At 71.1% G+C, this 57,671-nt stretch carries 52 protein-coding genes and 1 tRNA gene (1 of these 53 running past the window's edge); 47 read left to right on the top strand and 6 right to left on the bottom strand.

Going from position 1 to position 57,671, the window contains the following annotated elements; genetic code table 11:
- Positions 1–116 precede the first annotated feature (116 nt).
- From KY498_RS01895 to KY498_RS01855, 9 genes are all read left to right on the top strand, one after another.
- Positions 117–398: an ATPase gene (locus KY498_RS01895; protein ID WP_223848932.1), complete on the top strand. Its 282-nt coding sequence runs from the start codon at positions 117–119 to the stop codon at positions 396–398.
- A 70-nt stretch (positions 399–468) separates the two neighbouring features.
- Positions 469–3,132 (top strand): alanine--tRNA ligase, encoded by a 2,664-nt coding sequence (gene alaS, locus KY498_RS01890; RefSeq protein WP_191008625.1) that lies wholly within the window; start codon positions 469–471, stop codon positions 3,130–3,132.
- Complete coding sequence (gene ruvX / locus KY498_RS01885) at positions 3,129–3,602, top strand: Holliday junction resolvase RuvX (protein ID WP_060959596.1); 474 nt, start codon at positions 3,129–3,131, stop codon at positions 3,600–3,602. The genes alaS and ruvX overlap by 4 nt, the downstream gene beginning before the upstream one ends.
- Positions 3,602–5,140, top strand: coding sequence for an endolytic transglycosylase MltG (gene mltG, locus KY498_RS01880; RefSeq protein WP_191008626.1), 1,539 nt, complete (start codon positions 3,602–3,604; stop codon positions 5,138–5,140). Before ruvX ends, mltG begins: the two co-directional genes overlap by 1 nt.
- On the top strand, positions 5,127–5,999 hold the full coding sequence (locus tag KY498_RS01875) for a shikimate dehydrogenase (RefSeq protein ID WP_223849525.1): 873 nt from the start codon (positions 5,127–5,129) through the stop codon (positions 5,997–5,999). Before mltG ends, KY498_RS01875 begins: the two co-directional genes overlap by 14 nt.
- Positions 6,000–6,003: 4 nt before the next feature.
- Positions 6,004–7,221 (top strand): chorismate synthase, encoded by a 1,218-nt coding sequence (gene aroC, locus KY498_RS01870; protein ID WP_060958594.1) that lies wholly within the window; start codon positions 6,004–6,006, stop codon positions 7,219–7,221.
- Positions 7,218–7,742: a shikimate kinase gene (locus KY498_RS01865; protein ID WP_060958595.1), complete on the top strand. Its 525-nt coding sequence runs from the start codon at positions 7,218–7,220 to the stop codon at positions 7,740–7,742. Before aroC ends, KY498_RS01865 begins: the two co-directional genes overlap by 4 nt.
- The gene (gene aroB / locus KY498_RS01860; RefSeq protein ID WP_060958596.1) at positions 7,739–8,818 is read left to right on the top strand and encodes a 3-dehydroquinate synthase; all 1,080 of its coding nucleotides are present in this window, start codon (positions 7,739–7,741) and stop codon (positions 8,816–8,818) included. The genes KY498_RS01865 and aroB overlap by 4 nt, the downstream gene beginning before the upstream one ends.
- Complete coding sequence (locus KY498_RS01855) at positions 8,815–9,351, top strand: GNAT family N-acetyltransferase (protein WP_223848934.1); 537 nt, start codon at positions 8,815–8,817, stop codon at positions 9,349–9,351. The genes aroB and KY498_RS01855 overlap by 4 nt, the downstream gene beginning before the upstream one ends.
- A gap of 62 nt (positions 9,352–9,413) precedes the next feature.
- Here the strand turns inward: KY498_RS01855 and KY498_RS01850 are convergent, their stop codons facing one another.
- The 3 genes from KY498_RS01850 to KY498_RS01840 all read right to left on the bottom strand — a co-directional run bounded on the left by KY498_RS01850 (position 9,414) and on the right by KY498_RS01840 (position 12,416).
- The gene (locus KY498_RS01850; protein WP_060958598.1) at positions 9,414–10,742 is read right to left on the bottom strand and encodes an MFS transporter; all 1,329 of its coding nucleotides are present in this window, start codon (positions 10,740–10,742) and stop codon (positions 9,414–9,416) included.
- 42 nt (positions 10,743–10,784) lie between these two features.
- Positions 10,785–11,681: a shikimate dehydrogenase gene (locus tag KY498_RS01845; RefSeq protein ID WP_223848935.1), complete on the bottom strand. Its 897-nt coding sequence runs from the start codon at positions 11,679–11,681 to the stop codon at positions 10,785–10,787.
- A gap of 114 nt (positions 11,682–11,795) precedes the next feature.
- Positions 11,796–12,416 carry a TetR/AcrR family transcriptional regulator gene (locus KY498_RS01840; protein WP_191008627.1) on the bottom strand — a complete coding sequence of 207 codons (621 nt, stop codon included), beginning with the start codon at positions 12,414–12,416 and terminating at the stop codon, positions 11,796–11,798.
- Positions 12,417–12,498: 82 nt separating this feature from the next.
- Between KY498_RS01840 and KY498_RS01835 the strand changes: the two genes are divergently transcribed.
- The 5 genes from KY498_RS01835 (at position 12,499) to KY498_RS01815 (ending at position 17,695) form a co-directional block, all read left to right on the top strand.
- Complete coding sequence (locus KY498_RS01835; protein ID WP_191008628.1) at positions 12,499–14,316, top strand: sugar phosphate isomerase/epimerase and 4-hydroxyphenylpyruvate domain-containing protein; 1,818 nt, start codon at positions 12,499–12,501, stop codon at positions 14,314–14,316.
- 26 nt (positions 14,317–14,342) lie between these two features.
- Complete coding sequence (aroQ, locus tag KY498_RS01830; RefSeq protein ID WP_060958602.1) at positions 14,343–14,801, top strand: type II 3-dehydroquinate dehydratase; 459 nt, start codon at positions 14,343–14,345, stop codon at positions 14,799–14,801.
- Between the two features lie 96 nt (positions 14,802–14,897).
- Entirely contained in the window at positions 14,898–15,458 is a 561-nt protein-coding gene (efp, locus tag KY498_RS01825) for an elongation factor P (protein ID WP_060958603.1), read from the top strand.
- A gap of 18 nt (positions 15,459–15,476) precedes the next feature.
- Positions 15,477–15,887, top strand: coding sequence for a transcription antitermination factor NusB (gene nusB, locus KY498_RS01820; protein WP_101306397.1), 411 nt, complete (start codon positions 15,477–15,479; stop codon positions 15,885–15,887).
- A gap of 242 nt (positions 15,888–16,129) precedes the next feature.
- Positions 16,130–17,695 carry a Rieske 2Fe-2S domain-containing protein gene (locus KY498_RS01815; RefSeq protein ID WP_191008629.1) on the top strand — a complete coding sequence of 522 codons (1,566 nt, stop codon included), beginning with the start codon at positions 16,130–16,132 and terminating at the stop codon, positions 17,693–17,695.
- A gap of 21 nt (positions 17,696–17,716) precedes the next feature.
- On the opposite strand, the gene KY498_RS01810 is transcribed toward KY498_RS01815, so the two are convergent.
- Positions 17,717–18,964: a DUF222 domain-containing protein gene (locus KY498_RS01810; RefSeq protein ID WP_191008630.1), complete on the bottom strand. Its 1,248-nt coding sequence runs from the start codon at positions 18,962–18,964 to the stop codon at positions 17,717–17,719.
- Between the two features lie 161 nt (positions 18,965–19,125).
- Between KY498_RS01810 and KY498_RS01805 the strand changes: the two genes are divergently transcribed.
- The 28 genes from KY498_RS01805 (at position 19,126) to pyk (ending at position 50,713) form a co-directional block, all read left to right on the top strand.
- Positions 19,126–19,527, top strand: a complete 402-nt coding sequence (locus KY498_RS01805) for a hypothetical protein (protein ID WP_101306399.1) — start codon at positions 19,126–19,128, stop codon at positions 19,525–19,527.
- 83 nt (positions 19,528–19,610) lie between these two features.
- On the top strand, positions 19,611–20,150 hold the full coding sequence (gene pyrR, locus KY498_RS01800; protein ID WP_191008631.1) for a bifunctional pyr operon transcriptional regulator/uracil phosphoribosyltransferase PyrR: 540 nt from the start codon (positions 19,611–19,613) through the stop codon (positions 20,148–20,150).
- Positions 20,147–21,127 carry an aspartate carbamoyltransferase catalytic subunit gene (locus KY498_RS01795; protein WP_060958608.1) on the top strand — a complete coding sequence of 327 codons (981 nt, stop codon included), beginning with the start codon at positions 20,147–20,149 and terminating at the stop codon, positions 21,125–21,127. Before pyrR ends, KY498_RS01795 begins: the two co-directional genes overlap by 4 nt.
- A complete protein-coding gene (locus KY498_RS01790) occupies positions 21,124–22,455 on the top strand; it encodes a dihydroorotase (protein ID WP_223848936.1) in 1,332 nt (443 codons plus the stop codon). The genes KY498_RS01795 and KY498_RS01790 overlap by 4 nt, the downstream gene beginning before the upstream one ends.
- Complete coding sequence (locus tag KY498_RS01785; protein WP_191008632.1) at positions 22,452–23,006, top strand: hypothetical protein; 555 nt, start codon at positions 22,452–22,454, stop codon at positions 23,004–23,006. The genes KY498_RS01790 and KY498_RS01785 overlap by 4 nt, the downstream gene beginning before the upstream one ends.
- Positions 23,003–24,154, top strand: coding sequence for a glutamine-hydrolyzing carbamoyl-phosphate synthase small subunit (gene carA, locus KY498_RS01780; RefSeq protein WP_061781749.1), 1,152 nt, complete (start codon positions 23,003–23,005; stop codon positions 24,152–24,154). Before KY498_RS01785 ends, carA begins: the two co-directional genes overlap by 4 nt.
- Entirely contained in the window at positions 24,154–27,468 is a 3,315-nt protein-coding gene (carB, locus tag KY498_RS01775) for a carbamoyl-phosphate synthase large subunit (protein WP_060958611.1), read from the top strand. Before carA ends, carB begins: the two co-directional genes overlap by 1 nt.
- Positions 27,465–28,298, top strand: coding sequence for an orotidine-5'-phosphate decarboxylase (pyrF, locus tag KY498_RS01770; protein WP_219879431.1), 834 nt, complete (start codon positions 27,465–27,467; stop codon positions 28,296–28,298). The genes carB and pyrF overlap by 4 nt, the downstream gene beginning before the upstream one ends.
- Positions 28,291–29,187, top strand: coding sequence for a guanylate kinase (gene gmk / locus KY498_RS01765; RefSeq protein WP_191008634.1), 897 nt, complete (start codon positions 28,291–28,293; stop codon positions 29,185–29,187). The genes pyrF and gmk overlap by 8 nt, the downstream gene beginning before the upstream one ends.
- 189 nt (positions 29,188–29,376) lie before the next feature.
- Positions 29,377–29,631: a DNA-directed RNA polymerase subunit omega gene (rpoZ, locus tag KY498_RS01760; protein WP_060958614.1), complete on the top strand. Its 255-nt coding sequence runs from the start codon at positions 29,377–29,379 to the stop codon at positions 29,629–29,631.
- Positions 29,632–29,750: 119 nt separating this feature from the next.
- Positions 29,751–30,944 (top strand): methionine adenosyltransferase, encoded by a 1,194-nt coding sequence (gene metK, locus KY498_RS01755; protein WP_060958615.1) that lies wholly within the window; start codon positions 29,751–29,753, stop codon positions 30,942–30,944.
- A gap of 8 nt (positions 30,945–30,952) precedes the next feature.
- Positions 30,953–32,944: a primosomal protein N' gene (locus tag KY498_RS01750; RefSeq protein ID WP_191008635.1), complete on the top strand. Its 1,992-nt coding sequence runs from the start codon at positions 30,953–30,955 to the stop codon at positions 32,942–32,944.
- 47 nt (positions 32,945–32,991) lie between these two features.
- Positions 32,992–33,936: a methionyl-tRNA formyltransferase gene (gene fmt, locus KY498_RS01745; protein WP_191008636.1), complete on the top strand. Its 945-nt coding sequence runs from the start codon at positions 32,992–32,994 to the stop codon at positions 33,934–33,936.
- Entirely contained in the window at positions 33,933–35,291 is a 1,359-nt protein-coding gene (locus KY498_RS01740) for an RsmB/NOP family class I SAM-dependent RNA methyltransferase (protein WP_191008637.1), read from the top strand. Before fmt ends, KY498_RS01740 begins: the two co-directional genes overlap by 4 nt.
- A gap of 94 nt (positions 35,292–35,385) precedes the next feature.
- On the top strand, positions 35,386–36,003 hold the full coding sequence (rpe, locus tag KY498_RS01735) for a ribulose-phosphate 3-epimerase (RefSeq protein ID WP_232784062.1): 618 nt from the start codon (positions 35,386–35,388) through the stop codon (positions 36,001–36,003).
- A 59-nt stretch (positions 36,004–36,062) separates the two neighbouring features.
- Positions 36,063–36,326 (top strand): phosphoribosyl-ATP diphosphatase, encoded by a 264-nt coding sequence (locus tag KY498_RS01730; RefSeq protein ID WP_060958619.1) that lies wholly within the window; start codon positions 36,063–36,065, stop codon positions 36,324–36,326.
- Positions 36,327–36,372: 46 nt separating this feature from the next.
- The gene (gene hisG / locus KY498_RS01725) at positions 36,373–37,215 is read left to right on the top strand and encodes an ATP phosphoribosyltransferase (RefSeq protein WP_061781743.1); all 843 of its coding nucleotides are present in this window, start codon (positions 36,373–36,375) and stop codon (positions 37,213–37,215) included.
- Position 37,216: 1 nt separating this feature from the next.
- Positions 37,217–37,981: an imidazole glycerol phosphate synthase subunit HisF gene (gene hisF, locus KY498_RS01720; RefSeq protein WP_060958621.1), complete on the top strand. Its 765-nt coding sequence runs from the start codon at positions 37,217–37,219 to the stop codon at positions 37,979–37,981.
- Positions 37,978–38,361, top strand: coding sequence for a phosphoribosyl-AMP cyclohydrolase (gene hisI, locus KY498_RS01715; RefSeq protein ID WP_060958622.1), 384 nt, complete (start codon positions 37,978–37,980; stop codon positions 38,359–38,361). Before hisF ends, hisI begins: the two co-directional genes overlap by 4 nt.
- On the top strand, positions 38,358–38,972 hold the full coding sequence (locus tag KY498_RS01710; RefSeq protein WP_191008638.1) for a Trp biosynthesis-associated membrane protein: 615 nt from the start codon (positions 38,358–38,360) through the stop codon (positions 38,970–38,972). The genes hisI and KY498_RS01710 overlap by 4 nt, the downstream gene beginning before the upstream one ends.
- A gap of 37 nt (positions 38,973–39,009) precedes the next feature.
- The gene (locus tag KY498_RS01705; RefSeq protein WP_060958624.1) at positions 39,010–39,240 is read left to right on the top strand and encodes a DUF6704 family protein; all 231 of its coding nucleotides are present in this window, start codon (positions 39,010–39,012) and stop codon (positions 39,238–39,240) included.
- 1 nt (position 39,241) lies between these two features.
- A complete protein-coding gene (gene trpC / locus KY498_RS01700; RefSeq protein WP_060958625.1) occupies positions 39,242–40,018 on the top strand; it encodes an indole-3-glycerol phosphate synthase TrpC in 777 nt (258 codons plus the stop codon).
- Positions 40,015–41,223, top strand: a complete 1,209-nt coding sequence (gene trpB, locus KY498_RS01695) for a tryptophan synthase subunit beta (RefSeq protein WP_060958626.1) — start codon at positions 40,015–40,017, stop codon at positions 41,221–41,223. The genes trpC and trpB overlap by 4 nt, the downstream gene beginning before the upstream one ends.
- Complete coding sequence (gene trpA / locus KY498_RS01690) at positions 41,220–42,005, top strand: tryptophan synthase subunit alpha (RefSeq protein ID WP_060958627.1); 786 nt, start codon at positions 41,220–41,222, stop codon at positions 42,003–42,005. Before trpB ends, trpA begins: the two co-directional genes overlap by 4 nt.
- Before the next feature lie 50 nt (positions 42,006–42,055).
- The gene (gene lgt, locus KY498_RS01685) at positions 42,056–43,036 is read left to right on the top strand and encodes a prolipoprotein diacylglyceryl transferase (RefSeq protein WP_060958628.1); all 981 of its coding nucleotides are present in this window, start codon (positions 42,056–42,058) and stop codon (positions 43,034–43,036) included.
- 119 nt (positions 43,037–43,155) lie between these two features.
- Complete coding sequence (gene gltB / locus KY498_RS01680) at positions 43,156–47,757, top strand: glutamate synthase large subunit (RefSeq protein ID WP_061781741.1); 4,602 nt, start codon at positions 43,156–43,158, stop codon at positions 47,755–47,757.
- Positions 47,750–49,219 carry a glutamate synthase subunit beta gene (locus KY498_RS01675; RefSeq protein ID WP_060958630.1) on the top strand — a complete coding sequence of 490 codons (1,470 nt, stop codon included), beginning with the start codon at positions 47,750–47,752 and terminating at the stop codon, positions 49,217–49,219. The genes gltB and KY498_RS01675 overlap by 8 nt, the downstream gene beginning before the upstream one ends.
- 45 nt (positions 49,220–49,264) lie before the next feature.
- Complete coding sequence (gene pyk / locus KY498_RS01670) at positions 49,265–50,713, top strand: pyruvate kinase (RefSeq protein ID WP_060958631.1); 1,449 nt, start codon at positions 49,265–49,267, stop codon at positions 50,711–50,713.
- Between the two features lie 70 nt (positions 50,714–50,783).
- Here the strand turns inward: pyk and KY498_RS01665 are convergent.
- Positions 50,784–50,864, bottom strand: a tRNA-Leu gene (locus tag KY498_RS01665).
- A 56-nt stretch (positions 50,865–50,920) separates the two neighbouring features.
- On the opposite strand from KY498_RS01665, the gene KY498_RS01660 reads away from it, so the two are divergent.
- Positions 50,921–51,541 carry an ANTAR domain-containing response regulator gene (locus KY498_RS01660; protein ID WP_060958632.1) on the top strand — a complete coding sequence of 207 codons (621 nt, stop codon included), beginning with the start codon at positions 50,921–50,923 and terminating at the stop codon, positions 51,539–51,541.
- 43 nt (positions 51,542–51,584) lie between these two features.
- On the opposite strand, the gene KY498_RS01655 is transcribed toward KY498_RS01660, so the two are convergent.
- Positions 51,585–52,019 carry a hotdog fold thioesterase gene (locus KY498_RS01655; RefSeq protein ID WP_060958850.1) on the bottom strand — a complete coding sequence of 145 codons (435 nt, stop codon included), beginning with the start codon at positions 52,017–52,019 and terminating at the stop codon, positions 51,585–51,587.
- A 65-nt stretch (positions 52,020–52,084) separates the two neighbouring features.
- On the opposite strand from KY498_RS01655, the gene polA reads away from it, so the two are divergent.
- The 4 genes from polA to KY498_RS01635 form a co-directional block, all read left to right on the top strand.
- On the top strand, positions 52,085–54,757 hold the full coding sequence (gene polA, locus KY498_RS01650) for a DNA polymerase I (protein WP_061781740.1): 2,673 nt from the start codon (positions 52,085–52,087) through the stop codon (positions 54,755–54,757).
- An 85-nt stretch (positions 54,758–54,842) separates the two neighbouring features.
- Positions 54,843–56,519: a DUF885 domain-containing protein gene (locus KY498_RS01645; protein WP_191008639.1), complete on the top strand. Its 1,677-nt coding sequence runs from the start codon at positions 54,843–54,845 to the stop codon at positions 56,517–56,519.
- 38 nt (positions 56,520–56,557) lie between these two features.
- Positions 56,558–57,592 carry an LLM class flavin-dependent oxidoreductase gene (locus tag KY498_RS01640; RefSeq protein WP_191008640.1) on the top strand — a complete coding sequence of 345 codons (1,035 nt, stop codon included), beginning with the start codon at positions 56,558–56,560 and terminating at the stop codon, positions 57,590–57,592.
- Positions 57,593–57,605: 13 nt separating this feature from the next.
- A protein-coding gene (locus KY498_RS01635; protein WP_191008641.1) for an MFS transporter crosses the window boundary here: on the top strand, positions 57,606–57,671 show its start. 1,299 nt of this gene lie beyond the right edge of the window; only the first 66 of its 1,365 coding nucleotides appear in the window; the start codon lies at positions 57,606–57,608; the stop codon falls past the right edge of the window.

The following is a 57,671-nucleotide window of genomic DNA, read 5'->3' as shown; positions in this document are numbered from 1 at the left end:
CGACTCGCGGCATCCGCTCAGCGATCGGATGCCGCCCGAAGGGCGTCGGGGTTCCCCCGGCGCCCTTCGTCGTCCCCGCGCCCACCCGGATCACCCGTGCACCTAACATGGAACCCATGAAGAGCGTGCTGTGGTTCGTCGTCGGACTCGCGGGGGGCTTCGTCGCCGCCCACCTGGTGAACAAGGATCCGCGCGGCCACGAGGTGCTCGCGGAGGTCGATGCCCGCATCACCGAGTTCACCGACCGCATCGGCGAGGCCTATCGCGCCCAGGAGGCGAAGATCGACGGCATCGCCGAGAACGTCAAGGATGCCGCAGCCCACGCCGTGGAGGCCGCGAAGGATGCCGCCTCCAGCGCCGTCGACGCCGCGGCCGACGCCGTCGAGAACGCCGACTGACCCACCCCGCACCGTCCCCGTCCGGGACCGCCCGATCCCGCACGCCCGTGCTCTGCCGAGGAACCCACAGATGAAGACCGCCGAGATCGCCCAGCGCTACCTGGACTACTTCGAGAAGAACGGGCACACGATCGTGCCCTCGGCATCCCTGGTCACCGACGACCCGGCGCTGCTGTTCACCGTGGCCGGCATGGTGCCGTTCATCCCGTACCTGTCCGGCGACGTGCCGGCGCCCTACGCACGCGCGGCCGACAACCAGAAGTGCATCCGCACGAACGACATCGAAGAGGTCGGCAAGACGCCGCGCCACGGCACGTTCTTCCAGATGCTCGGCAACTGGTCGTTCGGCGACTACTTCAAGGAAGGCGCGATCCGCTACGCGTGGGAGCTGCTGACCACGGCGGAGGAGGAGGGCGGCCTCGGCTTCGACCCGAAGGACCTCTGGGTCACCGTCTACGAGGAGGACGACGAGGCGCACGACCTGTGGCTGCGCCTCACCGACCTGCCCGAGGAGCGCATCCAGCGCCTCGGCAAGGACACGAACTACTGGTCGACGGGTCTTCCCGGCCCCGCCGGTCCGTGCTCGGAGATCTTCTTCGACCGCGGTCCCGCCTACGGCATCGACGGGGGCCCGGCCACCGACGACGACCGCTACGTCGAGATCTGGAACCTCGTGTTCATGCAGTACGAGATCACCGACGTGCGCAGCAAGTACGACTTCACGATCGTCGGCGAGCTGCCGAACAAGAACATCGACACCGGCATGGGACTCGAGCGCATCGCGTTCCTCAAGCAGGGCGTCGACAACATGTACGAGACCGATCAGGTGCGCCCGGTGCTCGACGCCGCGGTCGCCCTCTCCGGAAAGGCGTACGGCGCGAACCACGAGGACGACGTGCGCTTCCGCGTCGTCGCCGACCACGTGCGCTCGTCACTGATGCTGCTGAGCGACGGCGTCACGCCCGCCAACGAGGGCCGCGGCTACATCCTGCGTCGCCTCATGCGCCGCGTCATCCGCTCGATGCGGCTGCTGGGCGTGGACGGCCCGACCTTCGAGATCCTCTTCGCCGCGTCGCGCGACGCGATGAAGGAGGCGTACCCGGTCGTGGGCATCGACTACGACCGTCTCGTCGCCTACGCCCTCGCCGAGGAGGCGACGTTCCTGCGCACGCTCGCGGCGGGCTCCGAGAACCTCGACGCCTCGATCGCCGCGGCCAAGGATGCCGGCGCCACCGCGATCGGCGGCGCGGAGGCGTTCCTCCTGCACGACACGTACGGGTTCCCGATCGATCTGACGATGGAGATCGTGGAGGAGGCGGGCCTGTCCGTCGACCGCGACGCGTTCGACTCGCTGATGCATGAGCAGCGCGCCCGCGCGAAGGCCGACGCCCGCTCGCGCAAGCGTCAGCTCGCCGACACGAGCGTGTACCGCGACTTCCGCGCGCACGGCGAGACGGTCTTCACCGGCTACACGGAGTGGGAGACCCCGTCGACCGTGCTCGGCCTGCTCGTCGACGGCGCTCCCGCCCAGCGCGCGCTGCAGGGCCAGATCGCCGAGGTGATCCTCGCCGAGACCTCGCTGTACGCCGAGAGCGGCGGCCAGGTCGCCGACAAGGGCGTCATCGTCGGCCCGGGCTACGAGCTCGAGGTGCTCGATGTGCAGCGTCCCGTCCCGGGTCTGGTGAGCCACACGGTCGAGGTCACCTCCGGCGAGGTCGGCGTCGGGCAGCCGGCGACGAGCGTCGTGGACGCCGTCAACCGTCGCGCCGCGCAGCAGGCCCACTCGGCGACCCACCTCGTGCACGCGGCCCTGCGCGACACCCTCGGCAGGTCCGCGACGCAGGCCGGATCGCTGAACCGCGCCGGTTACATGCGCTTCGACTTCTCGTGGGGCCAGACCCTGTCGGAGGCGACGAAGACGGAGATCGAGGAGATCGCGAACAACGCCGTGCGGGACAACCTGCAGGTGACCACGCGCGTGCTTCCCCTCGACGAGGCGAAGGCCGCCGGCGCGATGGCGCTGTTCGGCGAGAGGTACGGCGACACCGTGCGCATGGTGGACATCGGCGGCCCGTGGTCGCGTGAGCTGTGCGGCGGCACGCACGTCGCGTCCAGCGCCGAGATCGGTCTGATCAACCTCGTGGGGGAGTCCTCGGTGGGGGCGTCGACGCGCCGCGTCGAGGCCCTGGTCGGGCTGGACGCCTTCCGCGAGCTGGCGGCCGAGCGCGCCATCGTGTCGCAGCTGACCAGCTCGCTGAAGACGCCGAAGGATCAGCTCGCCGCCCGCGTCGCGGATCTCGCCGCGAGCCTCAAGGCCGCCGAGAAGCGCATCGCCCAGTTCGAGGCGAAGGCGCTGGAGAGCCGCCTACCCGAGTTGGCGGCGACGGCGCAGCAGATCGGGGCCTACCGTGTCGTCGCGCAGACGCTCGGCACGGCGGCATCCGCCGACGATGTGCGTACGCTCGCGCTGCAGATCCGCGAACGGGTCGGGGCCGGAGCCGTCGTGGCGCTCGGCGCCGACGTCGGCGGACGGCCGATCGTGATCGTCGCGACCGACGATGCGGCCCGCGGCGCCGGTGCGAAGGCCGGCGTGCTCGCCAAGACCGCCGCCGGCGTGCTCGGCGGCGGCGGGGGAGGCCGCGATGACGTCGCCCAGGGCGGCGGGACGGATGTGAGCGCCCTTCCGAGCGCGCTCACCGCCCTCACCCGCGCGCTGGAGACCCCGGGCGCGTGAGCGGATTCCGCCCGGGCGTGCGCCTCGGCATCGACGTCGGGAAAGCGCGCGTCGGGGTGGCGCGGTGCGACCGCGACGGCCTGCTGGCCGTCCCGGTCGAGACGGTGGCGCGCACCGACGCCGCCGTCGCGCGCATCGTGGAGCTCGCCGAGGAGTACTCCGCCATGGAGCTGCTGGTGGGCCTGCCGATCAGCCTCGCGGGCGGGGACACCGCGTCCACCGCGGACGCGCGGGAGTTCGCGGTGGCGCTGCGCGCGGCATCCGGGATCGACGTGCGACTGGTGGACGAGCGGCTCAGCACGGTGACCGCCCACGCGGCCCTGCGCAGCGCCGGGCGCTCTCAGCGTTCGTCTCGTAGGATTGTCGACCAAGTCGCCGCGGTGGTCCTGCTGCAGCAGGCGATCGATGTCGAGAAGAGCACCGGTGCCCCCGCCGGCGCCGCCGTGCCCGATCTGCAGGAGCCCGTCTGATGCCCGAAACCCCGCCGAACGACGATGAGTTCGCGGACCTGTTCAGCAAACTCCCGACGCCGCGGAGCGCGGCGCCGTCGTCCGGTGCTCCCGGGGGCTCCGAGACCCGTGCGAGCGACCGACCCCGCGCCGAGGAGCCGCCGGCCGTCCCGCCGTCGCGCCGCGCCGCCCGGGAAGCGGCCGCGGCGGGCGCCGCGACCTCCCCGGTCGCGAACGTGCCCGCCGCCGCGGCCGAGCCGCCCGCCGACCTCGCCGCGAGCGCGCCGCCCGTGTCGGCGCGCAGGGGGGAACCGGCCGGCCCCGTCGCCGCAGCCGATGCCGCCGGCGAGGGCGCCGTCGACGCACCGGAGCGCCGCGAGGAGCCGCCGTCGGAGCACCACCAGCTCGCCGCGCTGTTCCAGGCCGAAGAGCACGCCGAACGCGAGCGCGTGAAGCAGCACGACCGGGACCGCCGCAAGAGCCGCATCGCCGGCTGGGTGATCTTCGGCGTGATCCTCGCCATCGTCGGCGGGATCGCCGGTGGCGGCTTCTACGTGTGGAACACGTACGAGGACAAGATCCGCTCGTTCATGGGCTGGGAGGAGCCGAAGGACTACGAGGACGGCATCGCGGAGGGCGACGCGACGGTGACCATCGTCAGCGGCGACACCGGCTCGACGATCTCCACGACGCTCTTCCAGGCCGGGGTCACGAAGACCGACGGCGCGTTCTACGACTACCTCATCAAGACCGGCCAGAACCCGACCTTCCAGCCCGGCGTCTACGCGCTGAAGCAGAAGATGTCGTCCGCGGCGGCCCTGAAGGCCCTGGAGGATCCGGCCAGTCGTCGGGAGAACACGGCGCAGCTGCCCGAAGGCCTCACCATGGAGTCGACCCTCACGCGGCTCGCCGACGGCACCGGCATCCCGCTCGCCGATCTGCAGGCCGCCGCCGCCGACCCGTCGCAGTACGGCGTCGCGGCGACGACGCTGGAGGGCTGGCTGTTCCCGGCGACCTACACCTTCGACCCCGGCACGAGTGCGCAGCAGGTGATCAAGACCCTCGTGGACCGCACGGTCTCGTCGCTGGATGCCGCCGGCGTACCCGTCGACCAGCGTGAGCGCATCCTGACGGTCGCCTCGATCATCCAGCGCGAAGCGCGGTTCACCGCCGACTTCTACAAGGTGTCGCGCGTCATCGAGAACCGCCTGGACCCGGACAACGAGGAGACCCACGGCCTCCTGCAGATGGACTCCACCGCGCAGTACGGCTACAACGAGATCAACAAGGGCACGGCCAGCTCCTCGGCCGAGGCCCTCGCCAACGACAACCCGTGGAACACCTACCTCCACCCGGGTCTGCCGGTGGGGCCCATCGCGAACCCGGGCGACCTCGCGATCGACGCCGCCATGCACCCCGCCGACGGCCCCTGGCTGTACTTCGTGACCGTCAACCTCGAGACGGGCGAGACCGTGTTCAGCACGACCTACGCCGAGCACGAGAAGGCCGTCGCCCAGTGGCAGCAGTGGTGCGCCGCCAACGCCAGTGACGACTGCTGACGCCTCGACCGCCTCCGCGGCGCTGCCCTCGGGCACCGCTCTGGAGGTGTGGGGCGACCCCATCGACCACAGCCTGTCGCCACGGCTGCATCGCGCCGCGTACGCGCGGCTCGGCCTCGACTGGACCTACGGTCGGCGGCGCGTGGCCGCGGCCGATCTCCGCGCCGTTCTGGACGGCCTGCCGCCCGCTTTCCGCGGGCTGTCGCTGACCTTCCCGCTGAAGGCCGAGGCGTTCGCCGCGGCCACCCGCCGCGACCGCACCGCGACGCTCACCGGTGCCGTCAACACGCTGGTGCTCACCGAAGGGGACCGGGTCGGGTTCAACACCGACGTCGGCGGCATCGTCGCGGACGTGCGCGCGCAGGGCGTCGACGGCGTGGATCGGGCGCGCATCGTGGGCGCCGGCGCGACGGCGACATCCGCCCTCGTCGCCTTGGCCCAGCTGGGCGCGCAGACGGTCGAGGTCGTCGCGCGGCGCCCCGAGGCGGCCGCCGCCCTCCTCGAGCTGGGCGCGCGCCTGTCGGTGCGGGTGACGACGGCCCCGACGGATGCCGAGGCCCCGGCATCCGTGGATCTCACCGTCTCGACGCTGCCGGGCGGCACCACCCTCGCCGACGAGACCTGCCGCCGCCTGGCCGCCGGCGGCGGGCTCCTCTACGACGTCGTCTACGGGCACTGGCCCACCGATCTCGCCCGGGCGTGGGAGGACGCCGGCGCTCCCGCCGTCGACGGGCGCGGGATGCTGCTGCACCAGGCGGTGCTGCAGATCCGGGCGTTCCTGACGGGGGATCCGGAAGTGCCGCTCGCCGACGAGGTTGCCGTCGTGGACGTCATGGCCCGCGCGCTCGTGGGAGACTAGGCGAATGCTCCGCGTGCTCACGGCCGGCGAATCGCACGGCCCCGAACTCGTCGCCTTCATGGAGGGACTGCCCGCCGGCGTCCCCGTCTCGCGCGCCGCCATCCAGGCCGATCTCGCGCGCCGCAAGCTCGGCTACGGCCGCGGCTCGCGGATGAAGTTCGAAGAGGACGAACTCACCATCTCGTCCGGCGTCCGACACGGCTTCAGCATGGGAAGCCCGATCGCCCTGCGCATCGGCAACACCGAATGGCCGAAGTGGACCGAGGTCATGAGCGCGGAGCCCGTCGAGCTGACGGAGAAGTCCCGCGGCCGCGGGGCCGCTCTCACCCGCCCGCGCCCCGGACACGCCGACCTCGTCGGCATGCAGAAGTACGGTTTCGACGAAGCCCGCCCGATCCTGGAGCGCGCCAGCGCCCGCGAGACCGCGGCGCGCGTCGCCCTCGGTGCGATCGCCCGGGGCTTCCTCGGCGAGCTCGGCATCCGTCTCGTGAGCCACACCCTCTCGATCGGTCCCGTGCAGGTGCCCTCCGACGCGGCGCTGCCGACCCCCGACGACGTCGAGGCGCTCGACGCCGATCCGCTGCGGTGCTTCGACCCCGCGACATCGGCGCGGATGGTGGCCGAGGTGGATGCCGCGAAGAAGGACGGCGACACGCTCGGCGGCATCGTGGAGGTGCTCGCGTACGGGCTGCCGCCCGGCCTCGGTTCGCACGTGCAGTGGGACCGCCGCCTCGACGGCCGGCTCGCGCAGGCCCTCATGAGCATCCAGGCCATCAAGGGCGTCGAGGTGGGCGACGGCTTCGAGACCACGCGCCGGCGCGGGTCGGCCGCCCACGACGAGCTGTTCGCGGCGTCGGAGGGCATCACGCGCGCCTCCGACAAGGCGGGCGGCACCGAGGGCGGCATGTCCACCGGCACCGTCCTGCGCGTGCGCGCCGGGATGAAGCCGATCGCGACCGTCCCGCACGCTCTGCGCACGATCGACGTCGCGACCGGCGAGGCCGCGACGGCCCACCACCAGCGCTCCGACGTGTGCGCGGTGCCCGCGGCCGGCGTGGTCGCCGAGGCGATGGTGGCGATCGTGCTCGCGGAGGCGGTGCTGGAGAAGTTCGGCGGCGACAGCGTCGCCGAGACGCGGCGGAATCTCGAGGGCTACCTCGCCGCCATCCCGGGCACCCTGCAGACGGCGTCTGACAGCGACGACGCCCTGTCGCTCGGATGACGGGGCGCGCACTCGTCCTGATCGGGCCGATGGGAGCCGGCAAGACGAGCGTCGGCCGCCGCGTCGCGAGGGCCCTGGATCGACCGTTCACCGACACCGACAAGATCGTCGTCCGCGATCACGGGGCGATCGCCGACCTGTTCACCACGCACGGCGAGGCGCACTTCCGCTCCGTCGAGCGCCTCGCGGTGCAGGAGGCCCTCGCCGTCGGCGGGGTGGTCGCCCTCGGCGGCGGGTCGGTCCTCGACCCCGCCACCCGCGATGACCTCCGACGGCACGACGTCGTGCTGCTGACCGTTCAGCCGCACATCATCGCCTCGCGCATCGGAGGCGGCGCGCGCCCGCTCCTGGCCGGCGAAGACCCCGTGGCGCGCTGGACCCGCATCTTCGATGAACGGCGCCCCGTGTACGAGCAGGTCGCCGACATCACCTTCGACACCTCGACCGGACCCCTCGCCGATGTCGTGGCCGGCATCGTCGACTGGGTGCACGCAGACGCCCGGCGTCAGGAGGACTCATGAGCGAGAACACCGTCATCACCGTCGCGGGAGATCAGCCCTACGACATCACGATCGGCCGCGACATCCTTCCCCTCGTCGGCTCGGCGCTGCCCGAGACGGCCCGCAAGGTGCTCGTGATCCACCCGCCGACCCTGGCGGCGCAGGCGGCGCAGCTGCGAGAGCTGCTGATGACGACCGAGCGTCAGGTGCTCCTGGCCGAGATCCCCGATGCCGAGTCCGGCAAGCGGGTCGAGGTCGCGGCCTTCTGCTGGCAGGTGATGGGACAGGCCGACTTCACCCGCACCGACGCCGTCGTCGGCTTCGGCGGCGGCGCGGTCACCGATCTCGCCGGGTTCGTGGCCGCCACCTGGCTGCGCGGCGTGGCGGTCGTCCAGGTGCCCACCACCGTGCTCGGCATGGTCGACGCCGCCGTGGGCGGCAAGACCGGGATCAACACCGCGGAGGGCAAGAACCTCGTCGGAGCGTTCTGGCCGCCGCGCGCCGTCGTCTGCGATCTGGCGATGCTCGACTCGCTGAGCCGCAACGAGCGGGTGGCCGGTTTCGCCGAGGTCGTCAAGGCGGGGTTCATCTGGTACCCGGAGATCCTCGACCTGATCGAGGCCGACCCCGACGCCGCCGTCGACCCGCAGTCGCCCGCCTTCCGCCGCTGCATCGAGCTGGCCATCGAGATGAAGGCTCGCGTCGTGGGGGAGGACCTCCGCGAGGCGGGGCTTCGGGAGGTGCTCAACTACGGTCACACGCTGGGTCACGCGATCGAGCACGCCGAGCGGTACCAATGGCGCCACGGCGCCGCCATCTCGGTGGGGATGCTGTTCGCCGCCGAGCTGTCGCGGCTGGCGGGGCGTCTCTCGGACGACGCCGCCGCCCGGCACCGCCGCATCCTCGAGCTGCTGGGCCTGCCCACCTCCTACCGCTCGGGAGCATGGAAGCAGCTGCTGGCGACGATGCAGCGCGACAAGAAGACGCGGGGCGCGATGCTCCGTTTCATCGTGCTCGACGACATCGCCAAGCCGACGGTCCTCCAGGCACCGGACGAGTCGCTGCTCTTCGCCGCCTATCAGGACGTCGCGGAGTGACGGACGAGCCGGACGTCCGCCGCGTGCGGATGCCGGAATGGCGCCAGGTGCGCGACCTGCGGATCGAGGCCGTCGGCGATCCCGCGGCATCCATCGCGTTCCTGACCACCATCGAGCAGGAGCGAGCGCGCGACGACTCCTTCTGGCGTGAGCGGGCCGCGGGCGCCGCGATCGGCGCGGATGCGGCGCAGTTCATCGCCGACGACGGCGGCCGCTGGGTCGGAACGGTCACGGTGCTCCTGCGGGAGCCGGGGGCATCGGATCATCTCGATCGCGCCGTGACGGCGTCGCGAGCGGACCTCGTGGGCGTCTACGTCGCGCCCTCGCACCGGGCGACGGGGCTGCTCGGGCGACTCGTCGACGCCGCCCACGACTGGGCCCTCGACCGCGGTGCCGAGGCGCTGACCCTCGACGTGCACGTCGACAACGCCCCCGCGCAGGCCGCTTACCGCCGGCTCGGCTTCGTGCCGACGGGGGAGACGTTCTCGAGCGCGATCGGCGCCGAGATCGTGATGCGGCGCCCCCGCCCCTGAGCGGCACACGGCCGTACGCCGCGCCCCGGCGAGGGGACGCGGCGTACGGCCGTTCCGGCGCGTCAGGCCGAGACGCTCTCCCTCGTCCGCACGGTCGTGCGCGGGAGGCCCAGCTGCGCAGTCGGGACGCTGCGGGTCTCGCGCGCCGTCGCCGCGCTGACGATGGCGATGAGGGCGATCACGGCGGTGAAGATGCTGATGACGACCCACCCGCCGGGGGCGACGCCGCCCAGCGCGGTGACGATCGAGGGAGCGAACCCGGCCATGAGGAAGCCGAGCTGGGTGCCGATCGCCATTCCGGAGAAGCGCACCCGCGTCGAGAACATCTCGCCGTAGAACGACGGCCACACCGCGTTGGCCGCCGCGTAGCCGAACGAGAAGGTCAGCACGGCGAGCACGAGGGTGAGGAAGGTGTTGCCGCTGCTCATCGAGAGCATGTAGAAGGGCATCAGCGCCGCCGACGCAGCCGCGCCGTAGATGAAGACGGGCTTGCGTCCGTAGCGGTCGGCGAGGGTACCGAAGAAGGGCTGCGTGCCGAGCGCGACGACGTTGGCGATGACGACGAGCCAGAGGGTCAGGCTCTCCGCCAGTCCCACCTGCTTGCCGTAGGCCAGGGCGAGGTTGCCGAAGACCGTCGAGACGGCGGCGATGAAGGCGCAGAAGATCACGCGCAGGACGTCGCGCCAGTGATCGCGCAGCAACGGGATCAGGGGCAGACGGGCGATCTTGCCCTCCGCCTTCGCGTCCTCGAACTCGGGGGTCTCGTGAAGGGAGCGACGGATGACGTAGGCGACCACGACGACGACGGCGCTCAGCCAGAAGGGGATGCGCCAGCCCCAGCTGAACTTGAGCTCGTCGGGCATGGCGACCACCGGGATGAAGATCAGCGCCGCGAGGATCTGCCCGCCCTGTGTGCCGGTCAGCGTCCAGGAGGTGAAGAACGAGCGTCGGTCGTCGGGTGCGTGCTCGAGGGTCAGCGACGACGCGCCGGCCTGCTCGCCGGCGGCGGACAGTCCCTGCAGGAGCCGGCACAGCACGAGCAGCGCCGGGGCGGCCCAGCCGATCTGTGCGAAGCCGGGGAGGCAGCCGATGATGAACGTCGATGCCCCCATCAGGATGAGGGTGAACATCAGCACCTTCTGACGGCCGATGCGGTCGCCGAAGTGGCCGAGGATGACCGCGCCGAACGGACGCGCGATGTAGGCGAACCCGAACGTGGCGAACGACATCACCAGTGCGGCCTGGTCACCGCTGGGGAAGAAGACGGTGGGGAAGATCAGCGCGGCGGCGGAGCCGAACAGGAAGAAGTCGTAGTACTCGACGGCGCTGCCCATGAAAGAGGCCACGGCGGCTCTGACAGGGGTCTTCCGCGCCATTGCGGATTCGGACATCGGTGGTTCTCCTTCGAAGGGGACGTGAGCGCCGGACTCGGGTCAGCGGGTGAGCACGTCGTGGTCGGCGGCCACGAGAGCGTGGAAGTGGGCGGACATCCGATCGGCGTCGGGCCGGATGCCGGTGATCAGCTCGAAGGCGTCGACGGCCTGGAACACGGCCATCCGTCCGCCGTCGAGCGTCGGAGCCCCGAGAGCGCGCGCGGCCCGCAGCAGCGCCGTCTCATAGGGGCGGTAGACGATGTCGGCGACCCAGAGGGTCGGCCGCAGGAGCACCGCGTCGACGGGCATCCCGGGGTGTTCGGCCATCCCCGTGGGCGTGCAGTGGACCAGTCCGTCCGCCGCGGCCAGCAGGACGGCCAGCTCGTCGGCGGCACCGACGGCGACGCGCTCGACTCCGTGGCGCGACCGCAGATCGTCGACCAGTTCCGCCGCGCGACGGCCGTCGATGTCGACCACGATCAGTCGACCGACGCCACCGCGCAGGAGCGCATCGGCGACCGCCGACCCCGCACCTCCGGCACCGAGCTGCACGACGCGGTCGGTCGCGACGCCGGGGAGGCCGGACACGAACCCGGCGGCGAAGCCGGTCGTGTCGGTGTTGTGGCCGATACGGCCCTCCGGCGTGAACAGCACGGTGTTGACGGCACCGAGCGCCGCGGCCAGCGGGTCGAGGTGGTCGAGGTGGTCCAGGACGAGCCGCTTGCACGGATGCGTGACGTTGAGGGCGTCGTAGCCGAGGCGCTCCGCCCACGTGAGGATGTCGCCGATTGCGGTGGGGGACAGGCCGAGCGCCGTGATGTCGAGGGGGCGGTAGACGTACTCGAGACCGAGCTCGCGCGCGGCCGCCATGTGCATCGGCGGCGTGAGCGAGGGCGTGACCCCGCTGCCGACGAGTCCCACGAGATAGGGACGCCGAGCGGTGTGGGTGACGATCACGGGTGTACTCCTTCGTACGCTCCGGTCTATGTACTAACCGGTACGTTCAGAGTGAACCACGGCAATTCCACGACGTCAAGGATCGGCCGGGAAAAACCCCGGCCATCCTCGCGCTCAGCGCGCGGCGAGCCAGGAGACGACGACGTCGCCGATGAGCGCGCGCAGGTGCGCACTGCGGTCGTCGAAGTCCATGTCGAACAGGTAGCCGAAGGTGTGACGGTTGGCCACCTGGAACACGCAGTAGGCGCTGATGACCAGGTGCACGTCGATCGCGTCGACATCGGACCGCAGGACGCCGTCGGCGCGCCCGCGCTCCAAGATGTCGTCGAGCAGCGTCTTGGCCGGCTGGGAGAGGGAGCGCAGCGCATCGATGCGGCGGATGAACGCTCCACGATGGATGTTCTCGATCGAGACCAGACGGATGAAGTCGTCGTGGGTGACGTGATAGTCGAACGTCAGCTCCGCCAGCTCCCGGATCGCCGCGAGGGGATCGGTGTGGGCCAGGTCGATCCCGCGCTCCGCATCACGGATGCCGCGATACGCGTTCTCGAGCACCGCGAGATACAGGCCCTCCTTGCTGCCGAAGTAGTAGTAGATCATCCGCTTCGTCGTGCGGGTGCGCTCCGCGATGTCGTCGACACGCGCACCCGAGTAGCCGTCCTGCGCGAACACCTCCGTCGCCACCGCGAGCAGCTCCGCCCGGGTGCGTTCCGCGTCGCGCTGCTGGACCACCATCCGCTCAGGATATCGACGGGCGAGACCGAACCTCGCAGGCGAGGCCTACCGCACGTATGTACCGGATGGTACATTTCCCGGCATGAGAACCTCGATCGCGACCGTGTGCGTCAGCGGCACTCTCGTCGACAAGCTGCACGCCTGCGCCGAGGCCGGCTTCGACGGCGTCGAGGTCTTCGAGCCCGACCTGGTCGCGGCGCCCGAGAGCCCGGAGGAGATCCGCGCCGTCGCCGACCGCCTCGGCCTGACGCTCGATCTCTTCCAGCCGCTGCGCGACGTCGAAGGCGTCGACGAGGCGGAGTTCGCCCGGGTGCTGCACCGCGCCGAGGCGAAGTTCGCCCTCGCCGCGCGCTTGGGCATCGGCCTCGTGCTGTGCTGCAGCAACGTGGCGACGGCGACGGTCGACGACGACGAGGTGAGCGCGGTGCAGCTGCGCCGCCTCGGCGATGTCGCCGCGCGGCACGGTGTGCGCATCGCGTTCGAAGCGCTCGCCTGGGGACGCTTCATCGACGACTACCGCCGGGCGTGGCGGGTCGTGCAGCTCGCCGACCACCCGGCCGTGGGGCTGTGCCTCGACTCGTTCCACATCCTCTCGCGCGGCCACGACCCGTCCGCGATCCGCGACATCCCGGGCGAGCGCATCTTCTTCCTGCAGCTGTCCGACGCGCCGCGACTGTCGATGGACGTGCTGTCGTGGAGCCGGCACCACCGCCTGTTCCCGGGGGAGGGCAGCTTCGATCTCGTCGGCTTCATGGGTCAGGTGCTGCACGCCGGCTACTCGGGGCCGTGGTCGCTCGAGGTCTTCAACGACACCTTCCGACAGACGGACTCCGCGCGCACGGCGCTGCACGCGCACCGGTCCCTGAAGTGGCTCGAGGACGCCGTGGCGCGTCGGTATCCCGATCTGCCCGACCTGGAGATGCTGCCCGACTCCGCAGCGCCCTCCGGCATCGACTTCGTCGAGATCCGCGCCGAGGACACCTCTCCGGTCGAAGCGCTGCTCTCGCAGGCGGGATTCACCTCCCGCGGACGCCACCGCTCCAAGCCGGTGACGTTGTGGTCGGCCGGGCGGGCGCGGGTCGTACTCAACGAGCAGCACGCGCGCGACATGGCACCCCACCTGGCCGCCGTCGGGTTCGAGGTCGACGACGCGGAGGCCGTGTCGCGCCGCGTCGACGCCCTGCAGACGCCCCGGGCCTACCGACGCACCTACGCCCGCGAGCAGCAGCTCGACGCCGCCGTGGCCCCCGGCGGGATGGCGGTGTTCTGGACGCAGGCCGCCGACGCCGGCGAACCCTCCTGGACCCGCGAGTTCGAGCACGGCGAGGTCGCCGCCGCGAGCGCCGTGACGGGCTTCGACCATGTCAGCATGACGCAGCCGTGGCAGGAGATCGACGAGACGACGCTGTTCTACACGGCGGCCTTCGGCCTCCACGTCGCCAGCAGCACCGACGTGCCGGGCCCGCAGGGGCTGGTGCGCAGCCGGGTCCTCGCCGGGCCCGGCGAGGACGGCGTGCGACTGCCGCTGAACGTTGCGCCCCCGATCGTGGCCGAACAGGGCAGCGCCACGGGTCTGGCGCAGCACGTCGCGTTCGCGTGCGACGACGTCCGCGCGCTGGCCCGCGCGTCCCGCGCGCGGGGGATGCAGCTGCTGCGCATGCCGCAGAACTACTACGACGACCTCGCGGCCCGCTTCGACCTGCCGACCGAAGTCATCAGCGAGCTGCGCGCGCTCGACATCGCGTACGACCGCGACGCCGACGGCGAGTACCTGCACGTCTACACCCGCACCGTCGGGCAGATCTTCTGGGAGTTCGTGGAGCGCCGCGACGGCTACGCCGGCTTCGGCGCCGGAAACGCCCCCATCCGCCTCACCGCGCAAGGCGACGCCGCCCGGTGAGCGGCCGCGCTGATAGTGTGCCGACGATGAGCGAGACGCGACGACTGCTGCTGGTCAACGGCCCCAACCTCAACCTCCTCGGCACCCGCCAGCCCGAGATCTACGGTCGCGACACCCTCGCGGACGTCGAACGCCTCACCCGGGATGCCGCCGCGGAGCGCGGCTTCGAGGTGCGGGCCGTGCAGAGCAATCACGAGGGCGTGCTCCTCGACGCGATCCACGAGGCGCGCACCGACTGCGCCGGGATCGTGATCAATCCGGGGGGCCTGACGCACACGTCCGTCGTGCTCCGCGACGCGCTCGCGGGCGTCTCGCTGCCGGTCGCCGAGGTGCACATCTCCAACATCCTCGAACGCGAGGCCTTCCGGCACCACTCCTACGTCGCGGACGTCGCCGCCGTCCACGTCATCGGCGAGGGCGTCTCGGGCTACGCGCGCGCGGTCGCTCTGCTCATCGACGTCATCACGGGTGCGGCGGAGGGCTGACGCCCGGGCCCGCGGAGGAGCGTGGGCTAAGATCGACTGTCGGCCGCGCGCCACCGCGTGCGCCACCTCGAACTCACGAACGGAAACTCCACACTCATGGCATCGACCGCAGACATCAAGAACGGCGTCGTCCTCAGCATCGACGGACAGCTCTGGAGCGTCGTGGAGTTCCAGCACGTGAAGCCCGGCAAGGGCGGCGCCTTCGTCCGCACCAAGCTCAAGAACGTCATGACCGGCAAGGTCGTCGACAAGACGTTCAACGCCGGCGCGAAGGTGGAGATCGAGAACGTCGACCGCCGCGACTTCACCTACCTCTACAACGACGGCGAGGGCTACGTCTTCATGGACGTCGCCGACTACGACCAGATCACGGTCGGCGCCGCGACGGTCGGCGATTCCGCGAACTTCCTGCTCGAGAACCAGCAGGTGCAGATCGCGCTCAACAACGGCAACCCGCTCTACATCGAGCTCCCGGCCTCCGTCGTGTTGGAGATCACCTACACCGAGCCCGGTCTTCAGGGCGACCGCTCGTCGGCGGGCACGAAGCCCGCGACCGTCGAGACCGGCTATGAGATCCAGGTCCCGCTGTTCCTCGAGACCGGCACCAAGGTGAAGGTCGACACCCGGACGGGCGACTACCTCGGCCGCGTCAACTGACGCGCGGCATCCGATCACATGAGCGCACGCTCCAAGGCGCGAAAGCGCGCCCTCGACATCCTCTACCAGTCCGACGTCCGCGGTGACGACCTCGCCGTGACGCTCGCGGCCGAGGCCAAGCGCGCGGCGAACGAGCCCGCCCGCGAGGCGTCCTGGCTGTACGCACGCGAGATCGTCGACGGCGTCATCGACAACCGCGACGAGATCGACGAGCAGATCGTCACGCACGCGCGCGACTGGAAGCTCGAGCGGATGCCGGCGGTCGACCGTGCCATCCTGCGCCTGGCCGTCTGGGAGCTCATGTTCAACGACGAGGTGCCCTCCGCGGTCGCCATCGACGAGGCCGTGGAGCTCGCGAAGGAGTTCTCCACCGACGACTCCGGCTCGTTCGTGCACGGCGTGCTCGGACGTATCGCCCGCACCGCCTGACGTCACATCCGTATGGCTGGGGGGGGGGGGGGGAATCTCCTCTCCGCGGCGGGCCGACAGGCCGACAGCCACGTGGTGCCCGGGGCCGGCCATGTCGTCGACGCCCTGGAGGGCGGTCTGGCCGAGGGCTTCGCCCGCCTGTACCCGCGCCTCGGTCTCTCCGCACCCTGACTCCCGCCTCGCCTGAGCGGGCGCACAGCCTCTCGCGCGTAGACTCGAGAGCTGTTCGACCAGGAGGACCCATGCGGATCACAGGCCTCGGCCACGCCGGAATGTTCATCGAGACGACGGGCGGCAGCATCCTGTGCGACCCCGTGATGGGGCCGAGTTTCTTCGGTTCGTGGTTCCCCTTCCCCGACAACCGCGGCCTGGACTGGGAGCGCTTCGGGAAGGCGGACTTCCTCTACATCTCGCACCGTCACCGCGACCACTTCGACCCCACGCTGCTGGAGCGGTACGTGCCGAAGGACATCCGCGTTTTGCTGCCGGAGTACCCGACCGACGACCTCGAGGTGGACCTCCGCCGCCTCGGCTACGACAACATCGTCTACACCCAGGCGGGCCGGACGATCGAGTACCCCGGCGGGCTGAAGATCATGGTCACGCCGCTGCGCGCGCCCAGTGACGGCCCGATCGGCGACTCCTCGCTGAGCGTGGACGACGGCACCGCCAGCATCCTGAACCAGAACGACTCGCATCCGCTCAACCTCGACCGGCTGCTCTCGTTCTCGACGCCCGACGCGTACTTCACGCAGGTGTCGGGGGCGATCTGGTGGCCCATGGTCTACGACCTGCCGCAGGACTCCAAGCAGCACTTCGCGAAGCTCAAGCGCGACGCGCAGAACAAGCGCGCGATGTACTACATCGAGAAGGTGGACGCCGAGCACGTCTTCCCGATGGCGGGTCCGCCCATGTTCCTGCGTGAGGACCTGTTCCGTTTCAACGGGTGGGGCCTGGAGGACGACTCGATCTTCACCGATCAGCGTCAGTTCCTCGCGCACATGCGCGACGAGCGTCCCGACCAGAAGGGCTACGAGTTCGTGCCCGGCACGCAGGTCGACCTCGACGGCGGGGCGATCGAGATCACCCAGACCCTCTACTCGGCGGAGGAGATCGACCGCGTCTTCGACGACAAGTGGGCCTACCTCGCCGAACAGCGCGACAGCCGTCAGGGAGAGGTCATCGCCGAGATTGCCACCCGCGCCGAGCCGATGGCACCCGACGAGATGCTCGCGGCACTGCAGGAGTGGTGGGAGCCGCTGCTGCGCCGCGCCCGCACGATCCGCACCGGGGTGGGCGGCAACGTCCGCTTCCGCATCGGCGAGCTCGACATGGTCGTCGACTTCCCGAAGGCCAAGGTGCGCGCGTACGCGGGGGAGGAGTGCATCTACTGGTACACGATCCCCGCCGATCTCGTCTCGACGAACATCCGCGACCACGAGATCGACTGGTCGAACTCGATCTTCCTGTCGATGCAGTTCGAGGTGGGCCGCAGCGGCAAGTTCAACGAGTTCCTCACCACGTTCCTGAAGTGCCTGTCGCGCGACCGCATCGAGTACGTCGAGAACTGGTACGCCGAGCAGTCGGATCAGACCGAGGATGCCGAGATCGACGGCTGGAACGTGCAGCGGCGCTGTCCGCACCTGCGCGCCGACCTCACCAAGACCGGCAAGATCGAGGACGGCGTGCTCACGTGCGCCCTCCACGACTGGAAGTGGGACCTGGCGAGCGGACAGTGCCTCACCGCACCGGGGCATCCGATCCGCGCGGCGCGCGTCAGCGAGACGGCCTCCGCGCAGACGTCGTGAACCGGCTCTGACGCACGGGATTCACGTCGTCAGGATTCGTTTCGCGCGCTTCGTGAGTCGCACGGGCGACGTCGTCACCGGCCGCCACCGATGATCCCTGCCGTGCCACGGCGGTGCCGTGACCTCGGGCACGCCGCTGTTCATGCGCAGCTTCCAGCCGATGCGGTCGAGGAAGCGGTGGTGGTACCAGCACAGCAGCACGCCGATGCGTCCGCCTGGGCGGGTGGCGACGCGTTGGATCGCGCCGGCGCAGGCGACGTGGCGGGCGACCATGGTGCTGACGGGCTGATCGCAGCCCTGCGCGTGGGCGAAACCCGTGCCCGCGATGAGATCGTCGGCCTCGACGGAGACCACCAGGGTGGGCGCGTGGGCGCCGACCGTGGGCAGGAGCCCGCTGGATGCCGCGACACCGAGTGCCGCCGCGAGCGCATCGTGCTGCTTCTGCCGGCGGGTGCGCTCGTCCCGGGCGACGAGCGGGTCGTCGTCAAGGGCGGTGAACGGGTCGTCGAAGGCGACCGCGGGGGAGAGGTGGGCATCGAAGATGGTCTGCAGCTGCGCCGCCACCTCGGGCAGCAGGGTTCCTCGGACGGGCACTCCGGCCGCGGTGGCGACACCGAGCACGAGCGAGCGCTTCCGCTCGGCCACCCGCTCGCGCGGCTCGGCGCCGTCCTGATCGAGCGCGAGCGCCCACGTCTGCGCGTGGATGCGCAGCAGCTCGGCGCATGCGGGCGGCGCGGCATCCGGCCCCTCGCCCCGCGCCTCGGCGACGACGACATCGGCGGCGTCCCTCCGCGCGGCCGTGGAGACGCGCGGCGCGGTCTGCTGGAGGGGTCCGGTGATCGCGAGGATGCCGTCGGTGCCGACCACCCCGTCGACCATCGCGGCCCGCACCGACGGGAACGGCGCGTCGAGCGCCTCACCGGTCGTGGGCGACACGGCGCGGCGGACAGCCGTCGCCGCCCGCTGCAGCCGGACTGCCGACCGCGGTTCGAGCCGGGTGAGCGTCTGCAGCAGATCGGTGACGTCGCGGCATCCGAGGTGCGAGGTCATCCGCTCGTCGCGCACGGGGTTCTCCGACCGGCGCATGACCTCGCCGGTCGCGTCGATCAGGAGCGCCTCGACGAAGCGGCCGATCTCGGCGATCGCGGCGATCTGCCGGGCGAGCTCGCCTTCGGTGCCCCGCTCGAAGACACGGTTCGAGACCGCCGCGCGCAGCACGTCCACGACCTGCGAACGCAGGTCGTCGAGGTGCGTTGCGAGGAGGTCCATACCCCCATTCTGCCGAGGGCCTCCGACACCACACGGTGGAAAAGTCCAGATCGAGAGAGGAAACATCACACGCCGCGTGAGAGTGTTCTCATGCGCTTCAACGGCCTGCCCTAGAGTGAGCGCGACCACTACACCGGGGGTCCGCGAGGGAGGACCTTGGCATGAAGATCGACCCGCTGCACCTCGTGGACGTCCTCGTCTACCTCGTGATCCTCAACCTGACCGCCGAGTTCGTCCCGGGCGTCATCACCGAGAGCTTCGCCGTCTCGCTCGCGACGGCGGTGATGCTCAAGCTCGTCCTCGAGCTGGTGCTGCGGATCAAGAAGCGGGTCGTGGCACGGCTGCGCGCGGCGTCGACGGCGGCGCGGCGTGTCACCTCGATCGTGATGCTGGTGCTGATCCTGCCCGGCAGCAAGTTCGTCGTGCTGTGGCTCGAGGACCTGCTCTTCGGCGACGCCGTCTCCCTCGGGGGCTTCTGGTCGGTGACGCTGCTCGTGCTCGGTCTCACGGCCGCCCGCGCCGGGGTACGACGCGCGATCGCGCCGGGGCGATCCACCACCTGAAGCGCCGCCCGGGTCGGGTAGAGTGGGTGACGTACCACAGCAACCTTTAACACCGTCCCGTGAGGCGGAGAAGGGAGCGACGGATGAGCACCGGTAACACGCGTACCGTGATGCAGACAGCCGACATCGCCCGCGCACTGACTCGGATCTCCCACGAGATCCTGGAGTCCAACAAAGGGGCGGACGGCCTCGTCCTCCTCGGCATCCCGACCCGGGGGGTGACCCTCGCGGAGCGCATCGGCCGCCTCCTCGGCGAGATCTCCGGCTCGAGCGTCCCCGTCGGCGCCCTCGACGTCACGATGTACCGCGACGACCTGCACCGCAATCCCACCCGCACGCCGCGCCCGACGCAGATCCCGGCCGGGGGGATCGACGGCAAGACCGTCGTCCTCGTGGACGACGTGCTGTTCTCGGGACGCAGCATCCGGGCCGCCCTGGACGCGATCGGCGACATCGGCCGCCCCGCCGCGGTGCGGCTCGCCATCCTCGTGGACCGCGGCCATCGTGAGCTGCCGATCCGCCCCGATTTCGTCGGCAAGAACCTGCCGAGCGCCCGCAGCGAGCGCGTCAACGTGCACCTCGCGGAAGTCGACGGCGTCGAAGAGGTGACGATCGCATCATGAGGCACCTGCTCGACACCCGCACGCTCGCACGCGAGCAGGCCCTGCGCATCCTCGACGTCGCCGAGGACATGCGCGACACCCAGTCGCGGGAGATCAAGAAGCTGCCGACGCTACGCGGCAAGACGATCGTCAACCTCTTCTTCGAGGACTCGACGCGCACGCGCATCTCCTTCGAAGCGGCCGCGAAACGACTGTCGGCCGACGTCATCAACTTCTCCGCCAAGGGTTCCAGCGTCAGCAAGGGGGAGTCGCTGCAGGACACCGCCCAGACGCTGCAGGCGATGGGCGCGGATGCCGTGGTCATCCGTCACGGCGCGTCCGGAGCACCGCACACCCTCGCCACGAGCGGTTGGATCACCGCGGGCGTCGTCAACGCCGGCGACGGCACGCACGAGCACCCCACCCAGGCGCTGCTCGACGCCTTCACGATCCGCAAGCGCCGCTTCGGCGACGACAGCCGCGGTCGAGACCTCGCGGGCGTGCGGGTCGCGATCGTCGGCGACATCCTGCACTCGCGCGTCGCGCGCTCGAACGTCTGGCTGCTGCACACGCTCGGCGCGGAGGTCACTCTCGTCGCTCCTCCGACGCTGATCCCTCAGGATGTCTCGGCGTGGCCGGCGCGCATCGTCTACGACCTCGACGAGGCCATCGCGGGCGCACCGGACGCGATCATGATGCTGCGGATTCAGCTCGAACGCATGAACGCGGCGTATTTCCCCACTGAACGGGAGTATTCGCGTCGATGGGGACTGGATGCCGAGCGTCTGGCCGCTCTGCCGGACGGTAGCATGGTGATGCACCCGGGCCCCATGAACCGGGGCCTGGAGATCTCCGCCGACGCCGCCGATTCCCCGCGCTCGACCGTGCTGGAGCAGGTCGCGAACGGCGTCTCGGTGCGGATGGCGGTGCTGTACCTGGTGCTGGCCGGCGAACGACCCGGTGAGCGCGACACGAACGCAGAGGAGCACGCCCCGTGACGGTTCCACACACCCCGGAGCGCCCGACGATCATCCGCGGCGCCCGCCTGAACGGGGCAGAGGCCGCCGACGTGGTGCTCGAAGGCGGCCGCATCGCCGAGATCGGCACCGGGCTCACCCGCGCCGGCGCCGATGTGGTGGATGCCGACGGGCTGATCGCCCTGCCCGGCCTGGTCGACCTGCACGTGCATCTGCGCGAGCCCGGCTACGAGGCGTCGGAGACGGTGCTGACAGGTTCGCGCGCCGCCGCGGCGGGCGGGTTCACGACGGTGTTCGCGATGCCGAACACCTCGCCGGTCGCCGACACGGCCGGTGTCGTCGAGCAGGAGCTCGCGCTGGGCGAGGCGGCCGGTTACGTGCACGTGCAGCCGATCGGCGCCGTGACGGTGGGGCAGAAGGGCGAACGCCTCGCCGAGCTGGGCGCGATGGCATCCTCCCGCGCCCGCGTGCGCGTCTTCAGCGATGACGGCTTCTGCGTCTTCGACCCGCTCATCATGCGCCGCGCGCTGGAGTACGTGAAGGCGTTCGACGGCGTCGTCGCGCAGCACGCACAGGATCCGCGGCTGACCGAGGGCGCCCAGATGAACGAGGGCACGGTCTCGGCCGAGCTCGGCCTCGCCGGCTGGCCCGCGGTGGCCGAGGAGTCGATCATCGCCCGCGATGTGCTGCTCGCCGAGCACGTCGGCTCCCGCCTGCACGTGTGCCACCTCTCGACGGCCGGGTCGGTCGACATCATCCGCTGGGCGAAGAAGCGGGGCGTGAACGTCACCGCCGAGGTCACGCCGCACCACCTGCTCCTCACCGAGGATCTCGTGCGCGGCTACGACGCCCGCTACAAGGTGAACCCGCCGCTGCGCCGCGACGAGGACGTGCAGGCCGTGCGCGAAGGCCTCGCCGACGGCACGATCGACATCGTCGCCACCGACCACGCCCCGCACCCGGCGGAGGCCAAGTCGTGCGAGTGGCAGGCGGCCGCCAACGGCATGGTGGGGCTGGAGTCCGCGCTGCGGGTCGTCCACCAGGCGATGGTGCAGACCGGGATGCTGTCGTGGGACGACGTCGCCCGCGTGATGTCGGCCGCACCGGCCCGCATCGGCCGCCTCGCCGACGCCGGCACACCGCTCACCGTGGGAGCACCGGCCTCGCTCACGCTGTACGACCCGGCGCCGGTGCGGACGTTCGGCCGCGACGACCTGCGCGGACGCAGCGTCAACTCTCCCTACCTGGGCCGCGAACTGCCGGGCGAGGTGCGGTGGACGTTCTTCCGCGGCGCTCCGACGGTCGCCGACGGCGTCGTGGCCACCGCCATGAAGGAGGTCACGTCATGACCCGTGAAGGGGCACTGCTCGTCATGATCGCCGTGGCCGTCGGGCTCCTGGCGCTCGGTGTGGTCGCGTGGCGACGACGATCCCGGCGGGACGGCGGGCTCGCCGCACCGTTCGGCGAGGCGCCGACGGACGCCCGCGAGCAGGTTCGCAGCTCGGGCTTCTACGTCGCGACGACCCGGCACGACGACGCCCTGGAACGCCTCGCGATCCGCGGGCTCGGCTTCCGTTCGCGCCTCGACGTGACGGTCACCGATCGGGGCGTCGCCCTCGACCTCGTGGGCCAGCCGCGCATGTTCCTCGCTCTCGAGCGGATCTCCGGCGTCGACCTCGCCAACACCGCCATCGACCGTGTGGTCGAGGCGGGCGGGCTCGTGCGCATCGCCTGGCTCGCGAACCGCTCGGACGGCTCCACCGAGATCGTCGACAGCTACCTCCGCCCGCAGGACGAGTCGGCCTCCGCCCTCGCCGCTGCGATCTCCGCCCTCCTGCCGCCTTCGGCCCCGACCGCGACAGACCAGACCTCCACCACCTCGACGGGAAACGCCGCATGACCTTCTTGCTCGACCCCGCCGTCCTCGTCCTCGAAGACGGCTCCCGCCACCCCGGCCGCGCCTACGGCGCACGGGGCACGACCCTCGGCGAAGTCGTCTTCTCCACCGGCATGACCGGCTACCAGGAGACGCTCACCGATCCCTCCTACGCGGGACAGATCGTCCTGCAGACCGCGCCGCACATCGGCAACACCGGGATGAACGGCGAAGACCCCGAGTCACGCCGCATCTGGGTCGCCGGCTACATCGTGCGCGACCCCTCGCGCGTCGTCTCCAACTGGCGTGCCGACGAGTCGCTCGACGACGCCCTCGTGCGCGACGGGATCGTCGGCATCGCCGGCATCGACACCCGCGCCGTCACCCGCGTGCTCCGCTCGTCGGGCTCGATGCGCGGCGGCGTGTTCTCCGGCGAGGCCGCGGCCCTCGACCCCGAGGAGCAGCTGCGCATCGTGCGCGAAGCGCCCGAGATGGCCGGCCAGAACCTCTCCGCAGCCGTCTCGGTCAGCGAGGTCGAGGTCACGCCCGCCGCCGCCGACGTGCAGAGGCTGGGCGCCCTGGCCGTGCTCGACCTCGGCGTGAAGCGCGCGACCGTGCTCAACCTCGCCGCCCGCGGGTTCGACGTGCACGTGCTGCCGCAGTCGGCGACGATCGACGAGGTCCGCGCGATCGACCCCGTGGCCGTCTTCTACTCCAACGGCCCGGGCGACCCCGCGGCATCCGACGACCACGTCACGCTCCTGCGCAACGTGCTCGACGACGGCCTGCCCTTCTTCGGCATCTGCTTCGGCAACCAGCTGCTCGGCCGTGCGCTCGGCTTCGGCACGTACAAGCTGCCCTTCGGCCACCGTGGCATCAACCAGCCGGTGCTCGACAAGCAGACCGGGCGCGTGGAGATCACGGCGCACAACCACGGGTTCGCCGTGGACGCTCCGCTGGACGGCGAGACCCTCAGCCCGAACGGCTACGGCCGCGTCGAGGTGAGCCACATCGGCCTCAACGACAACGTCGTGGAGGGCCTTCGCGCCCTCGACATCCCGGCGTTCAGCGTGCAGTATCACCCCGAGGCCGCCGGCGGCCCGCACGACGCCAACTACCTCTTCGACCGCTTCGCCGACATGGTGCGCACCTCTCTGGAGAACAAGAACTGATGCCCAAGCGCGACGACATCACGAGCGTCCTCGTCATCGGCTCCGGCCCGATCGTCATCGGCCAGGCCTGCGAGTTCGATTACTCGGGAACCCAGGCCTGCCGCGTGCTGCGCGAGGAGGGCGTGCGCGTCATCCTCGTCAACTCGAACCCGGCGACGATCATGACCGACCCCGACTTCGCGGACGCGACCTACATCGAGCCGATCACGCCCGCCGTGATCGAGACGATCATCCAGAAGGAGAAGCCCGACGCGATCCTGCCGACCCTGGGCGGCCAGACCGCGCTCAACGCCGCCATGGCGCTGCACGAGCAGGGCATCCTCGACAAGTACGGCGTCGAGCTCATCGGCGCCAAGGTCGACGCCATCCGCAAGGGCGAGGACCGTCAGATCTTCAAGCAGCTCGTGCTGGATGCCGGGGCCGACGTGGCCCGCAGCGTCATCTGCCACACGATGGACGATCTGATCTCCGGCGCCGCCGAGCTCGGCTATCCGCTGGTCGTGCGCCCCTCGTTCACGATGGGCGGCCTGGGCTCCGGCTTCGCCTACGACGAGGAGGACCTGCGTCGCATCGGCGGTGCGGGCCTGCGCGACTCGCCGACCACCGAGGTGCTCCTGGAGGAGTCGATCCTCGGCTGGAAGGAGTACGAGCTCGAGCTCATGCGCGACATGGCCGACAACACGGTCGTCGTCTGCTCCATCGAGAACGTCGACCCGGTCGGCGTGCACACCGGCGACTCGATCACGGTGGCCCCCGCGCTGACCCTGACCGACCGCGAGTACCAGAAGCTCCGCGACATCGGCATCGACATCATCCGCGCCGTCGGCGTGGACACCGGCGGCTGCAACATCCAGTTCGCCGTCGACCCGGCATCCGGGCGCATCATCGTCATCGAGATGAACCCGCGCGTCTCGCGCTCGTCGGCCCTCGCCTCCAAGGCGACGGGCTTCCCGATCGCGAAGCTCGCTGCGAAGCTCGCGATCGGCTACCGCCTCGACGAGGTCCCGAACGACATCACCCAGGCGACGCCGGCGAGCTTCGAGCCGACGCTCGACTACGTCGTCGTCAAGGTGCCGCGCTTCAACTTCGAGAAGTTCCCGAACGCCGACGCGACGCTCACGACCACCATGAAATCGGTCGGTGAGGCGATGGCGATCGGCCGCAACTACACGACGGCGCTGCAGAAGGCGCTGCGCTCGCTCGAGAAGCGCGGATCGAGCTTCCACTGGGGCGAAGAGCCCCGCTCGGTGGAGGAGCTGCTGGAGATCGCGAAGGTCCCCACCGACGGGCGCATCGTGACGCTGCAGCAGGCGATGCGCAAGGGCGCCACGGTCGCGCAGGCGTTCGAGGCCACGAAGATCGACCCGTGGTTCCTGGACCAGATGGCACTGATCAACGAGGTCGCCGCCTTCGTGCAGGCCGCCGCCGAGCTGGATGCCGCGACCCTGCGTCTGGCCAAGGAGCACGGCTTCAGCGATGCGCAGCTCGCGCAGCTGCGGGGCGTGACCGAGGCCGAGATCCGCGGCGTCCGCTACGGCCTCGGCATCCGCCCGGTGTACAAGACGGTCGACACGTGCGCGGGGGAGTTCCCCGCCCTGACGCCGTACCACTACTCCAGCTACGACTACGAGACCGAGGTCACGCCGAGCGATCGCACCAAGGTCGTCATCATCGGATCGGGCCCGAACCGCATCGGCCAGGGCGTCGAGTTCGACTACTCGTGCGTGCACGCCTCGTTCGCCCTGTCGGACGCCGGCTACGAGACGATCATGGTCAACTGCAACCCGGAGACCGTCTCGACCGACTACGACACGAGCGACCGGCTGTACTTCGAGCCGCTCACGCTCGAAGACGTCCTGGAGGTCCTGCACGCCGAGAGCGCGTCGGGCACGATCCTCGGCGTGGTCTGCCAGCTCGGCGGTCAGACGCCGCTGGGACTCGCGAAGGGCATCGAGGAGGCCGGCTACACGATCCTCGGCACCTCTCCCGCCGCCATCGACATCGCCGAGGAGCGCGAGCTGTTCTCGCAGCTGCTCGACCGCGCCGGACTCGTGGCCCCGCGCCACGACACGGCCGTCGACGAGGCGGGCGCCGTCGCGATCGCCGAGGAGATCGGCTACCCCGTGCTCGTGCGCCCGAGCTTCGTGCTCGGCGGCCGCGGCATGGAGATCGTCTACGACACCGAGAGCCTGCGCGACTACTTCGTGCGCACCGCCGGTGAGGTCGTCATCGAGGAGGGCAAGCCGCTGCTGGTCGACCGCTTCCTCGACGACGCGATCGAGCTCGACGTCGACGCGCTCTACGACGGCCACGAGCTGTACATCGGTGGCGTCATGGAGCACCTCGAGGAGGCCGGCATCCACTCCGGCGACTCGTCGTGCACCCTCCCGCCCATCTCGCTCGGTCGCACCGAGATCGACCGCGTCCGCACCGCCACGCAGGCGATCGCGGAAGGCGTCGGCGTGCGGGGTCTGCTCAACGTGCAGTTCGCCGTCTCGGCGGGCGTGCTCTACGTGATCGAGGCGAACCCGCGCGCCTCGCGCACCGTGCCGTTCGTGTCGAAGGCGCTCGGCATCCCGCTGGCCAAGGCGGCGTCGCGCATCATGGCCGGCTCTACCATCGCCGAGCTCAAGGCGGAGGGCCTGCTGCCCGTCGAGGACGGCTCGCGCGTGCCGCTGGACGCTCCCGTCGCCGTCAAGGAGGCCGTGCTCCCGTTCAAGCGGTTCCGCACCGCCGACGGCCACACCGTCGACTCCGTGCTCGGCCCGGAGATGCGCTCCACCGGCGAGGTCATGGGCATCGACCGCGACTTCCCGACCGCGTTCGCCAAGAGCCAGGCGGCGGCCTACGGCGGCATGCCGACCTCGGGCACGGTGTTCCTGTCGGTGGCCGACGACGACAAGCGCGCCGTGATCCTGCCGGCGCACCGCCTGCAGGAGCTCGGCTTCCGCCTCGTCGCGACGTCGGGCACGGCCGAAATCCTCGCGCGCAACGGCATCCGCGTGGACGTCGTGAACAAGTACTCCGACACGCAGGAGTCGGGGGAGCGCAACGTCGTCGACCTCATCAACGCAGGCGAGATCGACATCGTCGTGAACACCCCCTCCGGCGGCATCGCCCGCGCCGACGGGTACGAGATCCGCGCGGCGGCCGTGGCCGCCGACAAGGCACTGTTCACCACGATGGCCGTCCTCGGCGCCGCGGTCAGCGCGCTGCCGGTGCTGCGGGAAGGCTTCGCCGTGCGTAGCCTCCAGGAGTACGCCGTCGACCGCGCCGAGGCTCTCCAGGCCGCCGAGCAGCGGGCCGCGGTGTGAGCTCGTTCGGCTCGCGACTGCAGAGGGCCGTCGCCACGCGCGGACGCCTGTGCGTCGGCATCGATCCCCATGAGACGCTCCTGCGGGAGTGGGGGCTCGGTGTCGACGCGCAGGGCGTGCGCGAATTCGGGCTGCGCACGGTGGATGCCGCGGCGTCCACCGTGGGGATCGTCAAGCCGCAGGTGTCGTTCTTCGAGCGGTTCGGAGCCGCCGGGTTCGCCGCCCTCGAAGAGGTCATGGCGGCCGCCCGCGCCGCAGGGCTGCTCGTGATCGCCGACGCCAAGCGCGGCGACATCGGCACGACGATGGACGCGTACGCGGCCGCGTGGCTGCCCCCCGGGGCGCCGCTGGAGGCGGACGCCCTCACCCTGAGCCCGTACCTCGGCGTCGGCGCGCTCGCCTCGACGCTGGCCTCCGCGCTGACCCACGGGAAGGGCGCCTTCGTCCTCGCCGCGACGAGCAACCCCGAGGCGGCGCAGCTGCAGACGGCGCACGTGGACACCGGCGCCCCGGTCGCCGCCGCCGTGGCCGCCGAGGTGGTCGCCGCCGACTCCTCCACGGGCGACTGGGCCTCGCTCGGCCTCGTGGTGGGGGCGACGGTCGACCTCGCGGACCGCGGCCTGCGACCGTTCGGGCGGACCGTGCCGATCCTCGCCCCCGGCTTCGGAGCCCAGGGCGCCGAGCCCGCCGACCTGACGCGCGTGTTCGGCGGCCTCGCCGACGGCGTGATCGCGAGCGAGAGCCGCAGCATCCTGTCCGCCGGACCCGACCGGCTCGCCGCGCGGATCGCCGAACGCGCCACCCTGTACCGTGGAGGATCCCATGGCTGACTCCCGCACACCTCCCGAGGTCGACCGTGTCGCGGCATCCCGTCGCGCCGTCGCCGCGCGCCGCGAACGCGCGGCCCTCAAGCACGACGTCGCGATGCGGGTCATCACGCCGCAGGAGCTGTTGCAGCGCGCGCTCGACGCGCCGGAGAGCCCCGCCGGCGCGATGCGGATCACCGAGTTCCTGACGGCGCTGCCGGCCATCGGCGAGGGCAAGCGCGACCGCATCCTCGCGGACCTGGAGATCGCCCCCGTCAAGCGGCTCGGCGGCCTGGGCGCCCGCCAACGCGTCGCGCTGAAGGAGTGGCTCGACACCCGGTTCCCGCCGCTGCAGCCCCGCGGCGGCCGCAGCCGGCTGATCGTGCTCGCGGGCCCCACCGCCGTCGGCAAGGGCACCGTCGCCGCCCACATCAAGGAGCACCACCCCGAGATCCTGCTGTCCGTCTCGGCCACCACCCGTGCGCCGCGACCGGGCGAGGTCGACGGTGAGCACTACTTCTTCGTCGACGACGCCGGCTTCGACCGGCTCATCGCCGACGGCGCCCTGCTGGAGCACGCCACGGTGCACAACGCGTTCCGCTACGGGACACCGCGCGGGCCGATCGACGAGGCGCTGGCCGCGGGCCGCACGGTGCTGCTGGAGATCGACCTCCAGGGCGCGCGCCAGGTGCGCGCCGCCGCGCCCGACGCGACGCTGGTGTTCCTCACCCCGCCCAGCTGGGACGAGCTCGTCAACCGCCTCGTGGGGCGCGGGACCGAGGGAGCCGAGGAGCGGACCCGACGCCTCAAGACGGCCAAGGTGGAACTCGCCGCCCAGGGCGAGTTCGACTACCGCGTCGTCAACGACGACGTCGCCCGCGCCGCCGCCGAGATCGCGGCCCTCGCCCGCTGAGCGCCGCTTCATCCGTCCCGCGAGGTCGGATCGCACCCGCAGAAGCGAGGTCGCGGGACGGATGAAAGCGATCGCCGAGTCCGCGCTGATAGAATGAACGGATGCCGCGGCATCCTGCGGCCACGAGTTCTCCCGCGTGGGCGTGTCCCCGCGAGTTTTCCCACCGCCATTCGATCCTGGAGGTTCATCATGGCCGGACGTGACAAGGGCATCATCGACCCGCCCATCGACGCACTGCTCGACAAGGTCGACTCCAAGTACCAGCTCGTGATCTACGCGGCCAAGCGCGCGCGCCAGATCAACGACTACTACTCCGACCTGCACGAGGGGAACCTCTTCGACAACGTCGGTCCGCTCGTCGACTCGAGCGTCGAGGACAAGCCCCTCACGATCGCGCTGCACGAGATCCACGAGGACAAGCTGCGCCTGCGCGCGGCCGAGTGATCCTCCGCTGACTTCATGACGCCGTATGGCGTCGGCATGCCCGTGATCCCCGCTACGACGACGTCGTGTCGGAGATCGCGGGCATGATTGTCGAGTACCCGTTGTCGTCTGGAGCACCGATGAGCGCGCTGCGTCTGTTCACGTCCGAATCCGTCACCGAGGGGCACCCGGACAAGATCTGCGACCAGATCTCCGACTCGATCCTCGACGCCCTGCTGACGGTCGACCCGGGCAGCCGTGTCGCGGTGGAGACCCTCGTGACCACGGGCCTCGTGCACGTGGCGGGTGAGGTCCGCACCGACGGGTACGTCGACATCCCCGGCATCGTCCGCCGGGTCGTGAACCGCATCGGCTACACCTCGAGCGAAACCGGCTTCGACGGCGACTCCTGCGGCGTCACGGTGTCGATCGGCGAGCAGTCCGGCGACATCGCGGCCGGCGTCGACAACGCGATCGAGCACCGCGAGGGCGGTTCGGTCGACCCCGTCGACGCGCTCGGCGCGGGCGACCAGGGCATCATGTTCGGCTACGCGACGAACGAGACACCGCAGCTCATGCCGATGGCGATCTGGACCGCCCACCGGCTGGCCGAGCGTCTCACGGATGCCCGCCGCTCCGGCGCGCTCGGGTTCCTGCGTCCCGACGGCAAGACCCAGGTGACCCTCGGCTACGACGGTCCGGTGCCGCGCACCGTCGACACCGTCGTGCTCTCCACCCAGCACAACCCCGACATCTCGCTGCCCGCCCTGCGGGCCGCGGTGCAGGCCGAGGTCATCGACCCCATCCTCGCCACCACCGGCCTCGACGTGTCGAACGTCCGCTACGTCATCAACCCCGCGGGCCCGTTCGTCACCGGCGGCCCGAAGGGCGACGCCGGTCTCACCGGCCGCAAGATCATCATCGACACCTACGGCGGCGCGTCCCGCCACGGCGGCGGCGCGTTCAGCGGCAAGGACCCGTCCAAGGTCGACCGCTCCGCCGCCTACGCGATGCGCTGGGTCGCCAAGAACGCCGTCGCGGCCGGTCTCGCCGACCGCCTCGAGGTGCAGGTCGCGTACGCGATCGGTCGCGCGGAGCCCGTCGGGCTCTACGTCGAGACGTTCGGCACCGCGCACGTGTCCGACGAGAAGATCACCCGGGCGATCCGAGAGGTGTTCGACCTGCGTCCGAAGGCGATCATCGACGACCTCGACCTGCTGCGGCCCATCTACGCGCAGACGGCCGCCTACGGCCACTTCGGCCGGGAGCTTCCCGAGTTCACCTGGGAGCGCACCGACCGCGTCGAGGAGCTGCGCGCCGCCGCGGGTCTCTGACCGACGCCGTGATCGTCGTCGCCCGGGTCCTCATCGACTCGCCCCTGCCGCAGCTGGACCGGCTCTTCGACTACGAGGTCCCGGCATCGCTCGTCGCCGACGCCGTGCCGGGAGTCCGGGTGCGCGTCCCGCTGCGGACTGCGGGGCGCGTCGTGGACGGCTACCTCGTCGAGGTGCACACGGCGGAGGCGCCCGAGCGGCCGCTCTCCGAGCTCGACGCGGTCGTCTCGTCGGTGCCCGTGCTGACCCCGGCGCTGTACGCGCTCGCCCGACGCGCGGCCGACCGCGCCGCCGGCTCGGCGAGCGACATCCTGAGGCTGGTGATCCCGAAGCGGATGGTGCGCGCGGAGAAGGCGTGGCTCGCCGCCGGCGATGCGGACGCCTCCGCCGCCGAGGTGTCGACGGATGCCGCGGCCTGGGCCGACGGCGTGCTCGCGGCCTATCCGGGGCTGTCCGGGGCCGTCGCGGCGGGGGAGCGGCTCGCCCTCGACGCGCCGCCGCGCCCCGCGCCCGATCGCCCGGTCGGCGCGTGGGCCGACCTGGTCGCCGCGATCGCCGTGCGCACGCTGGCGGACGGGCGCAGCACCGTGCTGGTGGTGCCCGATCACCGCGACCAGGACCAGCTCCTGACCGCGCTCGCGGGGCGCGCACCCGACGACGCCGTGGTGCGCGACGACGCGCGCCGCTCCGGCCCCGAGCGCTACGCCACCTACCTGCGGCTGCTGACGCCGTCGCCGTGCATCGTGGTCGGCAACCGGTCGACGGTCTACGCCCCCGCGCACGACACGGCCTGCGTCGTCGTGTGGGACGACGGCGACCCCCTGCTGGCCGAGCCGCTCAGTCCCGGCGTCCACGCGCGCGACGCGGCCCTCCTCCGCCAGGAGTTGGAGGGCTCGGCGCTCGTGTTCGCCGGTCACACGCGCACGACCGACGTGGAGCGGCTGGTGCAGCTCGGCTGGGTGCGCGACCTGCGGGCGGCCCGGAGGCCGAGCCCGACCGTCGTGCTGTCGGCCACACGCGAGGGCGAGTCGCGGGGAGCCCGCGTGCCGTCGAGCGCGTTCGCCGCCGCCCGCGACGCCCTGCACGAGGGACCGGTCCTCGTGCAGGTCGCCCGCCCGGGCTACTCGCCGGTGCTGGTGTGCGCCGACTGCCGCACGCCCGCCCGCTGCCGCCATTGCACGGGCCCGCTGCGGGCGCGCCGCCCCGGAGCGACCCCCGACTGCGGATGGTGCGGCCGTTCCGCCCCCGCCTGGACGTGCGCGAACTGCGGCTCGGTGAAGCTGCGCATGGCGTCGTCGGGCAGCGAGCGCACGGCGGACGAGCTCGGACGCGCCTTCCCCCACACCCGCGTCATCGTCGCCGACGGCGCGCATCCCGTGACCCACGTCGACGAGCGGCCGGCGCTCGTCATCGCGACCCGCGGCGCCGAGCCGTTCGCGCGCGGCGGCTATCGGGCGGTGATCCTGCTCGACGGCGACCGGATGCTGCTGGCCGAGCAGCTGCGCATCGGGGAGTCCGCGCTGCGCTGGTGGTCGAACGCGGCCGCGCTCGCGGCCCCGACGGCGCCCGTGCACCTCGTGGGTGTCGCGGGACCGGTCGCACGCGCCCTCGCGACCTGGACGCAGCCGGCCTACGCGCGCGCGGAGCTCGCCGACCGCGCGCCGCTCGCGATGCCACCGGTGATCCGCGTCGCGGCGGTCGAGGGCACCGTGACCGCCGTCGAGGGGGCGCTCAGCGCGGTCCGCGACGCCGTTCCCACGCTCGCCGCCCCCGCGGGCGCGATCCTGGGTCCCGTCCCCGTCGAGGAGGGGGTGGTCCGCGCCCTCGTGCGCTTCGACTACGCCCACGGCAAGGCGGTCGCCGAGACGCTGCGCGCGGCCGTCGTCGCCGAGGCCCTGCGGGGGCGTCGCGCGGCCCGTCGCGGACCGGCGCGCGGGGCGAACAGCGGCGCGCGCACTACACTGCGGGTGCGGCTCGACGTCCCCGAACTCGATCTCTGATCCGGCGGGCTCGCCGCCGTGATCGTCGTCATCAACCGAGGTATCCCATGCGCATCGTCTTCGCCGGCACACCGGCGCCCGCCGTCCCGTCCCTGCGGGCGGTCGCGGCATCCGCTCACGATCTCGTCGGGGTCGTCACCCGCAGCGACGCGCCCCTCGGTCGCAAGCGGGTGCTGACGCCGTCCGCGGTGGCCGCGGCGGCAGCGGACCTGGGGGTGCCGATCGTCAAGGCCGACCGCCTCGACGCCGCGGCGAGCGCCGCGATCGACGCCCTCGCGCCCGATCTCGGCGTCATCGTGGCCTACGGCGGCCTCGTGCGGGAACCGCTGCTGTCGATGCCGAAGCACGGGTGGATCAACCTGCACTTCTCCCTCCTGCCGCGCTGGCGGGGCGCAGCCCCGGTGCAGCACGCGCTCATCGCGGGGGACCGGACCACGGGCGCGAGCGTGTTCCAGCTCGTCGCCGCCCTGGATGCGGGTGACGTGTTCGCAGAGGTGCGCTACGACGTCCCCCGCGGCGCGACCGCGGGGGAGGTGCTCACCGAGCTGGCCGACGCCGGCGCCGAGCTGCTCGTGCGCGTCGTCGACGAGATCGCGGCCGGAACCGCGCGCGCGACGCCGCAGACGGGGACGGCCACGCTCGCTCCGAAGCTGTCCATCGCCGATGGCGCCCTCGACCTCACGGCTCCCGCCGACGTCGTGCTGGACCGTTTCCGCGGCACGACGCCCGAGCCCGGGGCGCATGTGAGCTTCGACGGCGCGCGGCTGAAGATCCTCGCGGCGCACCGCGGGCCGGATGCGGGGCTGGAGCCGGGCGTGGTGAGCGCCTCGGGCCGCGACATCCTGCTCGGTGCCGGCGGCGGCACCAGCGTGGTCCTGAAGACCGTCCAGCCGGCCGGCAAGAGCGCGATGGCGGCGGGGGACTGGTGGCGCGGCGTGCGGGTCGACGACCCGCGCATCGAGCTGCCGTCGTCGGGGGAGGCGGCCTCGTGAGCGGGTCGCCGCGCTGGGTGGCCTACGACGTGCTGCGCGCCGTGCACGACTCCGACGCGTACGCCAACCTCCTGCTGCCGCGTGCGATCACGCGGGCCGGGCTCACCGGCCCCGACGCCGGACTGGCCACCGAGCTGACCTACGGCACGCTGCGCCGCGAGGGCACCTACGACGCGATCATCGCGGATGCCGCACGTCGCCCGGTCGCCGACATCGACCCCGCCGTGCGCGACGCTCTGCTGCTGGGGGTCCATCAGCTGCTGGCGATGCGCACGCCCGCGCACGCGGCCGTCAACGAGACCGTGCGCCAGGTACGCAAAGCCGTCGGCGCGTCGGCGGCGGGCTTCGCGAACGCGGTGCTGCGTCGCGTCAGCGAGCGGACGCCGGACGAGTGGGACGAGCGTCTCGCGGCGGGGGCGCGGTCGGACGACGAGCGCCTCGCCCTCCGCTACGCGCATCCGGTGTGGGTGATCCGCGCCTTCCGCCGCGCCCTGGCCGCGGAAAGCCGCGCCGACGAGCTCGAAGCGCTCCTCACCGCCGACAATGCGGCGCCGGTGGTCACCCTCGCCGCTCTCCCCGGACTGGCGCACCGGCCCGCCGACGCCGCGCCGACGCCGTACTCGCCGCTCGGGTTCCGCTCCGCCGGGGGCGATCCGGGGGCGCTGGTCACGGCATCCGGGGGCCTGGTCCGCGTGCAGGACGAGGGATCCCAGCTGGCGGCGCTCGCCCTTTCCCGCGCCCTCCCGGTGGCACCCGGCGAGCGCTGGCTGGACCTGTGTGCCGCGCCGGGGGGCAAGACGGCGGTGCTCGCGGCGGAGGCGCTCGCCCACGGCGCGGAGCTGGAGGCGAACGAGCTGTCGCCGGCTCGCGCGCCGCTCGTGCGCGACTCGGTCGCGGCGGTACCGCTGGAGGTTCCGGTGTCGGAGGAGGACGGTCGCACACGGGCCGCCCGCGGACGCTACGACCGCATCCTCGTCGATGCCCCCTGCACCGGCCTGGGCGCCCTGCGCCGTCGTCCCGAGGCGCGCTGGCGCAAGCAGCCCGCCGACGTCCCCGAGCTCGCCGCGCTCCAGACCGAACTGCTGGATGCCGCGATCGCGGCACTCCGCCCGGACGGCATCGTCGCCTACGTCACCTGCTCGCCGCACCTGGCCGAGACCGCCGCGGTCGTCGCCGACGCCCTGCGCACCCACGGCGACACCATCGAGGAGATCGATGCGCGTGCCGTCGTCGCGGGGATCTCCGACGCACCGATCGATCTCGCCGCACCCGCGGACGGGTCCGGGCGCGCGCAGCTGTGGCCGCACCGTCACGGCACCGATGCCATGTCCATCTCGCTGCTGCGCAAGCGCTGAGCGGCCCGGCGGGCCCGTCGGCGGCGGCTAGGGTGGTGCCGTGACCGGCGACATCCGCATCAACCCCAGCATCCTGGCCGCCGACTTCGTGAACATGCAGTCGGAGCTGGCCCGTATCGGGACCGCCGACTTCGTCCACGTCGACGTGATGGACAACCACTTCGTGCCGAACCTGACGTTCGGGCCGCAGATGGTCGAGCGCATCCAGGCGACGAGCCCGGTGCCGCTGGACGTGCACCTCATGATCTCGGACGTCGACCGCTGGGCTCCCGGCTATGCCGAGCTGGGTGCGGCATCGGTCACCTTCCACCTCGAGGCCGCGACCGATCCCGTGGCCCTCGCGCGCCGCCTGCGCGCGATCGGTGCCCGCGCCGGCGTGGCGGTGAAGCCCGCGACAGCGGTCGAGGGGCTCTTCGACGTGCTCGACGAGTTCGACCAGATCCTCGTCATGACCGTGGAGCCCGGCTTCGGCGGACAGTCGTTCATGGCCGACCAGATGCCCAAGCTGGCGCGACTGCACGACGAGGCCCGTCGGCGCGGCTCGCAGGTGTGGCTGCAGGTCGACGGGGGCATCTCGGAGTCGACGATCGCCCAGGCCGCCGAGGCCGGCGCCGACACGTTCGTCGCCGGCTCGGCCGTCTTCGGCGCGGGGGAGCCGGACCGCGCGATCGCCGCCCTGCGTCGCCTCGCCGCCGATCACCACCGGCACTGACCCGCCCGCCGGCCGCCCGGACGGCGCTCGCCCCCGGCGCGGACCGGTAGCCTGTCAGGGTGAAGACGTTCGACGCCCTGTTCGCGGAGCTGACGACGACCGCCGAGACCCGTCCCGAGGGTTCCGGCACGGTCGCGCAGCTCGACCGCGGCGTGCACGCCATCGGGAAGAAGATCGTCGAAGAGGCCGCCGAGGTGTGGATGGCCGCGGAGTACCAGTCCGACGACGAGACGGCCGAGGAGATCTCCCAGCTGCTGTACCACCTGCAGGTGCTCATGCTGGCCAAGGGCCTCACCCTCGACGACGTGTACCGACATCTCTGAGCGCGCTCCCGCCTCTGCTCGTCCCGCTACCGAAAGCCCTTCACCCATGCTGCGCATCGCCGTGCCGAACAAGGGGTCGCTCGCCGACACCGCCGCCGAGATGCTCGCGGAGGCCGGATACACCGGCCGTCGCGACCCCAAGGATCTCCATGTCATCGACCCGATCAACGAGGTCGAGTTCTTCTACCTGCGTCCGAAGGACATCGCGACCTACGTCGGCTCCGGCGCCCTCGATGTCGGCATCACCGGCCGCGACCTGCTCCTCGACGCCCGGATGCCGGGGGCACGTGAGATCGAGCAGCTCGGCTTCGGCGGCTCGACGTTCCGCTTCGCCGGCCCTCCCGGACGCTTCACCGCGGTGACCGACCTCGAGGGCCTGCGGGTCGCGACGGCCTACCCGGGCCTCGTCGACGGCTTCCTCGACGAGCAGGGCGTCGCCGTCGACCTCGTGCCGCTGGACGGTGCGGTCGAGTCGGCGGTGCAGCTCGGCGTGGCGGATGCCGTCGCGGACGTGGTCTCCACCGGCACGACGCTGAAGCAGGCGGGCCTGGAGATCTTCGGACCGGTGCTCCTGCAGTCGGAGGCCGTGCTCATCGGGGCTCCCACCGAGGCCGAGGGCACCGAGACCCTGCTGCGGCGCCTGCGCGGCGTCATGGTCGCGCGTCGCTACGTGCTCATCGACTACGACCTACCCGCGTCGCTGGTCGACGACGCGGTGGCGATCGCACCCGGCATCGAGTCGCCCACCATCTCGCCGCTGCGCGACCCGGAGTGGGTGGCGGTGCGCGTGATGAGCCCGCGCACGACGGTCAATCAGGTCATGGACGCGCTCTACGCCATCGGCGCCCGCGCCATCCTGGTGACGCCGATCCACAACGCGAGGCTCTGACATGTCGCTCGCACGACGGGTGATCCCGTGCCTCGACGTGGCCGCCGGCCGCGTCGTGAAGGGCGTGAACTTCGAGAACCTGCGCGACATGGGCGACCCGGTCGAGCTGGCCGCGCTCTACTTCGCCCAGGGCGCCGACGAGCTGACGTTCCTCGACGTGACCGCGACGGTGGATGACCGGGCGACGACGTACGACGTCGTGCGACGCACGGCCGAAGAGGTCTTCATCCCGCTCACCGTGGGTGGGGGCGTGCGCAGCGCCGACGACGTCGCGCGCCTGCTCGCCGTCGGTGCCGACAAGGTCGGCGTGAACTCCGCGGCCATCGCGCGCCCCGACCTCGTCGGCGAGATCGCCGACCGCTTCGGCGCCCAGGTGCTCGTGCTCTCGCTCGATGTGAAGCGCGCACCCGGCACCCGCTCCGGGTTCGTCGTGACGACCCACGGCGGACGCACGGCCACGAGCCTCGACGCCCTCGACTGGGCCCGTGAGGCCATCGACCGCGGCGCCGGCGAGCTGCTCGTCAACTCGATCGACGCCGACGGCACCAAGGACGGCTTCGACCTCGAGCTGGTCGGGCTCATGCGCGAGCTGTCGTCGGTGCCGGTGATCGCCTCCGGCGGCGCCGGCAGCGTCGACCACTTCGCCCCGGCCGTGCACGCCGGAGCCGATGCCGTGCTCGCGGCATCCGTGTTCCACTCCGGCCAGCTGACGATCGGCGAGGTCAAGGACGCGCTGAGCGCGGACGGCATCGAGGTGCGCCGATGACCGCCGTCGACGATCCCCGCATCGGCCGCGTCGCCTTCAACGACGACGGGCTCGTCCCGGCGATCATCCAGCAGCACGACACCGGCGAGGTGCTCATGCTCGGGTGGATGGATGCCGAGGCGCTGCGCCGCACGCTGACGGAGGGCCGCGTGACGTTCTGGTCGCGGTCCCGCCAGGAGTACTGGCGCAAGGGCGACACCTCCGGACACGCGCAGTACGTCCGCGGCGCGAGGCTGGACTGCGACGGCGACACCCTGCTGATCGCCGTCGAGCAGATCGGCGCGGCCTGCCACACCGGTGACCACACCTGTTTCGACGCCGACGACCTGTCGCCCGTCGTCGCCTGGGCGCCCCTCGATTCCGGCGGCGACGCGTCGTGACGGCACGTGCGCGCAGCTTTGCGGTGCTGGCGATCATCGCCGGCGGAGCGCTGGCGATCATCTCGTCGACCCAGACCTGGCTCGACGTGACCCTCGACGCGGGCGCGACCGCGGCCCTGCAGGTGGCGGGGGCGAAGGCGTTCACGATGCTGGCACCGCTGAGTCTGGCGGCCCTCGCGCTGGGACTCGCGCTGACGGTGGTGGGCCGCGCGCTGCGGTATGCGTTCGGCGCGCTCGCCCTCCTCATCGGCGGCACGCTGACGGTCGCCGCCGCCCGCATCGCGATCGAGCAGCCGCTGGATGCGGTCGCCGCCGCGGTCACGACGTCGACGGGCCTGTCGGGTACGGCCGCGATCGCCGGCCTCGTGACGTCCGTCACCGCCACGCCGTGGCCCTGGCTGACCGTCGTGGCGGGGGTGCTCATCGTGGCCGGGGGCGCGCTGACGATCGCGACGGCGCACCTCTGGCGCCGCAGCGGCCGCCGCTACCGCACCGACGGCGGGACCGGCGCGGGAGCCGCCGCGCCGTCCGCGACGGCGGCGTCCCGCCCCTACGACGCGATCGACTCCTGGGACGACCTGTCGCACGGCGACGATCCCACCGCCCGCTAGACTGGCGGAGAACCCCCGAATCACTCCGAGGAGCATCATGAGCAACAGCATCGACGACCCCGGCCACGGACACTCGCCCGCCGCCTGGACGGCTGTGGTCATCATGCTGCTCGCCGTGACGCTCGGCACGGTCTTCTACTGGTTCGACATGCCGATCCTGGTCTGGGCCTCGGTGGGCCTGCTCATCGTCGGCGCGCTCGTCGGCTGGGGCATGGCGAAGGCCGGCTACGGCGCCAAGGGCCCGAAGTACGCCCCGAAGCAGCACTGACATGCTCGATGGCCTGACGGCCGGTGCGGTGGAAGATGCCCGGTCGCGGGAGGACGCACGTCCTCTTCGCGATGTCGAGCGTGACGCCCTCGCACAGGCCCCCGCGCTCGACGCCCTCGCCGCCCTCGCCCCCGCCGACCGGGTGAAGATCATCGCCGAGGTCAAACGCGCGAGCCCGTCCCGCGGCGATCTCGCGGCGATCCCCGATCCCGCCCTCCAGGCCGCGCTGTACGAGGAGGGCGGAGCCTCGGCGATCTCCGTGCTGACCGAGGCGCGCAGATTCAAGGGCTCCCTCGCCGACCTCGAGGCGGTGAAGGGACGCGTCGGCGTGCCCGTCCTGCGCAAGGACTTCATCGCGACGCCGTACCAGGTGCTGGAGGCACGTGCGTCCGGCGCCGACCTGGTGCTGCTGATCGTCGCCGCCCTCGAGCAGCCGCTGCTGAGCCGACTGCACGAGCTGGTGCTCCAGCTCGGCATGACGCCGCTCGTCGAGACGCATTCCCGCGAGGAGCTGGAGCGCGCGGCCGACCTGGGCGCGAAGCTCATCGGCGTGAACGCCCGCAACCTGTCCACCTTCGAGCTGGACCGCGACCTGTTCGGCTCGCTCGCCGAGCACTTCCCGGCGGATGCCGTGAAGATCGCCGAGTCCGCGGTGCTCGCCCCCGCCGACGTCGCGCACTACCGCGCCGGCGGCGCCGACGTCGTCCTGGTGGGGGAGGCGCTCGTCACGAACGACCCCGTCACCACCCTGCATGCCTTCCTGGAGGCCGGATCATGAGCCTGCGTGACCAGCACGGACCGTTCTTCGGCGACTTCGGCGGTCGATTCATGCCCGAATCGCTCATCGCCGCGATCGACGAGCTGACCGCGGAGTACGAGTCGGCCAAGGCCGACCCCGCGTTCCAGGCGGAGTTCGAGAGCCTGCTGCACTCGTACGCGGGGCGCCCGTCGGCGCTGACCGAGGTGCCCCGTTTCGCCGAGCACGCGGGCGGCGCGCGGATCTTCCTCAAGCGCGAGGATCTCAACCACACCGGCTCGCACAAGATCAACAACGTCATCGGGCAGGCTCTGCTGACCAAACGGCTCGGCAAGAAGCGCGTCATCGCCGAGACCGGCGCCGGCCAGCACGGTGTCGCGACCGCGACGGCCGCCGCGCTGTTCGGCTTCGAGTGCACGGTGTACATGGGCGAGGTCGACACCGAGCGCCAGGCACTGAACGTGGCCCGCATGCGTCTTCTCGGCGCCGAGGTCATCCCCGTCACGACCGGGTCGCGCACGCTCAAGGACGCGATCAACGAGGCGTACCGCGACTGGGTGGCATCGGTCGAGACGACCAACTACATCTTCGGCACCGCGGCGGGGCCCCACCCGTTCCCGGCCATGGTGCGGGACTTCCAGAAGATCATCTCCGAGGAGGCGCGCGCCCAGCTCCTCGACGAGACCGGGCGCCTGCCCGACGCCGTCGTCGCGTGCGTCGGCGGCGGCTCGAACGCGATCGGCATGTTCGACGCGTTCCTCGACGACGAGAAGGTGAAGCTGTACGGCGTGGAGGCGGCCGGCGACGGCGTCGACACCCCGAAGCACGCGGCATCCATCGAGCGCGGACGGCCCGGTGTGCTCCACGGCGCGAAGACCTACGTGCTGCAGGACGAGGACGGCCAGACCGTCGAGTCGCACTCGATCTCGGCGGGCCTGGACTATCCGGGTGTCGGGCCGGAGCACGCGTGGCTCGCCGACATCGGCCGCGCCGAGTACATCCCCGCCACCGATGCCGAGGCCATGGACGCCTTGCGCCTGCTCTCGCGCACCGAGGGCATCATCCCGGCGATCGAGTCCGCCCACGCCCTCGCGGGCGCGTTGCGCCTGGGCCGCGAGCTGGGCCCGGACGCCATCATCGCCGTCAGCCTCTCCGGCCGCGGCGACAAGGACATGGACACCGCCGCCCGCTGGTTCGGGCTCTACGACGAGGGGGCCGCGCAGTGACCTCGCGCGTGGCCGCGGCGATCGACGCCGCGAAGGCCGAAGGGCGGGGGGCGTTCGTCGGTTACCTGCCGCTCGGGTTCCCCGACCTCCAGACGAGCATCGACGCCGCCGTCGCCCTGGCCGACAACGGCGCCGACATCCTCGAGCTGGGGCCGCCCTACTCCGACCCCGTGATGGACGGGCTCATCATCCAGGAGGCCACGCAGGCGGCCCTCGCCGGCGGTTTCCGGCTGCGGGACACCTTCACGGCCGTCCGCGCCATCGCCGCGCGCGTCGACGTGCCCATCCTCGTGATGACCTACTGGAACCCGGTGCTGCAGTACGGCGTGGACCGGTTCGCCGACGAGCTCGCCGCGGCGGGGGGAGCCGGCCTGATCACCCCCGACATCACCCCCGACGCCGCACCCGACTGGATCGCCGCCTCGGAGCGCACCGGACTGGACCGCGTCTTCCTCGCCGCACCGACCTCCACCGACGAGCGGTTGCGGATGATCGCAGAGGCCTCCACCGGCTTCGTCTACACCGTCTCCACGATGGGCATCACGGGGGAGCGCGCAGAACTGGATGCCGCCGCCCGCACCCTCGTGGCCCGTCTCCGCGGTTTCGGCGTCGAGCACGCCTGCGTCGGAATCGGCATCTCGACCGCCGAACAGGTCGCCGGAGTGCTGGAGTACGCCGACGGCGCCATCGTCGGGACGGCTCTGGTCCGTGCCCTCCGCGACGGCGGCGTGGCGGCCCTCGCCGCCGAGACCCGCGCGCTCACGGGCGGCACCGGCTCCTGAGCCGTCGCGGCGACACGTGACGATCCCGACGGCGAAGTAGACTGCCCCTCGTGCTTTCCTCCGCCTCCGTCGTCGCCAGCATCCCGAGCCCGTCGATCAGCTCCTTCCAGATCGGCCCGCTGACGATCCACTTCTACGCCCTGTGCATCCTCGCGGGGATCGTCGTCGCGGCGTTCATGACCAACCACCGGCTGACCAAGCGCGGAGCCGAGGCGTGGGTCGTCATCGACATCTGCCTGCTGGCCGTGCCGCTGGCGATCGTCGGGGCGCGCGCCTTCCACGTCGTCACCCACTGGGGCTTCTACTTCGAGCAGGGCCGCGACTGGTGGAACCCCTTCGTCCGCGACGCGATCTGGAACGTCTGGGACGGGGGCATCGCCATCTTCGGCGCCCTCATCGGCGGCGCCATCGGTGCGTGGCTGGGCTGCAAGTGGACCGGCATCCGCTTCTGGACCTTCGCCGACGCCCTGGCCCCGGGGCTGCTGCTCGCGCAGGCGATGGGACGCTTCGGCAACTGGTTCAACCAGGAGCTGTACGGCCTGCCCACCGACCTCCCGTGGGGCCTGCAGATCGACTACCCGAACGCGGCCTGGCCGGTCGGCCTGCCCGCGGGCACGCTGTTCCACCCGACGTTCCTCTACGAGGTCATCTGGAACACGATGGGTGTCTTCGTCCTCCTGTGGGCCGGCCACCGCTTCCGGCTGCAGTGGGGCCGTCTGTTCGCGATCTACCTCGTCTGGTACAGCGCCGGTCGCATCGTCTGGGAGAGCATCCGCATCGACCCGAGCGAGGTGTTCTTCGGCCTGCGCACCAACGTGTGGGCGGCCATCTTCGGGGTCATCGTGGGTCTGGCCATCTTCGTGGTGCAGACGCGTCGTCACCCCGGCTTCGAGCCGTCGCCGTACATGCGCGGCCGCGAGCGGGGCGGGGCTGTACAATCGCAGAACACCGATGAATTCGTGGACGTCAGCGCACCCCCGACGCCCGGCTCCATCGCGGACGCAGCCACAAGCACCGTCGCATCGAAGTAGCACCGCAGTCACCTCCCCGGTGCCCGCCACGCTTCGATTTCTCCTCCGCTGAACACACCTCCGCTGAATGCCCAGGGCCGACGTCGTCCCCGATCAGTTTGACCATGAGGACGGTTGCCATGGCTTCGAGCCCCCGTCGTGAAGAGACCCACGAACAGCCCGTGATGCGCCCCGCATCCGGCTTCCCCGCCAAGCAGGGGATGTACAACCCGGCCTTCGAGAAGGATGCCTGCGGCCTGGCGATGGTCGCCACGCTCCGCGGCGAGCCGGGCCACGACATCGTCGAGCTGGCGCTGACGGCGCTGCGCAACCTCGAGCACCGCGGCGCGATCGGCTCCGACGCCGGCACGGGCGACGGCGCCGGCATCCTCACGCAGATGCCCGACGCGTTCCTGCGCGCCGTCGTCGACTTCGACCTGCCGCCGGTGGGGGAGTACGCCGCCGGCATGGCGTTCCTCCCGCTCGATGAGGCGGCCCGCGCCGACATCAAGGCGGGCGTCGAGCGCATCGCCGAGACCGAGGGCCTGACGGTGCTCGGCTGGCGCGACGTCCCGACCGAGCAGGAGCACCTCGGCAAGCTGGCCTACGAGGCCCGTCCCCACTTCGAGCAGCTCTTCGTGTCGCGCCCCGCCGTGGGCGACGCCCCCGCGCTCAGCGGGATCGAGCTCGACCGGCGCGTCTACCGCCTGCGCAAGCGGGCCCGTCGCGAGCACGACGCCTACTTCGTGTCGCTCAGCGCGCGCACGCTCGGCTACAAGGGCATGGTCACGACGCTCCAGCTCGAGCCCTTCTACCCCGACCTGCAGGACGAGCGCTTCCAGAGCGAACTGGCGGTCGTGCACTCGCGCTACTCGACCAACACGTTCCCGTCGTGGCCCCTCGCGCAGCCGCTGCGCATGCTGGCCCACAACGGCGAGATCAACACCGTCGGCGCCAACCGCAACTGGATGCGCGCACGTCAGTCGCAGCTCGAGTCCGAGCTGATCGGCGACATCCGCCCGCTGCTTCCGATCTGCACCGAGGGCGCGAGCGACTCGGCATCCTTCGACGAGGTGCTCGAACTGCTCACCCTGACGGGACGCAGCCTGCCGCACGCGATCATGATGATGGTGCCGGAGGCCTACGAGAAGCAGGCCGACATCGCACCGGATCTGCGTGCGTTCTACGAGTACCACTCCATGCAGATGGAGCCGTGGGACGGCCCGGCCGCGCTCATCTTCACCGACGGCACGCTCGTCGGCGCGACGCTCGACCGCAACGGCCTGCGCCCCGGCCGCTGGACCGAGACGACCGACGGACTGGTCGTCATCGGCAGCGAGACCGGTGTGCTCGACTTCGCGCCCGAGCGCATCAAGCGCCGCGGACGCCTGCGCCCGGGCCGCATGTTCGTCGTGGACACCGCGCAGGGTCGCATCATCGAGGACGACGAGGTGAAGGCCGAGCTGGCGGCTCTGCAGCCGTGGCAGGAGTGGCTGGACGCCGGCCGCGTGCGCCTGAAGGAACTGCCGGAGCGGGAGCACATCGTGCATCCGATCGCCTCCATCACGCGCCGCCAGCGCACCTTCGGCTACACGGAGGAGGAGGTCCGCATCCTCCTGACCCCGATGGGCCAGAACGGTGCGGAGCCGCTGGGCGCCATGGGCTCCGACACCCCGATCGCCGTGCTCAGCAAGCGGCCTCGTCTGCTGTTCGACTACTTCGTGCAGCAGTTCGCGCAGGTCACCAACCCGCCGCTGGACTCGATCCGCGAAGAGGTCGTCACCTCGCTCGCCCTGGGCCTCGGCCCCGAGCGCAACCTCCTCGAGTGGGGTCCCGAGCACACGCGGACGATCACGCTCGACTTCCCGGTGATCGACAACGACGAGCTGGCGAAGCTCCAGAACATCGACAAAGCCCTGCCCGGACGGCGCTCCGTGACGATCCGCGGCCTCTACCACCTCGAGCACGGCGAGGACGCCCTCGAGCGTCGCCTCGACGAGATCTCCGCCGAAGTGGATGCCGCGATCGCCGACGGTGCCGAGTTCATCATCCTGAGCGACCGCGACTCGAACAAGGACCTCGTGCCGATCCCGTCGCTGCTCATGCTGTCGGCCGTGCACCACCACCTCATCCGCAAGGAGAACCGGATGAAGGTCGGCCTCGTCGTGGAGGCCGGCGACGTCCGAGAGGTGCACCACGTCGCCACCCTCATCGGCTATGGGGCCTCGGCGGTGAACCCCTACCTCGCGATGGAGACGGTCGAGTATCTCGTCCGCGCCGGCTTCATCACCGGCATCACGCCCGAGAAGGCCGTCAAGAACCTCATCTACGCGCTCGGCAAGGGCGTGCTGAAGATCATGTCGAAGATGGGCATCTCGACCGTCTCGTCCTACGCGGGCTCGCAGGTCTTCGAGGCCGTCGGCCTGTCGGAGGAGCTCATCGAGAAGTACTTCACCGGCACCGAGACCAAGCTCGGCGGCGTCGGCGTCCGCGAGATCGCCGCCGAGAACCAGGCTCGCCACGACTACGCCTACCCCGAGGACGGCGCGGTCCGCGCGCACGAGCGCCTCTGGACCGGTGGCGAGTACCAGTGGCGCCGGGACGGCGCGCCCCACCTGTTCACCCCCGACACGGTGTTCCGGCTGCAGCACGCGACCAGGACCCGTCGGTACGACATCTTCCGCGAGTACACGAAGCTCGTCGACGACCAGGCGGCCGAGCTGAAGACCCTGCGCGGGATGTTCAAGCTCAAGACCGGCGTGCGCCCGCCCGTGCCGATCGACGAGGTCGAGCCGGTGTCCTCCATCGTGAAGCGGTTCTCCACCGGCGCGATGAGCTACGGGTCGATCTCGAAGGAGGCGCACGAGACGCTCGCGATCGCGATGAACTCGATCGGCGCCAAGTCGAACACGGGGGAGGGCGGCGAGGACGTCGACCGTCTGCTGGACCCCGAGCGCCGTAGCGCCATCAAGCAGGTGGCGTCGGGCCGGTTCGGCGTGACGAGCATGTACCTCACGCACGCGGACGACATCCAGATCAAGCTCGCCCAGGGCGCGAAGCCCGGCGAGGGCGGGCAGCTGCCCCCGGGCAAGGTGTACCCCTGGATCGCCCGCACCCGCGGAGGGACGCCCGGCGTCGGGCTCATCTCGCCGCCGCCGCACCACGACATCTACTCGATCGAAGACCTCAAGCAGCTCATCTTCGACGTCAAGCGCGCGAACCCCAAGGCCCGCGTGCACGTGAAGCTCGTGAGCCAGTCCGGCATCGGCGCGGTCGCCGCCGGCACCGCCAAGGCCCTCGCCGACGTCATCCTCGTCTCGGGGCACGACGGCGGTACGGGCGCGAGCCCGTTGAACTCGCTCAAGCACGCGGGAACCCCGTGGGAGCTGGGGCTCGCCGAGACGCAGCAGACGCTCATGCTCAACGACATGCGCGACCGTGTCGTGGTGCAGGCCGACGGTCAGCTCAAGACCGGCCGCGACGTCGTGATCGCGGCGCTGCTGGGCGCCGAGGAGTTCGGCTTCGCGACGACCGCCCTGGTCGTCGAGGGCTGCATCATGATGCGGGTGTGCCACCTGGACACCTGCCCGGTCGGCGTCGCGACGCAGAACCCGGTGCTGCGCAGCCGCTTCTCGGGAAAGCCCGAGTTCGTCGTCAACTTCATGGAGTTCCTGGCCCAGGAGGTGCGCGAGTACCTCGCGGAGCTCGGCTTCCGCTCCATCGACGAGGCGGTCGGGCGCACCGAGGTGCTGGACATGAACGGCGCGATCGACCACTGGAAGGCCAGCGGACTCGACCTCGCGCCCATCCTCGAGGGCCCGGCGTTCGCGCCCGACGTGCCCCGTCGCCACCTCCGCGACCAGGACCACGAACTGGACGAGCACTTCGACGTGCAGCTCATCGAGCGCGCGCAGGACGTCATCGTGCACGGCGGTCACTTCTCGATCGACCTGCCGATCCGCAACACGGAGCGCGCGGTCGGCACGATGCTCGGCAACCGCGTGACGCTCGCCCACGGCGAGCACGGCCTGCCGTCCGGCACCATCGAGATCAACCTGACGGGCTCCGCGGGCCAGTCCTTCGGCGCGTTCCTTCCGTCGGGCATCACCCTGCGGCTGGAGGGCGACTCGAACGACTACGTCGGCAAGGGGCTGTCCGGCGGCGAGATCGTCGTGCGCCCGCCGCGCGGCGCGAGCTTCGACGCCGCCCAGAACGTCATCGCGGGCAACGTCATCGGCTACGGCGCCACGCAGGGCACGCTCTTCCTGCGCGGCGTGGTCGGAGAGCGCTTCCTGGTGCGCAACTCGGGCGCCACCGCCGTCGTCGAGGGCGTGGGCGACCACGCGCTCGAGTACATGACGGGCGGTCTGGCCGTCATCCTCGGTCCGACGGGGCGCAACCTCGGCGCCGGGATGTCGGGCGGGACGGCATACATCTACAAGCTGGACCGCGACCTCGTCAACCGCGAGGCGCTCGCCACCGGCGAGCTCGAGCTGCTCGACATGGGCTCCGGTGACGTGGAGATCCTCCGCGACCTGCTCGAGCGTCACGTCGCCGAGACCGACTCGGCGCTCGGCGCCGCACTTCTGGACGATCTCGAGGCCGAGGCCGCGAACTTCGTCCGTGTCCTGCCGCGCGACTACGCCGCGGTGCTGCAGACCCGCCAGGAGGCGGCCGCCGAGGGGCTCGACCCCGACGGCGACGTCGTCTGGACCCGCATCCTGGAGGTGACCGGTGGCTGACCCGAAGGGCTTCCTGAAGACCACCGAGCGCGAGCTCCCGGCGCGCCGGCCGGTTCCCGTGCGCATCATGGACTGGAAAGAGGTCTACGAGCCCGGCGACTCCGCCGTGCTGCGTCGTCAGGCCGGCCGCTGCATGGACTGCGGCATCCCGTTCTGTCACCAGGGCTGCCCGCTGGGCAACCTGATCCCGGAGTGGAACGACCTGACGTGGCGCGGCGAGGGCCGCTCCGCGATCGAGCGTCTGCACGCGACGAACAACTTCCCGGAGTTCACCGGGCGGCTGTGCCCGGCGCCGTGCGAGAGCGCCTGCGTCCTCGGGATCAACCAGCCCGCGGTCACGATCAAGCAGATCGAGGTCTCCGTCATCGACGAGGCGTTCGCGAACGGCTGGGTCGAGCCGGAGCCGCCCGCGCGGCTCACCGGCAAGACCGTCGCCGTCGTCGGCTCGGGCCCCGCGGGACTCGCGGCGGCGCAGCAGCTGACCCGGGCCGGTCACACCGTCGCGGTCTACGAGCGGGACGACCGCATCGGCGGCCTGCTGCGCTACGGCATCCCCGACTTCAAGATGGAGAAGCGCCACCTGGAGTCGCGGCTGCGTCAGATGCAGGACGAGGGCACGCGCTTCCGCGCCGGTGTGGAGATCGGCACCGACATCACCTGGAGCGAGCTGCGGGCCCGCTACGACGCGGTGGTCATCGCGACCGGCTCCACGCTGCCTCGCGAACTCGCGATCCCGGGCCGCGACCTCGCGGGCGTGCACTTCGCGATGGAGTACCTCGTCGAGTCCAACAAGGCCGTCGCCGGCGACCAGGTGCCCCACCAGATCCACGCCGAGGGCAAGCACGTCATCGTCATCGGCGGCGGCGACACCGGTGCCGACTGCATCGGCACGGCGCACCGTCAGGGCGCCCTCAGCGTGACCAACCTGGCGATCGGCAAGCAGCCCCCGGCGGGCCGCCCGGACCACCAGCCGTGGCCGATGACGCCGACGGTGTTCGAGGTCTCCTCGGCGCACGAGGAGGGCGGGGAGCGCAGCTTCTTGGCCTCCACCGTCGAGTTCCTCGGCAACGAGGCCGGCGAGGTGCGCGCGCTCCGCGTCGCCGAGACGGAGTACCTCCCCGACGGGCGCCGTGTGCCCCGCAGCGGCACCGAGCGCGAGATCCCCGCCGACCTCATCCTCATCGCGATGGGTTTTACCGGCCCCGAGCGCGCCGAGCTCGAGTCGCAGCTGGGTACCGTGTTCACGGGCCGCGGCAACGTCGAGCGCGGCGATGACTACCAGACGACCGCGCCCGGCGTGTTCGTCGCCGGAGACGCCGGCCGTGGCCAGTCCCTGATCGTCTGGGCGATCGCGGAAGGGCGCGCGGCGGCCGCCGCCGTCGACGAGTACCTGATGGGCCGCACGAGCCTGCCGTCACCGGTGCGCCCGACGGACGTCGCGATCGGCCTTCAGCCCGCGTAGGCTGAAATCAACCCCGAACAACCCATAGAGACCGGAGAGTCTTCAGTGAGACGCGCGAAGATCGTCGCAACCCTGGGACCGGCCACCGAATCGTACGAGATGATCCGCGCGATCATCGAGGCGGGCGTGGACGTCACCCGAATGAACCTGAGCCACGGCTCGTACGCCGAGCACGAAGTCCGCTTCGCCAACGTGCGCAAGGCCGCCGACGACGCGGGACGCGCCGTCGCCATCCTCGTCGACCTGCAGGGCCCCAAGATCCGTCTCGGCAAGTTCAGCGATGGACCGCACGACCTCGCCGTCGGCGAGACCTTCCGCATCACCACCGATGACGTCGTGGGTACCCGCGATCTCGTCGGCACGACCTTCAAGGGCCTCGCCGGCGACGTCAAGCCCGGCGACTTCCTCCTCATCGACGACGGCAAGGTGCGCGTCCAGGTCGAGAGCGTCGACGGTCCGGTCGTCACGACCAAGGTCATCGTCGCGGGAACCGTGTCCAACAACAAGGGCATCAACCTCCCGGGCGTCGCCGTGAGCGTCCCCGCGCTCTCCGAGAAGGACGAGGCCGACCTCCGCTGGGGGCTGAAGGCGGGTGCCGACCTGATCGCGCTGTCCTTCGTCCGCGACGCGGCCGACATCACCCGCGTGCACGAGATCATGGCAGAGGAGGGCCGCAAGGTCCCCGTGATCGCCAAGATCGAGAAGCCGCAGGCGGTGGACAACCTCGAGGAGATCATCGACGCGTTCGACGGCATCATGGTCGCCCGCGGCGACCTGGCCGTCGAGCTGCCGCTGGAGGCCGTGCCGGTCGTCCAGAAGCGCGCCGTCGAGATGTGCCGCCGGATGGCCAAGCCCGTCATCGTCGCGACGCAGATGCTCGAGTCGATGACCCACGCCCCCGTCCCCACGCGCGCCGAGGCGTCCGACGTCGCCAACGCGGTGCTCGACGGCGCCGACGCGGTCATGCTGTCGGGCGAGACGAGCGTCGGCGACTATCCGGTCGTCACCGTGCAGACGATGGCCCGCATCGTGGAGTCGACCGAGGAGCACGGCCTGGAGCGGATCCGTCCGTTCAGCGCCAAGCCCCGCACGCAGGGCGGCATCCTGACCCTGGCCGCGAACGAGGTCGCCGAGTTCATCGAGGCGAAGTACATCGCGATCTTCACGGAGTCCGGTGACACGGCGCGTCGCATGTCGCGCCTGCGTCCCGGCATCCCGATGATGGCCTTCGCCGTCGACCCGGCGATCCGCCGCCGCATGGCGCTGACGTGGGGCGTGCAGTCGACGCTCGTCGAGCACGTCGCCCACACCGACATGATGTTCCTCCAGGTCGACGAGTTCTTCCTCGGCCAGGGCCTCGCGCAGGAAGGGGACAAGGTCGTCGTGATCTCCGGTTCCCCTCCCGGAATCATCGGCTCGACCAACGACATCCGGGTGCACCGGATCGGCGACGCCGTCCACGGCAAGGCGCCGATCTACCAGACGGAGAAGTAGGTCGCAGCACGAACGACGAAGGGCGGATGCCGGGATTCCCGGCATCCGCCCTTTCGCGTCGCATCTTCCGTGCCGGTGGTGGGAGTCGAACCCACACGTCCGAAGACAACCGAGTTTGAGTCGGTCGCGTCTGCCATTCCGCCACACCGGCGCACGCGGACGCTCGTCGGCGCGCGTCCGGGATTGACCATACCGTAGGATTCAAAGGTGACTGAGCAGGAACCGAGCACGACTCCCACGGCATCCGCCCCCCGACGCGTCGTCGTCGCGGAGGACGAATCGCTGATCCGCCTCGACATCGTCGAGATCCTCCGGGACAACGGCTTCGATGTCGTCGGCGAGGCCGGCGACGGTGAGACCGCGGTCCAGCTCGCCACCGAGCTGCGCCCCGACCTCGTCATCATGGACGTGAAGATGCCCGTGCTCGACGGCATCAGCGCCGCCGAGAAGCTCAGCAAGAACCACGTGGCGCCCGTCGTGCTGCTGACGGCGTTCAGCCAGAAGGAGCTCGTCGAGCGCGCCAGCGAGGCCGGGGCCCTGGCCTACGTGGTGAAGCCGTTCACGCCGAACGACCTGCTGCCCGCGATCGAGATCGCCCTCGCGCGCTACGAGCAGATCATCACGCTCGAGGCCGAGGTCGCCGACATGGTCGAGCGTTTCGAGACCCGCAAGCTCGTCGACCGCGCCAAGGGGCTGCTCAACGAGAAGATGGGCCTCAGCGAGCCGGAGGCGTTCCGCTGGATCCAGAAGGCGTCGATGGACCGTCGCCTGACGATGCAGGACGTCGCCAAGGCCATCATCGAGCAGCTCTCGCCGAAGAAGTCCTGACGCCGCGCGCGGTCTCCCGCGGCTCGGCGCCCCGCTGAGGGGGTCAGACCGCCGGGCGATCCGTGATCATGTTGGTGATCCGGATCGTGGAGCATCGCCGTCCCTGTTCGTCGGTCACGACGATCTCGTGCACCGTGATGCTGCGCCCGAGGTGCACCGGCGTGCACACCCCCGTCACGATGCCGCTGGTCGCCGACCGCGTGTGCGTCGCGTTGATGTCGACGCCGACGGCCAGGCGCGTCGGCCCGGCGTGGAGGTTCGCGGCCATCGAGCCCAGCGACTCGCCGAGCACGACGTAGGCACCGCCGTGCATCAGCCCGACGGGCTGCGTGTTGCCCGCCACGGGCATGGTCGCGACGGAGCGCTCGATCGTGAACTCGACGAACTCGATGCCCATCTTCTCGGCCAGCGCGCCCATCCCGCGCTGCCGCGCCCAGGCCATACCGTCGAGGTCGGCGGGGGTGTTCTCAGCGGTCATCATCCACCTTCGGAAGCGATCGGATCGGAGGCTGCGGTGTCCATGCCCCCGTCTAGAGTTGCAGGGTGACGGACTCCGCAAAGCCTACCCTTCTCGTCGTGGACGGCCATTCGCTCGCCTACCGTGCGTTCTTCGCCCTCCCGGTCGACAACTTCACGACCCGTGACGGGCAGCACACGAACGGCATCTACGGCTTCCTGTCGATGTTCGTCAACCTCGTCAAGGCGGAGCAGCCCACCCACCTCGCGGTGGCCTTCGACACCTCGCGCCACTCGTTCCGCACCGACGTGTATCCGGAGTACAAGGCGAACCGGTCCGAGTCGCCGGCGGAGTTCAAGGGCCAGATCCCGCTGCTGCAGGACTGCCTCGCCGCGATGAACGTCCCGGTGCTCACCAAGGAGGGCATCGAGGCCGACGACATCCTCGCGACGCTCGCGACGCAGGGAGCCGCGGAGGGCTTCGACGTGCTCGTGTGCTCGGGCGACCGCGACACGATCCAGCTCGTCACCGACGACGTCACGCTGCTCTACCCGAGCGTGCAGGGCGTCTCGCAGCTCAAGCGCTACACGCCCGCCGCGGTCGTCGAGAAGTACGGCCTCCCGCCCGTCAACTACCCCGACATCGCCGCCCTCGTCGGCGAGACGAGCGACAACCTGCCCGGCGTGCCGAAGGTGGGGGAGAAGACCGCCGTGAAGTGGCTCACGCAGTGGGGCACGCTGGATGCGCTCATCGAGAACGCCGACAAGATCACCGGTGTCGTCGGAGGAAACCTCCGCGACCACCTCGACGACGTGCGCCGCAATCGATCGCTCAACGCGCTCCTTCGCGACGTGGAGCTCGGCGTCGAGCCGTCCGACCTCGTGGTGCAGCCCATCGACGCGCAGGCCGTTCGCGACATCTTCGCGCGGCTCGAGTTCCGCACCCTCCTGCCGCGCGTTTTCGAGGCCGTCGGCGCCGACCCCGACGAGGGCGCCCACGACGCCGCGGCCGCGGTCGCCGCCCCGAAGCCCGCAGAGGCGGATGCCGCCGCGCTGGCCGCCTGGATCGGCGCCCGCGATCTCACCCCGGATGCCGCCGACGTCGCCGTGACGGTGACGACCGACGCCGGCCTTCCCGCCCGCGTCGGACTCGCCCTGGCCGACAGCGCCGTCGAGACGACGTGGTCGCCCGACACGGCGGCCGTGCTCCGGCCGTGGCTGGAGAGCGCGGCGCCCAAGGTCATCGCCGACGCGAAGCCCCAGGTGAAGGCCCTGCGCCGCGCGGGCGTGCGCCTGCGGGGGCTCGTCTTCGACCCGATCCTCGCCGGCTGGCTGCTGCGTCCGAGCTTTCCCGACAAGGGGCTGTCCGACCTCGTCGACCGTTACCTCGACGAGAAGCTCCCCGAGGCGGATCCCACCCAGCTCGTGCCCGAGACCGAGGGCGCGACCCCGGGCCAGCTCTCGTGGTACGCGCTGCGGGTCGCCGACGAGATGCGCGCGCAGATCCCGGCATCCGTCGCCCGCGTCATGACCGAGATCGAGCTGCCCACCCTCGACACCCTCGCCGACATGGAGCTGGCCGGCGTCGCCGTCTCGCACGAGAAGCTCTCGGCGTTCTCCGCGGAGCTCGGCGCGCGGGCCGACGCCGTGGCCCAGCTCGCCTACGCGGAGATCGGGCGGGAGGTCAACCTCGGCTCGCCCAAGCAGCTGCAGGACGTGCTGTTCGAGCAGCTCGAGCTGCCCAAGACGCGCAAGACGAAGACCGGGTACTCGACCGATGCCGCGGTGCTCGCCGACCTGCAGGAGTCGCACCCGCATCCGTTCCTCGATCTGCTCCTGCAGCACCGCGAAGCCACCAAGCTGCGGCAGATCATCGAGTCGCTCGACTCGTCGATCGGCAACGATCGCGCCGCGGGCTCCGACGGCCGCATCCACACGACGTACGTGCAGACGGGCAGCCAGACGGGGCGTCTGTCGAGCACCGACCCGAACCTGCAGAACATCCCCATCCGCACCGAGGAGTCTCGGCGCATCCGCGCCGCGTTCGAGGTCGGCGAGGGCTACGAGACCCTGCTGACGGCGGACTACTCGCAGATCGAGATGCGCATCATGGCGCACCTCTCGGGCGACGCCGGTCTGATCGAGGCGTTCAACTCGGGCGAGGACCTGCACCGGTTCGTCGGGGCACGGGTGTTCGGCGTCGAGCCGGCCGACGTGACGTCCGCCATGCGCACCAAGGTCAAGGCGATGAGCTACGGCCTGGTGTACGGCCTGAGCGCGTTCGGCCTGTCGAAGCAGCTGCGCATCGAACAGTCCGAGGCGAAGCTGCTGATGACCGAGTACTTCGCCCGCTTCGGCGCGGTGCGCGACTACCTGCGCTCCTCCGTCGAGCAGGCGCGCATCGACGGCTACACGGAGACGATCTTCGGGCGCCGCCGCCCCTTCCCCGATCTCGCGAGCCCCAACCGCGTGCTGCGCGAGAACGCGGAGCGCGCCGCGTTGAACGCCCCGATCCAGGGCAGCGCCGCGGACATCATGAAGATCGCGCTGTTCCGCATCCACGACGAGTTCCGCGCGCAGGGCGTCGCATCGCGGGTCCTGCTCCAGATCCACGACGAGCTCGTGGTGGAGGTGGCACCGGGGGAGTGGGACACGGTCGAGAAGATCGTCCACGACCGCATGGGCGACGCCGCGGAGCTGTCGGTGCCGCTCGACGTCCAGATCGGCCGGGGCGAGAACTGGGACATCGCGGGGCACTGAGCGGGCGCGGCCGCGGTGGCATCCGGTTCCGCGGTCGTCGGCATCCCGCCCCACGTCGAGGCCGTGTCGGGATTAGGCTCGAAGAATGACTGATTCCCCCCGTACCCCCACGCCGATCGACGCGATCGCTGAGGCATGGGTCGACACCTGTGCCGAGCTTTCCCCGGGATTGGCCACCTACATCGGACGCTTCGAGCACAACGGCCGACTCGACGACTACTCGCTGGCCGGCGCCGCCGCGCGCGTGGACGCCGCGCGTGCCGCCCTCGCCGCCCTGCAGGCCGCCGAGCCGGTCGACGACGTCGACGTCGTCACCAAGGCCGACCTGAGCGGAGACCTGGAGCTCTCGATCGCGCTGTACGAGGCGGGCGCCCACCTGCGCGACGTCAACGTCATCGCCTCGCCCGCTCAGGAGCTGCGCAGCGTCTTCGACCTCATGCCCACCGACACGATCGACGACTGGTCGGTCATCGCCACGCGGCTGTCCGCCATCCCCGAGGCGATCGGCGGCTACATCGAGACCCTCCGCGAAGGGATCGCGACCGGGGTCGTGCCGGCCCGCCGCCAGGTCACCGAGGTCATCGGTCAGATCGCGCGGTACACGTCGGACAACGGCTTCTTCGCGACCTTCGCCGCCGATGCCGCCCCCGCCGAGGGGCAGCTGCCCGCCTCGCTCGCCAAGACCCTGTCCGGTCATGCCGGTGCGGCGCGGGTCGCGTACGACGAGCTCGCGAACTTCCTGCGCACCGAGCTCGCTCCCGCGGCCTCCGAGGTGGACGGCGTCGGTCGTGAGCTGTACGCACTGCACTCCCGGAGCTTCCTCGGCGCGGTCATCGACCTGGATGAGACCTACGAGTGGGGTCTGGAAGAGCTCGCCCGCATGGTCGCCGAGCAGGAGGCCATCGCGAACGAGATCCTTCCGGGAGCCAGCGTCGAGGAGGCCGTCGCGTTCCTGGAGAACGACGAGGCCCGCAAGCTTCGCGGCACCGTCGCGCTGCAGGAGTGGATGCAGGCGACGAGCGACCGCGCGGTCGAGGAGCTCGGCAAGACCCACTTCGACATCCCGGAGCAGATCCGTCGCCTGGAGTGCATGATCGCGCCCACCAACGAGGGCGGCATCTACTACACCGGTCCCACGGACGACTTCTCCCGTCCCGGTCGCATGTGGTGGTCGGTGCCCGAGGGCGTCGACTCCTTCGACACCTGGCGCGAGCTGACGACGGTCTACCACGAGGGCGTCCCCGGTCACCACCTGCAGATCGCGCAGGCCGTCTACAACCGTGCCGAGCTCAACTCCTGGCGCCGCCTCCTCGCGGGCTCCAGCGGTCACGCGGAGGGCTGGGCCCTGTACGCGGAGCGCCTCATGGAGCAGCTGGGCTACCTCGACGACCCCGCCGACCGTCTCGGCATGCTCGACGGTCAGCGCATGCGCGCCGCCCGCGTCGTCCTCGACATCGGCGTGCACCTGGGCAAGCCGCGCCCCGACGGCGAGGGCATCTGGGATGCCGACTTCGCGCTCGAGTTCATGCGCCGCAACGTCAACATGTCGGACGAGTTCATCCAGTTCGAGGTGAACCGTTACCTCGGCTGGCCGGGTCAGGCGCCCTCCTACAAGGTCGGACAGCGTATCTGGGAGCAGATCCGCGACGAGACCGCCGAACGCGAGGGCGCCGACTTCGACATCAAGCGCTTCCACATGCGGGCGCTGCGCCTGGGCGGTGTCGGTCTCGACACCCTGCGGATGACCCTCGCGCAGGGCTGACGGGGAATGCGGCCGACGCGCGGAAGGTTCTCATTCACATGAATGCAGAGTTGGGACTGGACACCTTCGGCGACGTCACGGTCGGCGACGACGGCACGCGCCTGAGCGACGCGCAGACGATCCGCGACATCGTCGATCAGGCGGTGCTGGCCGATCAGGTCGGCCTGTCGTTCTTCGGCGTGGGGGAGCACCACCGGCACGAGTTCGCGGTGTCGAGCCCTGAACTCGTGCTCGCCGCGGCGGCGGCCCGTACCGAGAAGATCCATCTCGGTACGGCCGTCACCGTGCTCTCCAGCGACGATCCGGTGCGTGTCTACGAGCGCTTCGCGACCCTCGACGCACTGTCGTCCGGTCGCGCCGAGGTGATCCTCGGACGGGGCTCGTTCATCGAGTCGTTCCCGCTGTTCGGCTACGACCTCAGCGACTACGAGGTGCTGTTCGAGGAGAAGCTCGACCTCTTCTCGCAGCTGCTGACCGAGAAGCCCGTGACGTGGCAGGGGACGACACGCGCGTCGCTCACCGCCGCGGACGTCTACCCGAAGACGGAGAACGGTATCCGCGCCTGGGTCGGTGTCGGCGGCTCGCCGGAGTCGGTGGTGCGCACCGCGCGGTACGGGTACGGCCTCATGCTCGCGATCATCGGCGGGTCCGCGGACCGCTTCCGTCCCTACGTCGATCTCTACCACCGCTCGCTCGCCTCGTTCGGTCACACCGCCCCGATGCCGGTGGGCGTGCACTCGCCGGGCCACATCGCCGACACCGACGCCCAGGCCTGGGACGAGCTGTACCCGGCGATGGAGATCAACCGCAATGCGATCGGCGCCGAGCGCGGCTGGCCGCCGTACAGCCGGCTGCAGTTCCAGCACGACATCGGGCCCGAGGGCTCCGTCTACGCAGGCTCGCCCGAGACCGTGGCCCGCAAGATCGCGGCCACGATGAAGACCCTCGGCGCCACGCGTTTCGACCTGAAGTACGCGAACGGCACCCTGTCGCACGCGAAGCTGATGCACTCCATCGAGCTGTACGGCACCCGGGTCGCACCGCTCGTGAGCGAGATGCTCGCGGCATCCTGAGAAGGGTTCAGTCATGACGGATGCTGCGGCCGCTCCCCGCGTCTCGGCGCGCGCCGACGTGGGCGAGAGGCTGGACGCG

This window comes from Microbacterium sp. PAMC21962 (assembly GCF_019443465.1).
GTDB classification, from domain to species: domain Bacteria; phylum Actinomycetota; class Actinomycetes; order Actinomycetales; family Microbacteriaceae; genus Microbacterium; species Microbacterium hominis.
Note: the sequence above shows the minus strand (reverse complement) of the source record. Positions and strands in the feature narration are given on the sequence as shown.

Excerpts from the sequence above, each read along its gene's own strand:
- KY498_RS01895 (WP_223848932.1), top strand. The coding sequence starts at position 117 with ATGAAGAGCGTGCTGTGGTTCGTCGTCGGACTCGCGGGGGGCTTCGTC.
- alaS (WP_191008625.1), top strand. The coding sequence starts at position 469 with ATGAAGACCGCCGAGATCGCCCAGCGCTACCTGGACTACTTCGAGAAG.
- mltG (WP_191008626.1), top strand. The coding sequence starts at position 3,602 with ATGCCCGAAACCCCGCCGAACGACGATGAGTTCGCGGACCTGTTCAGC.
- aroC (WP_060958594.1), top strand. The coding sequence starts at position 6,004 with ATGCTCCGCGTGCTCACGGCCGGCGAATCGCACGGCCCCGAACTCGTC.
- KY498_RS01865 (WP_060958595.1), top strand. The coding sequence starts at position 7,218 with ATGACGGGGCGCGCACTCGTCCTGATCGGGCCGATGGGAGCCGGCAAG.
- aroB (WP_060958596.1), top strand. The coding sequence starts at position 7,739 with ATGAGCGAGAACACCGTCATCACCGTCGCGGGAGATCAGCCCTACGAC.
- KY498_RS01850 (WP_060958598.1), bottom strand. The coding sequence starts at position 10,742 with ATGTCCGAATCCGCAATGGCGCGGAAGACCCCTGTCAGAGCCGCCGTG.
- KY498_RS01840 (WP_191008627.1), bottom strand. The coding sequence starts at position 12,416 with ATGGTGGTCCAGCAGCGCGACGCGGAACGCACCCGGGCGGAGCTGCTC.
- KY498_RS01835 (WP_191008628.1), top strand. The coding sequence starts at position 12,499 with ATGAGAACCTCGATCGCGACCGTGTGCGTCAGCGGCACTCTCGTCGAC.
- aroQ (WP_060958602.1), top strand. The coding sequence starts at position 14,343 with ATGAGCGAGACGCGACGACTGCTGCTGGTCAACGGCCCCAACCTCAAC.
- efp (WP_060958603.1), top strand. The coding sequence starts at position 14,898 with ATGGCATCGACCGCAGACATCAAGAACGGCGTCGTCCTCAGCATCGAC.
- nusB (WP_101306397.1), top strand. The coding sequence starts at position 15,477 with ATGAGCGCACGCTCCAAGGCGCGAAAGCGCGCCCTCGACATCCTCTAC.
- KY498_RS01815 (WP_191008629.1), top strand. The coding sequence starts at position 16,130 with ATGCGGATCACAGGCCTCGGCCACGCCGGAATGTTCATCGAGACGACG.
- KY498_RS01810 (WP_191008630.1), bottom strand. The coding sequence starts at position 18,964 with ATGGACCTCCTCGCAACGCACCTCGACGACCTGCGTTCGCAGGTCGTG.
- KY498_RS01805 (WP_101306399.1), top strand. The coding sequence starts at position 19,126 with ATGAAGATCGACCCGCTGCACCTCGTGGACGTCCTCGTCTACCTCGTG.
- pyrR (WP_191008631.1), top strand. The coding sequence starts at position 19,611 with ATGAGCACCGGTAACACGCGTACCGTGATGCAGACAGCCGACATCGCC.
- KY498_RS01795 (WP_060958608.1), top strand. The coding sequence starts at position 20,147 with ATGAGGCACCTGCTCGACACCCGCACGCTCGCACGCGAGCAGGCCCTG.
- KY498_RS01785 (WP_191008632.1), top strand. The coding sequence starts at position 22,452 with ATGACCCGTGAAGGGGCACTGCTCGTCATGATCGCCGTGGCCGTCGGG.
- carA (WP_061781749.1), top strand. The coding sequence starts at position 23,003 with ATGACCTTCTTGCTCGACCCCGCCGTCCTCGTCCTCGAAGACGGCTCC.
- carB (WP_060958611.1), top strand. The coding sequence starts at position 24,154 with ATGCCCAAGCGCGACGACATCACGAGCGTCCTCGTCATCGGCTCCGGC.
- gmk (WP_191008634.1), top strand. The coding sequence starts at position 28,291 with ATGGCTGACTCCCGCACACCTCCCGAGGTCGACCGTGTCGCGGCATCC.
- rpoZ (WP_060958614.1), top strand. The coding sequence starts at position 29,377 with ATGGCCGGACGTGACAAGGGCATCATCGACCCGCCCATCGACGCACTG.
- metK (WP_060958615.1), top strand. The coding sequence starts at position 29,751 with ATGAGCGCGCTGCGTCTGTTCACGTCCGAATCCGTCACCGAGGGGCAC.
- fmt (WP_191008636.1), top strand. The coding sequence starts at position 32,992 with ATGCGCATCGTCTTCGCCGGCACACCGGCGCCCGCCGTCCCGTCCCTG.
- rpe (WP_232784062.1), top strand. The coding sequence starts at position 35,386 with ATGCAGTCGGAGCTGGCCCGTATCGGGACCGCCGACTTCGTCCACGTC.
- hisG (WP_061781743.1), top strand. The coding sequence starts at position 36,373 with ATGCTGCGCATCGCCGTGCCGAACAAGGGGTCGCTCGCCGACACCGCC.
- hisF (WP_060958621.1), top strand. The coding sequence starts at position 37,217 with ATGTCGCTCGCACGACGGGTGATCCCGTGCCTCGACGTGGCCGCCGGC.
- hisI (WP_060958622.1), top strand. The coding sequence starts at position 37,978 with ATGACCGCCGTCGACGATCCCCGCATCGGCCGCGTCGCCTTCAACGAC.
- KY498_RS01705 (WP_060958624.1), top strand. The coding sequence starts at position 39,010 with ATGAGCAACAGCATCGACGACCCCGGCCACGGACACTCGCCCGCCGCC.
- trpC (WP_060958625.1), top strand. The coding sequence starts at position 39,242 with ATGCTCGATGGCCTGACGGCCGGTGCGGTGGAAGATGCCCGGTCGCGG.
- trpB (WP_060958626.1), top strand. The coding sequence starts at position 40,015 with ATGAGCCTGCGTGACCAGCACGGACCGTTCTTCGGCGACTTCGGCGGT.
- gltB (WP_061781741.1), top strand. The coding sequence starts at position 43,156 with ATGGCTTCGAGCCCCCGTCGTGAAGAGACCCACGAACAGCCCGTGATG.
- KY498_RS01655 (WP_060958850.1), bottom strand. The coding sequence starts at position 52,019 with ATGACCGCTGAGAACACCCCCGCCGACCTCGACGGTATGGCCTGGGCG.
- KY498_RS01645 (WP_191008639.1), top strand. The coding sequence starts at position 54,843 with ATGACTGATTCCCCCCGTACCCCCACGCCGATCGACGCGATCGCTGAG.
- KY498_RS01640 (WP_191008640.1), top strand. The coding sequence starts at position 56,558 with ATGAATGCAGAGTTGGGACTGGACACCTTCGGCGACGTCACGGTCGGC.